43 protein-coding genes, 2 tRNA genes and 3 pseudogenes are annotated in these 57,671 nt (G+C 71.1%); 18 read left to right on the top strand and 30 right to left on the bottom strand.

The features are described 5' to 3' along the window. Positions 1-21: 21 nt before the first annotated feature. The gene (locus J7E89_RS31360) at positions 22-1,491 is read right to left on the bottom strand and encodes a catalase (RefSeq protein ID WP_251061354.1); all 1,470 of its coding nucleotides are present in this window, start codon (positions 1,489-1,491) and stop codon (positions 22-24) included. A gap of 125 nt (positions 1,492-1,616) precedes the next feature. On the opposite strand from J7E89_RS31360, the gene J7E89_RS31355 reads away from it, so the two are divergent. Continuing rightward, positions 1,617-2,033, top strand: coding sequence for a Fur family transcriptional regulator (locus tag J7E89_RS31355; RefSeq protein WP_214978147.1), 417 nt, complete (start codon positions 1,617-1,619; stop codon positions 2,031-2,033). A 145-nt stretch (positions 2,034-2,178) separates the two neighbouring features. Here J7E89_RS31355 and J7E89_RS31350 read toward each other — a convergent pair. The 4 genes from J7E89_RS31350 to J7E89_RS31335 all read right to left on the bottom strand — a co-directional run bounded on the left by J7E89_RS31350 (position 2,179) and on the right by J7E89_RS31335 (position 7,929). Continuing rightward, positions 2,179-2,252 (bottom strand) — tRNA-Met (locus J7E89_RS31350). Positions 2,253-2,359: 107 nt separating this feature from the next. After that, positions 2,360-4,666: a tetratricopeptide repeat protein gene (locus J7E89_RS31345; protein ID WP_214978145.1), complete on the bottom strand. Its 2,307-nt coding sequence runs from the start codon at positions 4,664-4,666 to the stop codon at positions 2,360-2,362. 213 nt (positions 4,667-4,879) lie between these two features. Then, positions 4,880-4,953 (bottom strand) — tRNA-Met (locus tag J7E89_RS31340). Positions 4,954-4,995: 42 nt separating this feature from the next. Next, positions 4,996-7,929, bottom strand: coding sequence for a UPF0182 family protein (locus J7E89_RS31335; protein ID WP_214978206.1), 2,934 nt, complete (start codon positions 7,927-7,929; stop codon positions 4,996-4,998). Positions 7,930-8,065: 136 nt separating this feature from the next. Between J7E89_RS31335 and J7E89_RS31330 the strand changes: the two genes are divergently transcribed. Continuing rightward, the gene (locus J7E89_RS31330) at positions 8,066-8,623 is read left to right on the top strand and encodes a PPA1309 family protein (RefSeq protein ID WP_214978209.1); all 558 of its coding nucleotides are present in this window, start codon (positions 8,066-8,068) and stop codon (positions 8,621-8,623) included. 50 nt (positions 8,624-8,673) lie between these two features. Here J7E89_RS31330 and J7E89_RS31325 read toward each other — a convergent pair whose 3' ends face one another. The 4 genes from J7E89_RS31325 to J7E89_RS31310 form a co-directional block, all read right to left on the bottom strand. Further along, positions 8,674-9,762 (bottom strand): PDZ domain-containing protein, encoded by a 1,089-nt coding sequence (locus J7E89_RS31325; RefSeq protein ID WP_214978143.1) that lies wholly within the window; start codon positions 9,760-9,762, stop codon positions 8,674-8,676. 105 nt (positions 9,763-9,867) lie between these two features. Beyond that, positions 9,868-10,038, bottom strand: coding sequence for a hypothetical protein (locus J7E89_RS31320; protein ID WP_214978141.1), 171 nt, complete (start codon positions 10,036-10,038; stop codon positions 9,868-9,870). Between the two features lie 152 nt (positions 10,039-10,190). After that, entirely contained in the window at positions 10,191-10,652 is a 462-nt protein-coding gene (locus tag J7E89_RS31315) for a molybdenum cofactor biosynthesis protein MoaE (protein ID WP_374196927.1), read from the bottom strand. 282 nt (positions 10,653-10,934) lie between these two features. After that, positions 10,935-12,065, bottom strand: a complete 1,131-nt coding sequence (locus J7E89_RS31310) for an SDR family oxidoreductase (protein ID WP_214978139.1) — start codon at positions 12,063-12,065, stop codon at positions 10,935-10,937. Between the two features lie 190 nt (positions 12,066-12,255). Between J7E89_RS31310 and J7E89_RS31305 the strand changes: the two genes are divergently transcribed. Both J7E89_RS31305 and J7E89_RS31300 read left to right on the top strand, forming a co-directional pair. After that, positions 12,256-13,716, top strand: a complete 1,461-nt coding sequence (locus J7E89_RS31305) for a zinc-dependent metalloprotease (protein WP_214978137.1) — start codon at positions 12,256-12,258, stop codon at positions 13,714-13,716. Then, complete coding sequence (locus J7E89_RS31300) at positions 13,713-14,285, top strand: NUDIX hydrolase (RefSeq protein ID WP_214978135.1); 573 nt, start codon at positions 13,713-13,715, stop codon at positions 14,283-14,285. Before J7E89_RS31305 ends, J7E89_RS31300 begins: the two co-directional genes overlap by 4 nt. A gap of 93 nt (positions 14,286-14,378) precedes the next feature. Here the strand turns inward: J7E89_RS31300 and J7E89_RS31295 are convergent, their stop codons facing one another. The 4 genes from J7E89_RS31295 to J7E89_RS31280 all read right to left on the bottom strand — a co-directional run bounded on the left by J7E89_RS31295 (position 14,379) and on the right by J7E89_RS31280 (position 18,148). Beyond that, entirely contained in the window at positions 14,379-15,134 is a 756-nt protein-coding gene (locus J7E89_RS31295) for an AIM24 family protein (protein WP_214978133.1), read from the bottom strand. Positions 15,135-15,153: 19 nt separating this feature from the next. Beyond that, positions 15,154-15,834 (bottom strand): AIM24 family protein, encoded by a 681-nt coding sequence (locus J7E89_RS31290; RefSeq protein ID WP_214978131.1) that lies wholly within the window; start codon positions 15,832-15,834, stop codon positions 15,154-15,156. 11 nt (positions 15,835-15,845) lie between these two features. Further along, complete coding sequence (locus tag J7E89_RS31285) at positions 15,846-17,465, bottom strand: TerD family protein (protein ID WP_214978130.1); 1,620 nt, start codon at positions 17,463-17,465, stop codon at positions 15,846-15,848. A 107-nt stretch (positions 17,466-17,572) separates the two neighbouring features. Continuing rightward, positions 17,573-18,148 carry a M48 family metallopeptidase gene (locus tag J7E89_RS31280; protein ID WP_214978128.1) on the bottom strand — a complete coding sequence of 192 codons (576 nt, stop codon included), beginning with the start codon at positions 18,146-18,148 and terminating at the stop codon, positions 17,573-17,575. A gap of 210 nt (positions 18,149-18,358) precedes the next feature. Between J7E89_RS31280 and J7E89_RS31275 the strand changes: the two genes are divergently transcribed. Continuing rightward, on the top strand, positions 18,359-19,513 hold the full coding sequence (locus tag J7E89_RS31275) for a TOMM precursor leader peptide-binding protein (protein WP_214978126.1): 1,155 nt from the start codon (positions 18,359-18,361) through the stop codon (positions 19,511-19,513). Positions 19,514-19,555: 42 nt separating this feature from the next. Then, positions 19,556-20,944 carry an AarF/ABC1/UbiB kinase family protein gene (locus tag J7E89_RS31270; protein WP_214978117.1) on the top strand — a complete coding sequence of 463 codons (1,389 nt, stop codon included), beginning with the start codon at positions 19,556-19,558 and terminating at the stop codon, positions 20,942-20,944. A gap of 332 nt (positions 20,945-21,276) precedes the next feature. Here the strand turns inward: J7E89_RS31270 and J7E89_RS31265 are convergent, their stop codons facing one another. The 4 genes from J7E89_RS31265 to J7E89_RS31250 all read right to left on the bottom strand — a co-directional run bounded on the left by J7E89_RS31265 (position 21,277) and on the right by J7E89_RS31250 (position 24,825). After that, positions 21,277-21,600 (bottom strand): hypothetical protein, encoded by a 324-nt coding sequence (locus J7E89_RS31265; RefSeq protein WP_028811771.1) that lies wholly within the window; start codon positions 21,598-21,600, stop codon positions 21,277-21,279. Then, positions 21,597-21,983: a WhiB family transcriptional regulator gene (locus J7E89_RS31260; RefSeq protein WP_214978115.1), complete on the bottom strand. Its 387-nt coding sequence runs from the start codon at positions 21,981-21,983 to the stop codon at positions 21,597-21,599. The genes J7E89_RS31265 and J7E89_RS31260 overlap by 4 nt, the downstream gene beginning before the upstream one ends. Positions 21,984-22,140: 157 nt before the next feature. Further along, on the bottom strand, positions 22,141-22,431 hold the full coding sequence (locus J7E89_RS31255) for a hypothetical protein (RefSeq protein WP_214978204.1): 291 nt from the start codon (positions 22,429-22,431) through the stop codon (positions 22,141-22,143). Between the two features lie 183 nt (positions 22,432-22,614). Further along, complete coding sequence (locus J7E89_RS31250) at positions 22,615-24,825, bottom strand: ATP-dependent DNA helicase UvrD2 (RefSeq protein ID WP_214978112.1); 2,211 nt, start codon at positions 24,823-24,825, stop codon at positions 22,615-22,617. A gap of 175 nt (positions 24,826-25,000) precedes the next feature. Here J7E89_RS31250 and J7E89_RS31245 point away from each other — a divergent pair, with 175 nt between their 5' ends. Next, positions 25,001-25,255 (top strand): mycoredoxin, encoded by a 255-nt coding sequence (locus tag J7E89_RS31245; protein WP_214978110.1) that lies wholly within the window; start codon positions 25,001-25,003, stop codon positions 25,253-25,255. A gap of 102 nt (positions 25,256-25,357) precedes the next feature. Here J7E89_RS31245 and nudC read toward each other — a convergent pair whose 3' ends face one another. From nudC to J7E89_RS31220, 5 genes are all read right to left on the bottom strand, one after another. Beyond that, positions 25,358-26,332 (bottom strand): NAD(+) diphosphatase, encoded by a 975-nt coding sequence (gene nudC, locus J7E89_RS31240; protein ID WP_374196926.1) that lies wholly within the window; start codon positions 26,330-26,332, stop codon positions 25,358-25,360. 45 nt (positions 26,333-26,377) lie between these two features. Then, the gene (locus J7E89_RS31235; RefSeq protein WP_214978104.1) at positions 26,378-27,778 is read right to left on the bottom strand and encodes a dipeptidase; all 1,401 of its coding nucleotides are present in this window, start codon (positions 27,776-27,778) and stop codon (positions 26,378-26,380) included. A gap of 10 nt (positions 27,779-27,788) precedes the next feature. Beyond that, complete coding sequence (locus J7E89_RS31230; protein ID WP_214978102.1) at positions 27,789-31,763, bottom strand: UvrD-helicase domain-containing protein; 3,975 nt, start codon at positions 31,761-31,763, stop codon at positions 27,789-27,791. 51 nt (positions 31,764-31,814) lie between these two features. Continuing rightward, positions 31,815-35,204, bottom strand: a complete 3,390-nt coding sequence (locus J7E89_RS31225) for an ATP-dependent helicase (protein ID WP_374196930.1) — start codon at positions 35,202-35,204, stop codon at positions 31,815-31,817. A gap of 215 nt (positions 35,205-35,419) precedes the next feature. Further along, on the bottom strand, positions 35,420-35,806 hold the full coding sequence (locus J7E89_RS31220; protein ID WP_374196929.1) for an MGMT family protein: 387 nt from the start codon (positions 35,804-35,806) through the stop codon (positions 35,420-35,422). A 185-nt stretch (positions 35,807-35,991) separates the two neighbouring features. Here J7E89_RS31220 and J7E89_RS31215 point away from each other — a divergent pair, with 185 nt between their 5' ends. The 8 genes and pseudogenes from J7E89_RS31215 (at position 35,992) to J7E89_RS31180 (ending at position 47,076) form a co-directional block, all read left to right on the top strand. Continuing rightward, entirely contained in the window at positions 35,992-38,673 is a 2,682-nt protein-coding gene (locus J7E89_RS31215) for a lysylphosphatidylglycerol synthase domain-containing protein (RefSeq protein WP_308315666.1), read from the top strand. A 121-nt stretch (positions 38,674-38,794) separates the two neighbouring features. Further along, positions 38,795-39,190 carry a molybdopterin-binding protein gene (locus J7E89_RS31210; protein ID WP_214978096.1) on the top strand — a complete coding sequence of 132 codons (396 nt, stop codon included), beginning with the start codon at positions 38,795-38,797 and terminating at the stop codon, positions 39,188-39,190. Between the two features lie 46 nt (positions 39,191-39,236). After that, positions 39,237-40,010 carry a molybdate ABC transporter substrate-binding protein gene (modA, locus tag J7E89_RS31205; protein ID WP_308315665.1) on the top strand — a complete coding sequence of 258 codons (774 nt, stop codon included), beginning with the start codon at positions 39,237-39,239 and terminating at the stop codon, positions 40,008-40,010. Beyond that, the gene (locus J7E89_RS31200) at positions 40,007-41,941 is read left to right on the top strand and encodes an ABC transporter permease (RefSeq protein WP_214978092.1); all 1,935 of its coding nucleotides are present in this window, start codon (positions 40,007-40,009) and stop codon (positions 41,939-41,941) included. Before modA ends, J7E89_RS31200 begins: the two co-directional genes overlap by 4 nt. Positions 41,942-42,118: 177 nt before the next feature. Further along, positions 42,119-43,678, top strand: a complete 1,560-nt coding sequence (locus tag J7E89_RS31195) for an alpha/beta hydrolase (RefSeq protein WP_214978090.1) — start codon at positions 42,119-42,121, stop codon at positions 43,676-43,678. Between the two features lie 79 nt (positions 43,679-43,757). Next, positions 43,758-45,388: pseudogene (locus J7E89_RS31190) on the top strand (alpha/beta hydrolase). Between the two features lie 126 nt (positions 45,389-45,514). Then, complete coding sequence (locus tag J7E89_RS31185) at positions 45,515-46,279, top strand: ParA family protein (protein ID WP_214978088.1); 765 nt, start codon at positions 45,515-45,517, stop codon at positions 46,277-46,279. Beyond that, complete coding sequence (locus J7E89_RS31180) at positions 46,279-47,076, top strand: ParB/RepB/Spo0J family partition protein (RefSeq protein ID WP_214978086.1); 798 nt, start codon at positions 46,279-46,281, stop codon at positions 47,074-47,076. The genes J7E89_RS31185 and J7E89_RS31180 overlap by 1 nt, the downstream gene beginning before the upstream one ends. 96 nt (positions 47,077-47,172) lie before the next feature. Here the strand turns inward: J7E89_RS31180 and moeZ are convergent, their stop codons facing one another. The 8 genes and pseudogenes from moeZ to J7E89_RS31145 all read right to left on the bottom strand — a co-directional run bounded on the left by moeZ (position 47,173) and on the right by J7E89_RS31145 (position 56,056). Further along, complete coding sequence (moeZ, locus tag J7E89_RS31175; protein WP_214978084.1) at positions 47,173-48,351, bottom strand: adenylyltransferase/sulfurtransferase MoeZ; 1,179 nt, start codon at positions 48,349-48,351, stop codon at positions 47,173-47,175. A 63-nt stretch (positions 48,352-48,414) separates the two neighbouring features. Further along, a complete protein-coding gene (locus J7E89_RS31170; RefSeq protein ID WP_214978082.1) occupies positions 48,415-49,188 on the bottom strand; it encodes a spherulation-specific family 4 protein in 774 nt (257 codons plus the stop codon). Then, positions 49,176-49,361 (bottom strand): annotated as a pseudogene (locus tag J7E89_RS42495) (reductase); the annotation flags it as partial. The pseudogene J7E89_RS42495 and the gene J7E89_RS31170, both read right to left, overlap by 13 nt. A 68-nt stretch (positions 49,362-49,429) precedes the next feature. Continuing rightward, positions 49,430-50,186: pseudogene (locus J7E89_RS31165) on the bottom strand (NAD-dependent epimerase/dehydratase family protein); the annotation flags it as partial. Between the two features lie 149 nt (positions 50,187-50,335). After that, positions 50,336-51,586, bottom strand: a complete 1,251-nt coding sequence (locus J7E89_RS31160) for a hypothetical protein (protein WP_214978079.1) — start codon at positions 51,584-51,586, stop codon at positions 50,336-50,338. Between the two features lie 199 nt (positions 51,587-51,785). After that, a complete protein-coding gene (gene pelF, locus J7E89_RS31155) occupies positions 51,786-53,510 on the bottom strand; it encodes a GT4 family glycosyltransferase PelF (protein ID WP_214978077.1) in 1,725 nt (574 codons plus the stop codon). Positions 53,511-53,729: 219 nt separating this feature from the next. After that, on the bottom strand, positions 53,730-55,082 hold the full coding sequence (locus J7E89_RS31150) for a DUF3152 domain-containing protein (RefSeq protein ID WP_214978075.1): 1,353 nt from the start codon (positions 55,080-55,082) through the stop codon (positions 53,730-53,732). Positions 55,083-55,090: 8 nt separating this feature from the next. Next, positions 55,091-56,056 carry an alpha/beta fold hydrolase gene (locus J7E89_RS31145; protein ID WP_214978073.1) on the bottom strand — a complete coding sequence of 322 codons (966 nt, stop codon included), beginning with the start codon at positions 56,054-56,056 and terminating at the stop codon, positions 55,091-55,093. A 116-nt stretch (positions 56,057-56,172) separates the two neighbouring features. On the opposite strand from J7E89_RS31145, the gene J7E89_RS31140 reads away from it, so the two are divergent. From J7E89_RS31140 to J7E89_RS31130, 3 genes are all read left to right on the top strand, one after another. Then, positions 56,173-56,409 (top strand): hypothetical protein, encoded by a 237-nt coding sequence (locus J7E89_RS31140; RefSeq protein ID WP_214978071.1) that lies wholly within the window; start codon positions 56,173-56,175, stop codon positions 56,407-56,409. A gap of 187 nt (positions 56,410-56,596) precedes the next feature. Next, the gene (locus J7E89_RS31135) at positions 56,597-57,235 is read left to right on the top strand and encodes a TetR/AcrR family transcriptional regulator (protein ID WP_214978069.1); all 639 of its coding nucleotides are present in this window, start codon (positions 56,597-56,599) and stop codon (positions 57,233-57,235) included. Between the two features lie 165 nt (positions 57,236-57,400). Further along, positions 57,401-57,628 (top strand): DUF3107 domain-containing protein, encoded by a 228-nt coding sequence (locus tag J7E89_RS31130; RefSeq protein ID WP_028811791.1) that lies wholly within the window; start codon positions 57,401-57,403, stop codon positions 57,626-57,628. Positions 57,629-57,671: the final 43 nt, after the last annotated feature.

Genomic DNA, 57,671 nt, shown 5'->3' with positions numbered 1-57,671 from the left:
GCCTACGGCAAGCGGTCCGTACTAGCCGCGCAGGGCCTGGACCGCGGCCTCCAGCCGCTTGCCGAAGTCACCGTCGGCCTGACGGAAGTTGTTGACCGCGCGCTCCGCGATGTCGTCGCGCGACACCTTGGAGATGAACCCGGCGAGGTTCTCGATCAGGCGGCCCTTCTCGTCCTCCGACATCATGCGGTAGAGGTTGCCCGCCTGGACGAAGTCGTCGTCCTCGGCGTGGTTCGGGGCCTCGTGGTTGCCCGTGGCGCCGGTAACCGGAACCGGCTCCCACAGCGGCCGCCCCGTCTGCTCGGGGCCGCCGAAGCTGTTGGGCTCGTAGTTCTTGGTGCCCTTGTGCCGGCCGTCGTACAGGTAGCCGTCACGGGAGTTCGTCCGCGCCTCCGTGGCGTGCGGGCGGTTCACCGGCAGGTGGTCGGCGTTGATGCCGACGCGGTAGCGGTGGGCGTCGCCGTACGCGAAGAGACGGCCCTGGAGCATCTTGTCGGGGGACGGGCCGATGCCCGGCACGAAGTGCGCGGGGCTGAAGATCGACTGCTCGACCTCGGCGAAGATGTTCTCCGGGTTGCGGTTGAGCTCCAGCTTGCCGATCTCGATCGGCGGGTAGTCCGCGTGCGGCCAGACCTTGGTGAGGTCGAACGGGTTGAAGCGGTACGTCGCCGCCTCGGCCGCCGGCATGATCTGCACCTGCACCGTCCAGGACGGGAAGTCACCGCGCTCGATCGACTCGCGCAGGTCGCGCTGGTGCGAGTCGGGGTCGACGCCGGAGAGGCGGTTGGCCTCGTCGGTGGTGAGGTTCTTGATGCCCTGGTCGGTCTTGAAGTGGTACTTGACCCAGAAGACCTCGCCGGCCTCGTTGTTCCACTGGTACGTGTGCGAGCCGTACCCGTTCATGTGGCGCAGCGTCGCCGGGATGCCGCGGTCACCGAACAGCCAGGTCACCTGGTGCGTCGACTCGGGGCTCAGGCCCCAGAAGTCCCACACGTTGTCGGCTTCCTGCGAGCCGGTGTACGGGTCGCGCTTCTGGGTGTGGATGAAGTCGGGGAACTTGATGGCGTCCTTGATGAAGAAGACGGGCGTGTTGTTCCCGACGAGGTCGTAGTTGCCCTCCTCCGTGTAGAACTTCAGCGCGAAGCCACGGGGGTCGCGCACGGCGTCCGCGGAACCGAGGTTGCCGGCGACGGTGGAGAAGCGCAGGAACGTTTCGGTCTGCTTGCCGACCTCGGAGAGGAACTTCGCCCGCGTCCACTGCGAGACGTCACGGGTCAGCGTGAAGGTGCCGTACGCACCGGCGCCGCGCGCGTGGACTATGCGCTCCGGGATGCGCTCGCGGTTGAAGTGGGCGAGCTTCTCGAGCAGCGCCTGGTCCTGGACCAGAACGGGGCCGCCTACGCCAGCGGTCTCGCTGTTCTGGTTGTCGGCGACCGGCGCGCCGGCCTCCGTGGTAAGCGGTCCCTGCGTCACGTGCGCCTCCTGCGTCATACCTGCAAGTCCTGTCCCTTGGCGTTTGCCGCTCCCGATCCTACAATGGACATTGTCTAAGTCAAGCAAACATCCAAAGTCACACCCGTTCGGGACCTGGGTCCCCCACTGTTAGGCTGGTCCCCATGAGTGACCTGTTGGAACGACTGCGCGGACGCGGCTGGCGTATGACCGCTCAGCGGCGCGTCGTGGCCGAAGTCCTTGACGGGGACCACATCCACCTGACCGCCGACGAGGTGCACGCGCGCGCCGTGGCCAAGCTGCCCGAGATCTCCCGGGCGACCGTCTACAACACGCTGGGCGAGATGGTTACCCTCGGCGAGGTGCTCGAGGTCTCCACGGACCGTCGGGCGAAGCGGTACGACCCGAACGCGCACACCCCGCACCAGCACCTGGTCTGCGCGCGGTGCGGCGCCATCCGCGACGTACACCCGGTGGGCAATCCGCTCACGGACCTGCCGGACTCCGAGCGCTTCGGCTTCACGATCTCGGACGTAGAGGTGACCTACCGGGGCACGTGCCCCAACTGCGCCTCCGCCTGACAACACAGGCACCACCTGAACGACAAAGGGCCTGGCACCAGATTCTGGTGCCAGGCCCTTTGGGTGATCGCCCCTTTGTGATCCGTCCGTATACGACGAAGGCCCGGATCTCTTTCGAGATCCGGGCCTTCGGCTACCTCTTCAGTAGCGGGGACAGGATTTGAACCTGCGACCTCTGGGTTATGAGCCCAGCGAGCTACCGAGCTGCTCCACCCCGCGTCGGTAAACACGACTGTACGTCGCCCCGCCGACCAGCGCAAATCCCTTCCCGTACGAGGTGGAACGACGTGGGACGAGGTGGCGAAACGATCCTCCAGCAACTCTCACTACGCGGTGAGCTCCTGGTGCAGCGCCTCGCGCAGTCTCGCCGCACGCTCGGCGACCTCGGCGGGCCCGAGCTCCACGGCCCGCGCACACCACCGCTCGCCCTCGTCCAGCTCGCCGTGCCGGGCGGCGAGCAGTGCGAGGCGCAGCGCCGCGCGGCCGTGACCGGCGTGCGCGGCTCGGGACCACCACAGGGCCGCCTCCGGCTCGCTGCCCTCGCGGGCCAGCAGCAGCCCGAGGTTGAAGGCACCGTTGCGGCTGCCCGCCTCGGCGGCCTCCCGGTACCAGCGCGCGGCGCCCTCCAGGTCGCCCCGGCCCGCGGCGAGCATGCCGACGCGCACCTGGGCGCGGCGGTGACCCTGCTCGGCGGCCCGCTCGTACCACTCCTCGCACTCCGTCTTCTCGTTCAGCGTCTCGCCGAGTCCGGGCGCACTCGGCGGGGGCTGCCTGCGGTCGAGCAGCGTGGCGAGGCGGAAGGCGGCCTCGGCGTTGCCGCTGCCCGCGGCGCAGCGCAGATGCCGCTCGGCGTCCTGTTCCTCGCCGTCGCGGAGCAGGGCGATGCCGACCTGGAGTGCGGCCTCCGTGTGCCCGGCGGCGGCGGCGCGCTCGTACCAGACGAAGGCCGTACGGTCGTCGTCGCGACCCGCGTAGAGGATGCCGAGGTTGAAGGCGGCGTCGACGCTTCCCGCCTCGGCGGCCTTGGAGAACCACGGCTCGGCGCCGGCCGCGTCGCCGCCCTGGAGCAGCAGGATGGCGAGCGCGTTGGCGGCCTCGCGGTGGCCCGCGTAGGCGGCGCGGCGGTACCACTGGTCGGCCTGGGCGTTACGCCCCTGGGCGGCGCAGAGCAGCCCGAGATTGTACGCCCCGTTCACGTCACCGGCGTCCAGTGCGGCGCGGTACCACCGCTCGGCGGTCTGCTGCTCACCGCGGGCGGCGTGCAGGGCGCCGAGCGCGTTGGCGGCGTTGCCGTCGCCGTCCTGGGCGGCGCGCAGCCACCACACGGCGGCGCTCTCCTCGTCACCGGCGTCACGAAGCAGGAAGCCCAGCGCGCAGGCGGCCCGGGCCTCGCCGTCCTTGGCGGAGGTCAGGTACCAGCGCCCGGCCTCCTTGAGCTCGCCGCGCTCCTCCAGGATGGCGCCGAGGTGCAGGGCGGCACGCCGGTGCCCACGCGCGGCGGCCTGCCGGTACCACTGCTCGGCCTCCACTGCGGGGGGCAGCTCCCCGGCACCGATCCCGGCGTGCCGCGTACCGGTACTGAACTGCCCGCCCTCGGTACGACGGCTGCCGCCCGCCACGGCGTGAGGGGTACCGGTGCCCGTCCCCGCACCGCCCTGACGCCCACCGGCGGCCGGAACCACACCGGGCTCCCCCACCTCCTCAGCCCCGTCCCCCACGTCAGCGGTCCCGACGTACCCGTAACCGGGGTAGCGGGTGCCCGAGGAGCCGACGTCGAGGACGGAGCCCAGGCCGGTGCCGCCCGTGCGGTCGCCGGCGCGGGCGGCCGCGCCCGCGTGCCGCGTGCCCGTGCCCAGGTCGAGGTGACCGGTGCCCCTGCCGGTGCCGGTGCCGGTGTCCCAGTCGCTGTCAGCCCGGCCGCCCGCGCGGCCGGTACCCGTCCCCGCCGCACGGGCCTCGTTCGGCCCGCCCGCGCCCGTACGGGGGCTCGCTCCGCGCCTCGCGCGCACGTCCGCGCCCCCCTGTGCGACGCCGGAAGCTGCCACGCCGGCGTGCGCCTCCGCGGCGGCTCGGCGGTCCAGCGTGCGGGCGAGGCGGTACGCCGCTTCGCGGTGCCCCTGCTCAGCGGCGGCGCGCAGCCAGCGCTCGGCGCCCACGTCGCTACGGTGTTCCAGCAGGTCGGCGAGGGCGTACGCCCCCAGCGCGTGCCCCTGTTCGGCGGACTGGCGCAGCCAGTACTCCGCGGCGGGCTCGTCGCCGCGCTCCCGGTAGTGGCGGCCGAGTGCGTGCGCGGCGGCCGCGGACCCGGCCACGGCGGCGATGCGCCACCAGCCGGCCGCCTCGTCGGCGTATCCGCGCTGATGGAGAAGTACGCCCAGATTGTTCGCGGCGGCTCGGTCGCCGTCGGCGGTCGCGGCGCGCAGGTGCGGTTCCGCGCCGTCGAGGTCACCGCGGCGCAGCAGCAGCGAGCCGAGCACGCTCATGGACTCCGTGTCGCCGCTCTCGGCGGCGCTCCGGTGCCGCGCCTCGGACTCGGCCTCGGCGGTATCAACGGTGTCAACAGCGTGCTCTTGATGTCGCTGCACAAACCGCCCTGTCTCCAACAGAGTTGTCCTGTCCCCCATAAAAACCATCGTCGCACCACCCGCAACCCGCGTACACCTGGTATACCGCAGCCAGTGAGGTCACTTCAGCGTTTTGTCGACATGCCCACAGAGAGACACTTCAAACGCCTCAGCCCCAACTCCCCCCATCAGGACGACGCTTCGCACGGGCGCACGGATGTCCGGACACACAACAAAGGCCCGGATCTCTTTCGAGATCCGGGCCCTCGTCTTCTTCTTCAGTAGCGGGGACAGGATTTGAACCTGCGACCTCTGGGTTATGAGCCCAGCGAGCTACCGAGCTGCTCCACCCCGCGCCGTTGTGTTCAAACAGTACCACGGCGCGGGGATGTCCCAGCTCAGCTGCCCTTCTGGTCGCCTTCCCCGTCCTGCTCGGCGGGCTTCTCGGGCTTCTCGCCCTCGGCACCCGGCTCGGCCGGCGCCTCGGTCTTCGCCTCCGCGTCGGCGGCCCGCTGAAGCGCGTCCTGGAGCTTCTCCTGCGCCTTGCCGTACGCGGTCCAGTCCTGCTGCTTCAGCGCCTCCTCGCCCTCCTCGTACGCCTTCTGGGCGTCCTCGATGGCCTTCTGGAGCGACTCCTCGCCCTCGGCCGGAGGCCTGGTGGTGTCACCGTCACCGTCACCCGGCGGCGGTGGCGTTTCGCCCTCCTCACCGAAGACCGCGTTCAGCGCCTCACCCAGCGTGTTCTTGAAGACGGTCTCCCTGCCGTACGAGACGGCGACCTTCTTCAGGAGCGGATAGGCGTTGTTGCCCTGGGCGTACACCGGCTCGACGTACAGGAAACCGTCGTTCAGCGGGATCGTGAGCAGGTTGCCGTACTCGATGTCCGAGTTGGCGCCCTTCATGTTCCTGACGAACTCGGCAACCTCGGCATTGCTGTTGAGCCGGTTCTGCACCTGCTGCGGCCCCGGTACGTCGCCCGTGACTCTCAGGAGCCATATCGTGCCGTAGTTCTTGCTCGACGCATCGGCATCGACCGCCATGAACGCACCAAGGTTGGGGCGCCCGTTGGGGGTGAACGTCGTCGTCAGCGAGAACCTCCGGTCCTGCTCCTTCGGCATCTTCAGGCTCAGGTAGTACGGCGGTACGGAGCTCTTCTCACCGGTCGTCGGGTCGTCCGGCACCTGCCACGCGTCACTGCCGCTGTAGAACTGCGACGGGCTCTCGACGTGGTAGCGGGTGAGCAGCTCGCGCTGCACCTTGAAGAGGTCCTGCGGGTAGCGCAGGTGCTCCATCAGCGCCGGCGCGATGTCGCCCTTCGGCTTCACCGTGCCCGGGAACGCCTTCATCCAGGTCTTGAGGACCGGGTCCTCGGTGTCCCACTGGTACAGCTTGACCGAGCCGTCGTACGCGTCGACGGTGGCCTTCACCGAGTTGCGGATGTAGTTGACCTGGTTCTGCTGGGCGACCACCGCGCGCTGGCTGTCGGTCTGCGACAGCGAGTCGGCGGTCGTGTCCCCCAGCGTCGTACGCGAGGCGTAGGGGTAACCGTTGGTGGTGGTGTACGCGTCGACGATCCACTGGACACGTCCGTTGACGACCGCCGGGTAGGCGTCGCCGTCGAGGGACAGCCAGGGCGCGACCGCCTCGACGCGCTCCTTGGGCGTGCGGTTGTACAGGATCCGCGAGCCCTCGCCGATGGCTCCCGAGTAGAGGATCTGCGGCTCGCTGAAGGCCACGGCGTACGCGGCGCGGTTCAGCGGGTTCGACAGATTGACCCCGCTCTTGCCCTCGTAGCTCGTGGTCTTGGTGGGCTCGCCGTTCTTCTCGTAGTCGAGCTCCTTCTGCGGGCCGCCCACGATCGAGTACTGCTCGGTCTTCTCGCCGTAGTAGATCCGCTGCTCGTACTCGTCGAGCATGCCCTGGGACGGCAGGCTGGACTCGATGTAGTCCGGGGCGCCCTCGGTGTCCGGCTTCACCGCCGTGCCCTTGGCCGCGACCATGCCGTATCCGTGGGTGTACGTGAAGTGGTCGTTGATCCAGTTGCGCTTGGGGATGCCCTTGAGGTCGAGCTCGCGCAGACCGACGACCGTGTCCTGGCCCTTGTACCTGTCCACGTCCAGCGTCGTGGGGAACTGGTAGTACTTGCGCTCCTGCTGGAGCTGGTCGAAGGTCGGCGGGACGACGTTCGGGTCGATCAGCCGGTAGCTGGCCGCCGTGTCGGCGTCCTCACGCAGCTTGGCATTGTCCTTGCTGTCGCCGACGCCCTGGTAGTCGTCCACCTTCGCGTCATCGATGTCGTACGCCTTGCGCGTCGCGTCGATGTTCTTCTTGATGTACGGCGCTTCCTTGGCCTGCTCGTTCGGCTGGACCTGGAACTTCTGCACAATCGCCGGGTAGAGCCCGCCGATCAGGATCGCCGAGAGCACCATGAGGCCGAAGCCGATGACGGGCAGCTGCCAGGTGCGGCGCCAGAGCGTCGCAAAGAACAGCAGCGCGCAGATGACGGCGATGCAGAAGAGGATCGTCTTCGCCGGGAGGTAGGCATTGGCGTCGACGTACCGCAGACCCGCCCAGTTGCCCGTGGCCTTGAAGTCACTGGACTTCACCGCGAGGCCGTACCGGTCGAGCCAGTACGCGACGGCCTTGAGCGCCACGAAGATGCCGAGCAGCACCGACAGGTGTCCGGTCGCCGCGGCGGTGGCCCTGGCGCCCGGGCTGGTGATGCGCAGGCCGCCGTACAGGTAATGCACGAGGGCGGCGGCGATCAGGGACAGCACGGTGGCCGCGAAGCCGAAGCCGAGCAGGAAGCGGTACCAGGGCAGGTCGAACGCGTAGAACGACACGTCCATCTGGAACTGCGGGTCCTTCTGGCCGAAGGACACGCCGTTGACCCACATGAGCCACGTACGCCACTGTCCGGACGCGGAGGCTCCGGCGATCAGCCCGACCAGAGCGGTGACCGCGAGGAGCACCCACTTCTTGTACGGGGCGATGCCCATCCGGTAGCGGTCCAGGTTCTGCTGTTCGAGCGACATCGCGCTCAGCGGCGGCCTGAGCCGGTGCGCGAGCCAGATGTTCACGCCGACGGCCAGGGCCATCAGCAGCCCGAACACGGCGAAGAGCCCGATCTTGGTCCACAAAGTGGTGGTGAAAACGGAGGAATATTGGACCGAGCGGTACCAGAGCCAGTCCGTCCAGAACCCGGCGAACATGACGAACGCCATGGCCAGGACGGCCAGGACGCCCAATGTCATGAGCAGGGTCCGGACACGCCGGGACGGGCGGCCGACTCTGATCCGTGGCCCTGTCGGGCCTCCGCCGCGGTCCGGCATCTGGAAAGCCAAGGTGCGCACCTCGAAAGTTCGCTGTCGTAGAAGCAGGCTCCGCGATCGTAGAGCCCACTCATGCAACTTACTGAAGCTTTACTCAGTTCCCGCTTTGGGGTCCGAAGGAGGCAGGATGTCGACCATGTCCAACGATTCCCCCTCCGGGCCCCCCATGGCCACGAGCCCGCTCACCCGCGCCGTGCTCGAAATCGACGAATACACCTCCGGACTCGGCTGGGACCAGCCCGCCCGGCTGTTCGCTCTGGTCGACACCGCCCAGCTGCGTGCCCAGGAGCCGGGCCTCGCCGCCCAGCTCGGTCTCGCCGAGGGCGAGTCGACGGCGACGCTCACCCCTGTCGAGCAGGAAGAGATCCCGGCGGGCACCGCGCTCGACGAGTTCCTCGCCACGATCGCCTGGCCGGACGCGGTGGCCGGCTGCGCGCTGACGGTGGAGCGCCTGATGCTTCCGCCGTCCGCCGAGGCGTCCGTACCCGAGGGCCTGAACGAGGCCCAGCTGGCGAAGTGGGTCGCGAAGCACCCCGACCGCCAGGAGGTCCGCATGACGGTGGCCGTGCTGCGCAACGGCGTACGCGAGTCCGCGCTGCGGCTGCGCGAGAAGGACTCCCCGACCGAGGTGCTGACCGGGGCCATGCTCGTTCCCGGTCTCGCCGAGGCTCTGGCCGCGACCTTCGAGGCGTAGGCGCCGTAAGCCGGTGGGGGCACGGTCGCCGGTCGCCCGGTTGTCGGTGGTCAGCCCGTCGTGCACTGCGGCAGGCCGGCCGTGTCCCCCTTGCGGATCTTCTCCAGCGACTTCTTCGCGTCGTCGATCGTCTTGACCTTCACCAGGGTGAGGCCGTCGGGGATGTCCGAGGCCGCGGACGCGCAGTTCTCGCCGGGCGTCAGGAAGTACTCGGCGCCCGCGTTCCGCGCGCCGACGGTCTTCATCCCGATGCCGCCGATCGGGCCGACCTTGCCGTCCTCGTCAATCGTGCCGGTGCCGGCCACGAACTTGCCGCCGGTCAGGTCACCGGGCGTGATCTTGTCGACGATGCCGAGGGAGAACATCAGGCCCGCGCTGGGGCCGCCGACGTCCGCCAACTTGATGTCGATGGTGAACGGGAAGGTGTGGTCGGGCCCCGCCTGGATGCCCACGATCGCCCGGTCGTCGTCGCCGGCCTTCTTCGTGGTGATGGTGATGTCCTCGCTGCCCACCGGCTCCTTGCCTGCCTTTTCCGCCGCGGCCGCGTCCTTGGCGGGAACGATGGTGAAGACGACCTTCTCCGTGGGCTCGTGCTTGGTGACGAGTTCGGCGACGTCCTTGGGGTCCTTGACGGGCGTACCGTCCACGGCCTTGATGACGTCACCCGCGTGCAGCTTGCCCTCGGCGGGGCTGTTCTTCAGAACGGTCGAAACCACGACCCGGGTCTGCACGGGAATGCCCAGTTCCCGCAGAGCGGCCGTTTTGGCGCTCTCCTGGGACTGGCTGAATTCCTCGGCGTTCTCCTGTGTCGACTGCTCTTCCGTCTTGCCGTCCGGGTAGAGCGTGTCGTGCGGGACCACCACGCTGTCGTGCGCGAGCCAGCCGTAGACCGCCTCGACGAGGTTCATCTTGTAGTCCGCGCCGGTGACTCTGACCGTCGTCATATTGAGATGGCCGCTCGTGGGGTACGTCTTGCGACCGGAGATCTGCAGTACCGGCTCACCACTGGCCTCGCCGAGGGTGTTCACCGTCGGGCCCGGAGACATCTCCGAGTACGGCACTTTGATGAATACGCCCGCGCACAGCAGCGCGATGAGGATGAGGGTGGAGGCGAGCATCGTCGCTGTGCGGCGTGGCATGGAACGACAGTACGGGACGGGTCTTTCAGTACACCGCTGGGGCCGGTCCGTACGGGACCAGGGGGCTCGGGCGTACGGTCGGGACCGCTTCACGCGTCGCGTCGATCAGGCGGCGTCGGAACCGGAGTGGGATTTTTCCATCGCCGCACGGAACCGCGCGTAGCCGGCGAGTTCGGACACATCGCCGGCCGTTCGATTTCTGGCTGCCCAGCTTCCCCATATCGCAGCACCAAGTGCAGCGAAAAGCGGAATCAGCAACCACGCGAGTGCCGCCATTCCGACCTCCCGACCCCTAGGACCGACCGCAATCGGCCGATCAGCAGATTAGCCACCGGTGCGTCCAACGCTCACGGCAGGGGGCCGGTTACGCAAATCGGGGCGCTTGCACGGCGCGCAGGTTTCAACGGGAGTTTCGGCGCGGAAGTGCGTCAGCAGGCTCCGACCCACTCCTCCGTACCGTCGGAGAAGGTCTGGTGCTTCCAGATCGGCACTTCGTGCTTGAGGTCGTCGATCAGCTTGCGGCAGGCCTCGAACGCCTCGCCCCGGTGCGGACAGGAGACCGCGACGACGACCGCGAGGTCGCCGACTTCGAGGTCACCCACACGGTGGACCGCTGCTAGTGCGCGTACAGGGAAATCCGCCACTACCTTTTCAGCCACCCGGCGTAGCTCGTCCTGGGCCGAGGGGTGACAGGAATAGCCGAGCTTGTCGACGTCGGCGCCCCCGTCGTGGTTGCGCACAGTGCCGACGAACAGCGCCGTTCCGCCCGCGGCGTCGTCCCCCACGGCTCTGAAGATCTCGTCGACGGAGAGCGGGGTGTCGCGAATCGCCAGCAGCCGGATGGGGTCCTGTGCCGCCTGCTCGCCCGGGTGGGAGTACGTGCCTTCCATGGTCCCCATCGTGCCGTACCGCACTGACATTGCGGAATAGCGCTTTCGACCGGCTGTACGGGCCAGGTATGGAGGGTTCTACAGGCGGCCCGGTTTCTGGCGGCCCTAGGGCCTGTCGTCAAACTCCCGCCGTCCGCCCGACGGGCGGGCCCTGCGGCGTCTGGTGCGTGCTCTCGGCGTGCCGGACGGAAGCCCTCGTACTGGACGTACTCGGGCTTTCGCCCGGTGCGGCGAGAGTGCGTGCCAGGCGTCGCGGGGCAGGCGGGAGTTTGACGACAGGCCCTAGCGGCCCCGGGCCTTTCGTACGCGGCGTACCAGCGCGGCCGTGCCCAGCAGTGCGACCGTGGCCCCCGCGGCGCCCGCCGCCGTGGCGTCCTTGCGGCCGAGGCGGCGGCCCGCGACGGTGTGCCGGCCCGCGACCTCCTCCAGCAGTTCGGCGAGTACCTCCTCGTTGGTCCACTGAGGCCGCCAGCCCGCTTCGTGGAGCCTGCTGACGCTCACCACCCAGGGATGCATCGTGTAGGCGAGGTCCCCGGCCGGAGACGGCGTGAGGCCGATCCGGTGCAGCCTCGCCGCGGCCCCCAGGGCGACCGCGGACGGCAGCTCCATGCGGCGGATGCCGCTGAGCTCCTCGACCTCCTCCTGCTCCAGCCAGCCGTCGCAGCCGACCGCCAGCTCGCCGTCGACCTTCTCCAGCGCGGCGTACTCCAGCGCGCTGACCAGGTCCTCCACGTGGCAGAACTGCCAGGTGGGGCGGGAGCCGGTGACGACCAGGAGGCGGGGGGACTCGAAGTAGCGGGTGAGCGAGGTGTCCGTACCGCCGACCAGGACGGCGGGCCGTACCACCGTGACATTGAGACCCGGGTGCGCGCGGGGTGCGCGGCGGCCCAGGCGTTCGATCTCCAGAAGGTCGCCGACACCGGCCGCTTCCGCGGTCGCGTGCAGTTCCGCGTCCTCGGAGAGCGGAATGTCGTTGTCGGGCAGCGCACCGTAGACCATCGCCGACGTGCACAGCACGACACGGTGTACGCCCGCGGCCGCGGCGGCGGTCAGGACCGTCTGCGTGCCCCGCACGTTGTACGCCGTACGGGCAGCGGGGTCCGACTCCAGGTCGAGGTCGAGCGCGAGGTGCACCACGACGTCGGCGCCGCGCAGCTTCTCCGCGATCGCCGGGTCCCGTACGTCGAGAATGTGCCACTGCGCCTCTGCCACGTCGCCGCGGCGCTCGTCGATCGCGACGACCTGTTTGATCTCCTCGGACGCGGCAAGGCGCTGGGTGAGCAGCGCGCCGATGCCCGAGGCGGCACCCGTGACCGCGACGACGGGACCGCGGGCTGTCGGGCTTGAGTCGTTTCGCCTCTGGCGAACTTCAGCGCTCTGCGATGCGCGAACCTGCGGATCTGGGGAACTCACCGGGCGTCTCCAGCGGTTGTCTTCAGTACGTACACGGTTGGCGCGTACGAACCAGGTGGCGTCCATCCTGCCGCAGGCAGAGTCCCGGCGGAGCACCGAGCCCATCTCGGCTTCCGGTGTCTACGCTGGGTGGTGATGTCGGGCAGCTGCCGCCGGCCGGAGCCGGCGGCCTTACGAGCCGAGGAAACCCGTGAGTGACACCCCATTCGGATTCGGCCTTCCGCCGGAGGAGCCGGAGGACGGCGACGATGGCAAGAAGAAGGACAGCGAGGGCGGTGGCCAGGGTGGCCGGGGTCCGGCGAACCCGTTCGGCGGGTTCGGCGGTCTGCCGGGCGGCTCGGGCGGCCCGGGCGGAGACAATCCGTTCGCCGCGATGTTCGGTTCGCTGAACCCCAACGATCTGGGCGCGGCCTTCCAGCAGCTCGGGCAGATGCTGAGCTACGAGGGCGGTCCCGTGAACTGGGACATGGCCAAGGACATCGCGCGCCAGACCGTCTCGCAGGGCACTGCCGACGGCACCAAGGACTCCAGCGTGAGCCCGGGCGAGCGGTCCGCGGTCGAGGAGGCGGTGCGTCTCGCCGACCTGTGGCTGGACGGCGTGACGTCGATGCCCTCGGGCGCGGCCACGTCGGTGGCATGGAGCCGCGCGGAGTGGGTCGAGGCGACTCTGCCCGCGTGGAAGCAGCTGGTGGACCCGGTCGCCGAGCGTGTCGGCGCGGCCATGGGCGACGTACTGCCCGAGGAGATGCAGGCCATGGCGGGCCCGCTGCTCGGGATGATGCGCTCCATGGGCGGTGCGATGTTCGGCCAGCAGATCGGGCAGGCCGTGGGCGTACTGGCGGGCGAGGTGGTCGGCTCGACCGACATCGGGCTGCCGCTGGGCCCGGCCGGCAAGGCCGCGCTGCTGCCGCTGAACATCGAGACGTTCGGCAAGGACCTGGGGGTCGAGAAGAACGAGGTGCGGCTGTACCTGGCGCTGCGCGAGGCCGCCCACCAGCGTCTCTTCGCCCATGTGCCGTGGCTGCGCTCGCACCTGTTCGGCGCGGTAGAGGGGTATGCGCGCGGTATCCAGGTCGACACCTCGAAGCTGGAGGACGTGGTCGGCCAGCTCGACCCGTCGCACCCCGAGCAGCTTCAGGAGGCGCTCCAGCAGGGCATGTTCCAGCCGGAGGACACCCCGGCGCAGAAGGCGGCACTGGCCCGTCTGGAGACGGCGCTCGCGCTCGTCGAGGGCTGGGTGGACGCCGTGGTGCACGAGGCGGCCAAGCCCCGGCTCACGTCGGCGGACGCGCTGCGCGAGACGCTGCGCAGGCGCCGGGCGTCCGGCGGTCCCGCCGAGCAGACGTTCGCGACGCTCATCGGTCTTGAGCTGCGTCCGCGGCGGCTGCGGGACGCGGCGCGCCTGTGGGCCTCGCTCACCGACGCGCGGGGCGTGGACGGGCGTGACGCGCTGTGGGAGCACCCGGACATGCTGCCGACGGCCGACGACCTGGACGACCCGGACGGGTTCGTGCACCGCGAGCAGCTGGACTTCTCCGAGCTCGACAAGATGCTCGGCGAGGCGGCCGGCGGCAGTGCGGACAAGCCGAAGCTGAAGAAGGACACGGACGGCCAAGAGGGCAACGAGGCAGAGGGCGACAGCGACAAGTGAGCCTGCACGACGACGCGGTCCTCGTACTGAAGAGGTACGAGGACCAGGACGAGCTGCGCCGGAACTACCTGGATCACCTGTCCGCGCACCCGGGCGGGATGTGGAAGGCCTGCGAGGCCGGACACGTCACGGCGAGTGCGCTGGTCGTCGATCCGGAGCGCGGGCGGGTACTGCTGACGCTGCACAAGAAGCTGAACATGTGGCTTCAGATGGGCGGTCACTGCGAGCCGGGTGACGCGACGCTGGCGGAGGCGGCGCTGCGCGAGGCCACGGAGGAGTCCGGCATCGCGGGGCTGACGCTGCTGCCATCAGCAGGGGCAGCGCGCAGCGCTTCGACGATGGGCGGCGGTCGGGTGACGGGTGGGCCGGTGCGGCTGGACCGGCACCCGATCCCGGCGCCCTGCAACTGGCACCTGGACGTGCAGTACGCGGCGCTGGCGCCGGGTGGTGCGGTCGAGGCGATCAGCGAGGAGTCGCTGGACCTGCGCTGGTTCGCGTACGACGAAGTGGCGGGTGTGGCCGACGAGTCCGTCGTACGACTGATGGAGCGTACGCGCGCGGCACTCTAGACGTCCGGAGGCAGAAATTGGTAAGGGGCGGCCTCCCAGGAGCCCGCCCCTTACTTCTTACTTCTTATGCCTGTGCCCAGGGCCTCAAGGCGGTCAGTTCCAGGCGTTGTTCTGGTTCTGGCCGCGGGCGCCCTGCTGACCCATGCCGAACTGGGCGGCTACGCCCTGCCCCAGCTGCGCGTTCTGCGGCGGCATCACCTCGCTGGGCTGCACGAGCGCGAAACCCTGCCCCAGGAAGCTGAGTTCCCAGCCCTCACCGGTGTTGCCGCGCCGCCGGCGGATGTTCGACGAGTGCGTCTGGGCCTGCATCTGGACGCGCAGGGAGCTGGACCAGGCGACGATCGCGTCGGCGTCGGCATTGACGTACTTCTCCGGCGTGACCTGAAGCATCAGGGGCTGGCCCGAGGTCATCAGCGCGACCTTGCCCTGCCCCGTGATGTTGAGCTGGTACTTGCCCGTGCCGGAGATGCCGTACTGGCTGTCCACGGCGATCACTTCGGTGTTGAGCGTGGAGTCCAGCGCCAGGACGTAGGCGCTGTCCACGGTCAGGCCCTCACGGTCGATGTCCACGAGATGGACGTACTGCGCGAGGTTTGCGAGGTAGACGGTGCCCTGCCCGGAGCAGCGCATCAGGTCGAGGCCCTCGCCGGTGTTGGCGCGGGCCCGGCGCTGGCTGTTCGACTGGTATTCGCCGTCGAAGTCGATCAGCCCCTGGTACGCGACCATGGCGCCCTTGCGGGCGAGGACGTCGTCGTGGCCGGTCAGCGAGACCCGCAGGAGCTGCGGGTTCTGCACGGTGTACCGGTCCTGGGACTGCTGTTCGGTGTGACTGAAAAGCGGGCTCTGCATGGTGTGTTCTCGCTCCCCCTCAGCCCCGGACCCGCAGGCGGTCGGTGCTGTCCTCGCTCGGCTGTACGACGACGATTCCCTCGCCGGAGAAGGCCATCTGGTACGCCTCTCCGCTGCCCCGCCCGACGAGGGCGGACGCCTTGAAGCTGCGCTTGCCCTTCACCTTGAGGTTCGGGGACCAGGCCACGAGCGCGTCCGGGTCGACGTACGTCTCGTCCTCACCGCGGCCGCACTCGACGACGATGGGCGTGCCGCGCGAGGTCAGGGCGACCCAGCCGGTGCCCGCGATCTCGACGTTCCACAGACCCTGCCCGGCGAACTTCGCCATGCCCTTGACCTTCTCGACGCCCCACTGGAGGTGCGCGTCGAAGGCGAGCACGTTGCTGCCGTTGACCGAGAGCGAGTCGTTGTTGAGGTTGATGACGACGACGTCCGCGCCGTAGTCGGCGAGGTAGAGCAGGCCGTCACCGGCGCACTTCATGATCGGCGCGCCCTCGCCGGTGACCCACTGCGCGGCTACCTGACGTGCCGCCGGCGGGTTCGGCTCGTACTGGATGAAGCCCTCGTACGCCACCATGGAGCCGGTACGCGCGTAGAGGTCCTGGCCGGTGGCCATGGCGACCTTGAGCATCGAGCGCCCGTGGTTCTCCATACGGGCCGCGATCGGGGTCGGGGCGAAGCCCGCGAGTTGCTGATTCATGACGGGCTCCCTCAGACCTCGTAGGGCTGGACGACGATGAAGTTTCCGGGCGCTCCCCGGAACTGCAGATTGACGGTCTCTCCGCTGTGGCCCGGGTAGGCGTTGCGGCGCAGCCGCACCTGGCTGGAGAGGATCACCTGGGACGCCGATGACCACGCGATGACGGCGTTGGCGTCGGCGAAGGTGGTCGGCGTGACCGGCAGGACGACCGGGATGCCGTTCGTCTTCACGACGACCGTGCCCGTTCCCTGGAACTGCATGGTGAACAGGGCGCCGCCGGGGATGCCGTGGCCCTCGATACGGCGGACCTCGTACTGCAGCGACTCGTCGAACGCGAGAACGTTCTCCGCGGAGACGCAGATTCCGTCACCCTGGAGCTCGACGGGGTGCAGGTTCGCGCCGTTCTCCGCGAGGAAGACCTGCCCGCGTCCGGAGCAGCGCATCAACTGCATTTCCTGGCCGGTCGCGTTGCCCACGATGCGGCCGGTGAAGCCGGCACCCTTGTGGCTGAAGTCGACTTTGCCCTGGTACATCACCATGCTGCCCTGGCGGGCGAGGATCGGCGTACCGCCCATGCCGAGCTCGACGCGCATGAGCTGCTGGTTCTGCGGGGTCCAGCGCTGCCCGGTGGCGGCCTCGCGGTACGGCTGGAGGGCCGCCTTGAGGCCGCCTCCGGCCTGCGGGGCGCCTTGGGGAACACCTTGGGGCATGCCTTGCGGTACGCCCGGCGGCGTGCCCTGGGGCTGTCCGTACGGAGCGGGCTGACCGTAGGGGGCAGGAGCGCCCGGCGGCTGGGCCTGACCGGGGACCTGACCCGGGACCTGGCCGAACTGCGGCTGCTGGGGCGGCTGTCCGTACGGCGACGGAGGGGCCGGCGGTACGGCGCCACCCTGCATCGGCATCGGCGCTGCGACCGTCGGCGCCGCGTGCATCTGCGGGGCAGGCTGCTGCGGAGGGGCGAAGCCCTGCGCCGGAGCCGGGGCCGGAGCGGGTGCGGGGGCCGGCGGGGCGGTGGGGGCGCCGAAGGACGGCGCGGGCTGTGCCGCCTGGGGCGGCGGGGCGAAGGAAGGTGCCCCTGCCTGCGGCTGTGCGGCCGGTTCCTCCTCGGCCACCTCACCGCCGAAGTTCTTCAGCAGCGCGTCGAGTCCGCCGTCGAAGCCCTGGCCGACGGCGGCGAACCGCCACACGTCCTTGAGGTAGAAGTCGCCCAGCATCACGGCGCGCTCGGTCGTGAACTCCGAGCCCGTGAAGGCATACCTGACGACTTCTTCGCCGCCCGCGACAATCCGGATGTAACCGGGTCCCACCTGCGACATCTGCCCCGCGCCGTCGATCGTCGCGGTGAAGGAGAGCCGGTGGATGTTCGCCGGGATGCGGTCCAGCGTGACGCGGAACGACTCGGTGTCACCCGACTGCGCGCCGAGTTGCTGAATCGACTCCTCGGGCGACTTCGGCTGATTGAAGAAAATGAAATACCGGTCGTCCGAGAGCTGCTCGTTGGCGTCGAGCCCGAAGCAGCTGATGTCGAAGGTCAGTCCGGGCGCCGCGATCTGCACTCCTACGTACAGATCCGTGCCGGCTGTGAGGTCACTGATCTTGGCCTTGTGGCCGCGTTGAAATTCCCTGGCCATGCGTAACGACCGTCCCCCATCCCAAGGTGAATGCGTCGCGTCAGGCTAACCCGCGAATGGGCGCATCCGGTCAGGCCGGTACACACTCGGTACATAATCACCAAGGGTCACTCGGTGCGTGCGCCCGGCAGGTGCGGCAGCCGCTCGGCGGCGACGACTCCTTCGAGGTAACCGCGGGCCCGCTCGGTGCGCGGATACGCCTCCAGGAGTCGCCAGAAGCGCGGACCGTGACCCGGTACGAGCAGGTGGGCGAGCTCGTGGACAAGCACGTAGTCGACGACGTACTCCGGCATGCCCTGCAGGCGGTGCGAGAGACGGATGCTGCCTTCGGCCGGGGTGCACGATCCCCAGCGGGTGTTCTGGTTCGTCACCCAGCGCACGGAGGCGGGGCGCGCCCTGCCGTCGAAGCACTGGGCGGACAGCCGGCGGGCGCGCTCGGCGAGTTCGGCGTCGCCGAAGACGCGCTTGTTCTCCTGGGCGGCGAGCTTGTCGAGCATCACGGTCACCCAGCGCTGCTCCTCGGCCTCCGACATCCGGGCGGGGATGAGAACAATGGTGCGGTCGCCTTCGCGGTACGCCGATACCGTCCTGCTGCGGCGGGCGCTTCTGCGGACCTCGACCGCGCTCGACCGCGAGCCGCGGGGCGGCTGGTTTGTCGCGCTGTGGAGGGGGTCGACGGGCACGCCACGACGTTACCCGCTGTCAGTGGCGGAAGTCCCGCCTCCGGATGGTTCGAACGCGATCCACTCCCTGGTGTGCAGCATTTGAACGACTGGTACGACCGGTACGACTATTCCGTACCGCCTGTGGACAACTTTCAGCCGTCTTCGGCCGTTGCGTGCATTCTGAGATCCGAGAGCGGATCTTGCGACAGACCGACGGGGGACGGCGATATGCATCCGATGGTGAAGCCCGCGCTGCGGCGCGCATGGCGCGACCGGCAGACCGTGCAATTCGGCATGACGTCCGCGCACGCGGTGACGGTGGGCCCGGTGGATACGACGACGGGCACTTTCCTCGGGCTGCTCGACGGGACACGCGGCCTGCCGCTGCTGCGGGAGGAGGCACGGGCCATGGGGCTGCCCGACGGGCGGGTGGACGACCTGGTGGCCCGGCTGACCGCGGCGGGCCTGATCGACGACGCGACGGCGGGCGGCGCGGGGGCGGACGCCCTGCGGGGGCGGGCCGACGTGTTCGACCGGCTCCGCCCTGATCTGGCGTCCCTCTCCGTGGTCCATCCCGAACCGGGCGGCGGGACCCGGCGCCTGGCGGCGCGCCGGGCGATGCGGGTCCAGGTGCGGGGTGCGGGGCGGGTCGGCGCGACGATCGCGTCGGTGCTGGCCGCCGGGGGCGTGGGGCGGGTCGAGGTGCTGGACAGTGGGTGTGCGGAGGTCTGGGACATCGCGCCGGGCGGGCTGAGCGCGGAGTCGGTGGGCGGACGAAGGGACGTGGCGGCACGGCAGTTGGTGCGGGGGGCCGCGCCCGGCCGGCTACCACGTGCGGCGGAGGTCGCGGAAGCCGCGGGGCCGGCGGCCGGGGGTGAGCCGGGGCTTTCGCTGGTGATCGTGGCGCCCCGGGACGGATCCGCGGCGTACGCGCCCGATCCCGTCGCCGCCGAGCCCTGGCTGCGTTCGGGGACTCCCCATCTCTATGCGGGGGTTGCCGAGGCGACGGGCGTGGTGGGGCCGCTGGTGCTGCCGGGCGGCAGTGCGTGTGCGGGCTGTATGGCGCTGCGGCGGGTGGACCGGGACCCGGGGTGGCTGCGGATGCTGGCCCAGTGGCGCTCCGGCCGGGGCGGGCCCGTACCGGCCTGTGACATCGGTCTGGCGACCGCGGTGGCGGGGCTGGCGGCGGCGCACGCCCTGTCCTTCCTGGACGGTGAGCTGCCGGCCACTACGGGGGTCCGGTGGGAGGTCTCGATGCCTCTGCTGGACTGGCGTCAGGAACGGATGCCGCCGCACCCCGACTGTTCGTGCGGCGCCGGTGGGCGGGCTCAGGGGGAGTGCGCCTCGGGTGCCGGGGAGCCACAGGACACAATGGCCGGGTGACCGTCGCAGGCGGCCACAGGTGTCTGGGATTTGGAGGGGCGCATGTCTGATCTTCCCCGGAAGGCGGTCACCCGTACCGCCAAGCTGGCGGCACTGCCACTGGGCTTCGCCGGCCGAGCCACCTGGGGCCTGGGCAAGCGAATCGGCGGCAAGTCGGCCGAGATAGTGGGCCGCGAGCTTCAACAGCGCACGGCCGACCAGCTGTTCAAGGTCCTCGGTGAGCTGAAAGGGGGCGCGATGAAGCTCGGGCAGGCACTGTCCGTCTTCGAGTCCGCGCTTCCCGAAGAGGTCGCCGGGCCGTACCGGGCGGCACTGACGAAGCTCCAGGAAGCCGCGCCGCCGATGCCGACCCGCACGGTGCACTCGGTGCTGGAGGAGCGGCTCGGAGAGGAATGGCGCGATCTTTTCCTGGAGTTCGAGGACAAGCCGTCGGCGGCCGCCTCGATCGGCCAGGTGCACCGGGCGGTGTGGCACGACGGGCGCGAGGTGGCCGTCAAGGTCCAGTACCCGGGGGCCGGCGAGGCGCTGCTCTCCGACCTGAACCAGCTGAGCCGGTTCGCCCGGATGCTCGGCCCGCTGATCCCGGGGATGGACATCAAGCCGCTCATCACCGAACTGCGCGACCGGGTCTCGGAGGAATTGGACTACGAACTGGAGGCACAGGCCCAGCGGGAGCACGCGCGGGAGTTCGCGGACGACCCTGACGTGGTGGTGCCCGATGTGGTGCACCAGAGCGATCAGGTGCTGGTGACCGAGTGGATCGACGGCATACCGATGGCCGATGTGATCGCGGACGGGACGCCGGAGCAGCGGGACAGGGCGGGGCAGCTGCTGGCCCGTTTCCTCTTCTCGGGGCCGGCACGCACCGGCCTGCTGCACGCGGATCCGCACCCGGGCAACTTCCGGCTGATGCCCGTGGAAGCCGCCGGCGCGGTAGGCGCCGAGGGCGGCTCGGTCGGGCAATGGCGGCTCGGGGTCCTGGACTTCGGCACGGTGGACCGGCTGTCCGGCGGGCTGCCTGCGACGATCGGCGCCTCGCTGCGAATGACGATCGAAGGCGAGGCCGACGCGGTGTACGAGCTGCTCCGCGAGGAGGGCTTCGTGAAGGACTCCATCGATCTCGACCCGAATGAGGTGCTGGACTATCTGCTGCCGATCATCGAGCCGGCGCAGGCCGACGAGTTCACGTTCAGCCGGGGCTGGATGCGCCAGCAGGCGGCGCGGATAGCCGATATCCGCTCCCCGGCACACCAGTTGGGCAAGCAGCTCAATCTGCCGCCGTCCTATCTGCTGATACACCGGGTGACTTTGAGCACCATCGGGGTGCTCTGCCAGCTGGGTGCGACCGTACGGCTGCGGCACGAGCTGGAGGAGTGGCTGCCCGGTTTCCTCGCCGACGACGAGGAAACCGAGTCGGCAGCCGGGGCGTAGCCGGTTCGTTCACCACCAGGGTGAATCGAGCCGGCCCTCGATCGCTCTGAGGTTGGCGCGCGCGCAGTCGTCGCAGAAGTAGCGGCGGCTGCCGTTCTCCACGGAGCAGGTCCAGGTCGGTGGAGTGCTCTCGGCGGGCCTGCCGCAACGGAAGCACACGATTTTGTCGCCACCCGGCTCTGGGGGCTCAGGCGCCTGCTCGGGGTTCCGGGGGTCCTCCCCGGGAGAACTCAGCACTCCGTGACGATATCCCCGCGGGGGGCGTGACGGTCGTACAACGCACCGCAGGGGCCGGTCGGTTAGGACCGGCCCCTGCGAAGGGGTTTCATCTGCTACTGCATGACCGCCATGGCCAGGGCACGACGGGCACGCAGCGAGACGCGCTCGGCGCGGCGCTGCATGCGCCGGGCGGCGACCAGGCGCACGGCCTGGTGTTCCGCCTCGGCTTCCCGCCTGCGTTCTTGCATATGGGCACGGGCCAGGGCTTCTGGGATGAGTTGCATCTCGCGGTTCCTGTTCTGACGCGAGTCGTTCGCGCCGGTGATGGTGACGTCATGGGTGGCGGAGCCGAAGGGCTCGCTGGGGGAAGAGGTCATTGGGGCCTGCTTCTTGGGATCGTGCGTATGGGGTCGGTCGATGGTTCCGGTGACGTTCATGCCGCGACCGGGTTCTTGCGCGGGCGGCCACGCGGCCGCTTGCGGGCGACGACGACACCCTGGACGAAGAGCTCGCCGCCCCAGACACCCCAGGGCTCGCGGCGCTCCTGGGCACCGGCGAGACAGGCCTCGACCAGCGGGCAGGTGCGGCAGAGCGACTTGGCGTACTCGACATCGGCCGGGGACTCGGCGAAGAAGACCTCCGGGTCGTACGAACGGCAGGGGACGGGCACGCCGAGGTTCTCGATGGCGTCGTCGAGCGCGGTGAGCGCGGTCAGAGGGGCCAGGGCAGTCTGGGCAGTCAAGGTGGGGTCCTCCGTGAGACCGGGCGGGGTGATCGTTTGGGAAGGCGGTACGGACGGGGCGTGCGTTTCGAGTTGCACGGTGGTTGTTTCCTCGTCGAGTCGTTCCGACCGGTTGGCCGGGTGGCGGTTGCTGTCCCGAGGCCCCTTCGCTCTGTCTCTCCCGTTCGGGAAAAACAGAAGGGCCGCGGATCCCTGGTGGGGTTCCGCGGCCCTGAGGCGCCTGCCTGATCCTGGATCAGGCTGGATCACTCCAGGGTTCGAGCCCACGGAAGGCCCACATCGTGTGGTGCTGCGTCGTCTGCTTCTTGGATCCGGCGCCGGCTGCCGCAAAGGCATAGGCCCTCGCCTGTGCCGCTGCTACTGCTGCTTCCGGTGCCTTGGTCGGTCGCTCATTGCGCGCCAGGACAAGGCCTGCGAGAGACGCCGGACGGACGGCGGAAATGCCGGGCAGACCGGTGCCACGAAGCGAGGAGCCGAGCGGGCAGGGGGCGACGACCGAGCGATCGGTCATTTTGGTGAAGTTCATGAAGCTGGTCACTGGGCTCGCCTCCTCTCGGCGTCTCGGGGACCTGGTGGCACGGGGCCGGTCCCTACGTATTCGGATAAGTACAGCACGGAATCAGGGCTTCAGAGAAGTCGCTGTTCCCGTGGTTAAGAACCTATGGGGATTCCTGGGGCATGCGCAAACTATTTTTTCGACGAGTTTGAATCAGTCCTCCTCGTCGGCCCCTTCAAGCTCCTGACCTGCGCAGAGAGCCAGCACATCGGCTCCGAAGCGCTCCAGCTTGCGGGCGCCGACCCCTGAGATGACGGCCAGTTCTCCCGCCTCGCCCGGCGCCGCCTCGGCGATCGCCATCAGCGTCTTGTCGGTGAAGACGCAGTACGCGGGCTGGCCCAGCTGCTGCGCCTGGCCGGCCCGCCAGTCGCGCAGCCGTTCGTACAGCGCCTCGTCCATGTCGGAGGGGCAGTCCTCACAGCGCATCAGTTTCACCTCGCCGGCGTCGGTGAGGGTCTTGCCGCACACCCGGCACAGGGCCGAGCTGCGACGCCGGTGTTTGACCCGACCACCGGTGACGACGCTGCCGCCACGGCCGCCGCGCTCGACGCTCGCGCCGCCGCCCGCTCCCCGGCCGCCGGAGGCCAAGGAGCCGGGGCGCAGCCCGTTCAGGAAGCGGCTCGGGCGGCGGGAGGCCCGGCCCCCGGGCGAGCGGGACAGCGCCCAGGAAAGGCCGAGATGCAGCCGGGCGCGCGTCACTCCGACGTACAGCAGGCGCCGCTCCTCCTCGACCTGCTCGTCGGTTTTGGCGTAGGTGATCGGCATCATGCCCTCGGTGAGGCCGACCAGGAACACGGCGTCCCACTCCAGGCCCTTCGCCGAGTGCAGCGAGGCGAGGGTGACGCCCTGGACGGTGGGCGCGTGCTGGGAGGCCGCGCGCTCGTCGAGCTCGGTGATGAGGTCGGAGAGTGTCGCGGTGGGCTTGGTCTTCGCGAAGTCCTCGGCGAGCCGGACCAGCGCGGCGAGGGACTCCCACTGGTCGCGTACGGCGCCGGAGCCGGCCGGGGGCTGGGTGGTCCAGCCGTTGCCGCTGAGGACGGCGCGGGTCTGGGAGGGCAGGTCCACGACATCGTCGAGCAGCGAGTCGTTGTTCCCGAAGCGGGCGGCGCCGCGCAGGGCGTTGATGGCCTTGCGCACCTCCTGGCGTTCGAAGAACCGCTCCGCTCCGCGCAGCTGGTAGGGCACACCGGCGTCGGCCAGTGCCTGTTCGTAGACCTCCGACTGGGCGTTGATGCGGTACAGCACGGCGATCTCGCCGGCCGGGACGCCTGCCGCGATGAGGTCGCGGATGCGGCGGGCGGTTCCCTCTGCCTCGGCGGGTTCGTCGGCGTACTCCGTGTAGACGGGCTCCGGGCCCGCCTCGCGCTGGGAGATCAGCTCCAGTCGGTGCTCGGCGGCCCGGCCGCGCGCCTGGCTCAGCAGGCCGTTGGCCAGGTGGACGACCTGCGGCGTGGAGCGGTAGTCGCGGACGAGCTTCACGACGGTGGCGTCCGGGTGCTTGGTACGGAAGTTCAGCAGGTGGTCGGGGGTGGCGCCGGTGAAGGAGTAGATCGTCTGGCTGGCGTCGCCGACGACGCACAGGTTCGGCCGGTCGCCCAGCCACAGTTCGAGCAGCCGCTGCTGGAGCGGGCTGACGTCCTGGTACTCGTCCACCACGAAGTGCTGGTACTGGCTGCGCACGTGGTCGGCGATGTCGTGCCGGTCCTGGAGGATGCCGACGGTGAGAAGCAGCACATCCTCGAAGTCGATCATGGCCCGGTCGCGCTTGAGCTGCTCGTACATCGCGTAGATCTGGGAGATCTCCGCCGCGTCCCTGGGAGCGTCGCGGCTCGACTTGGCGACTGCGGCCGGGTAGTCGCCGGGGACGGTCTGGGTGACCTTCGCCCACTCGATCTCGCCCGTCACGTCCCGCAACTCGTTGCGGTCGAGACGGACGCGGCAGCGTGCGGCCGCCTCGGCCACCAGCTGGATCTTTCGCTCTACGAGCCGGGGCAGATCGCCACCGACTGCTTTCGGCCAGAAGTACTGGAGCTGGCGGAGGGCGGCGGAGTGGAATGTCCGCGCCTGGACCCCGCCCGCGCCGAGCTGGCGCAGCCGCCCGCGCATCTCGCCCGCAGCGCGGTTGGTGAACGTGACAGCCAGCACACTGGCGGGCTGCAGGATCCCGGCGCGCACGCCGTACGCGATGCGGTGCGTGATCGCGCGGGTCTTCCCGGTGCCCGCGCCTGCCAGGACACACACCGGACCGTGCAGGGCCGTCGCGACCTCGCGCTGCTCGGGGTCGAGCCCTTCGAGCACCGCGTCGGCCGAGTCCGGGACCTCGGGGACCTGCGGGAAAGGGGAGAAGTGCGTTGCTGCTGTCACCCCGCCATGCTGCCAGGTCGGGAGAGGTCGATGCGGCCGCTGTCCACAGGGGCCGGGCACTCGTCGTACTAATGCGGGAATGGTGGTCGGGTCGCGGACGTTCGAGACACTGGCATTCCGCCTCGCCGGGGAACGGACCCCGGCGGACCAAGCGAACCAGAGGAGCGCATACGACATGCTGGGAACAGTGACGATGTACAGCACCACGTGGTGCGGCTACTGCCGTCGGCTCAAGAGCCAGATGGACCGTGAGGGCATCGCGTACACCGAGATCAACATCGAGCTGGACCCGGAGTCGGCGGCCTTCGTCGAGAAGGCGAATGGCGGAAACCAGACGGTCCCGACCGTCCTCGTGGTTCCCGCCTCTGGCGAGCAGTCCGTCATGACGAACCCGAGCCTCGCGCAGGTCAAGCAGGCGCTGGCGGCCTGAGGCGCGGCGTACGGCGGCGTACGTACGGAACACATGGCGTACGTACGCAACACATACGGAAGGGCACCACGCTGCGGCGCGGGGCCCTTCCGTATGTGGGCGTTACGGGGTCAGCGGCTTCGGCAGGGGCTTGCCGTACCAGAGCTCGACCAGGCGGGCCGCGATCGAGATGCCCGACGGCGGCAGGATCTCGCCGGTCTCGATGGCGCTGCGCAGGTCGTCCCGGGAGAACCAGCGCGCTTCCTCGATCTCCTCGCCGTCCACGTTGATCTCCGAGGATGTGGCGCGCGCCATGAAGCCCAGCATCAGGCTGGACGGGAACGGCCACGGCTGGCTGGCGATGTACTCGACGCGGCCGACTGTGACGCCCGCCTCCTCGAAGACCTCACGGGCCACCGACTCCTCGATGGTCTCGCCGGGCTCCACGAAGCCCGCGAGCGTCGAGAAGCGGCCTTCCGGCCAGTGCACCTGGCGGCCGAGGAGCGCGCGGTCCTCCTCGTCCGTGACGAGCATGATCACAGCGGGGTCGGTGCGCGGGTAGTGCTCGGCGCCGCAGGCCTGGCAGCGGCGGATGTGCCCGGCGGCCGCGATGACGGTGCGCTCGCCGCAGCGTGAACAGAAACGGTGCAGCCGCTGCCAGTTCTCCAGCGCCACCGCGTGGACCATCAGGCCCGCGTCGCGCGGGTCGAGAAGCAGCCCGGCCTCGCGCAGGCCGGCGGGGCGCGCGGACTGGTCCATGCGCCCCGGCAGGGAGTCCTTCTGGAGAGCGAAGTAGCTGACGCCCTCCTCGTCCGTACCGAGGAAATAGCGGTGCGTCTCGGTGACCGGAGCCTCGAAGGCCGGGGTCATCACGAGTTCGGTGCGCCCGTCAGCGCTGTCTGCGGGCTCGTCGATCAGGGCCTGTCCGCCGGAGACCACGAAGACGCGGGTCGTCGGGTGGCTCCACGCCGCGGCCAGCCAGGCCTCGTCGAGGCGGTGGTGCGCGGCGCGGTCGATGCCGCTCGGGGCGGTGAGCCCGATCGGCAGCTCGGTGGCCGGCGCGTTCAGGCCCGTGTGGTCGGTCGTCGAGGTGCTCACAGGTGCTTCCAACTCCCCCTGGCGGATTTCGGACGATGTTCAGGTTCAGGAGGCGCGCCAGTGCGCCGCGAGATCGCCCCACAGGTACGCGGTCGTTTCGACGCCCTTGAGGAGCAGGTCGATCTCGACCTTCTCGTTGGGTGCGTGCCAGCCGTCGGACGGTACGGAGATACCCAGGAAGAGCACCGGTGCACCGAGTACGTCCTGGAGGTCGGCCGCAGGTCCCGAGCCGCCCTCGCGCGTGAAGCGGATCTTCTGGCCGAAGGCGCGGCCCATCGCCCGTACGACGGACTGGAGGGCGGGGTGGTCGAGCGGCGTCAGGCACGGGCGGGTGGCGGCGCCGAAGGTGATCTCGTGGCGGATGCCGGCCGGGACGCGGGATGCGATCCATTCGCGTACGGACTGCTCGATCTTCTCCGGTTCCTGGCCCGCGACCAGGCGGAACGACAGCTTCAGGTGGGCGGAGGACGGGACGATCGTCTTGCCGCCCGGCCCCTGGTAGCCGCCGCCGATGCCGTTGACCTCGGCGGTCGGGCGGGCCCAGACGCGCTCCAGGGTGGTGTGGCCCGCCTCGCCGAGGGTGGCGCGGGACCTGGCCGTACGGAGCCATTGGGCCTCGTCGAAGGGCAGCTCGGCGAACAGCTCGCGCTCGCGGTCGGTGAGCTCGATGATGCCGTCATAGAAGCCGGGGATCGTGACGTGCTCGTTCTCGTCGTGAAGGGCCGCGACGAGGCGGGCGGCGACGGTGGCCGGGTTGGGGACGGCGCCGCCGAAGGATCCGGAGTGGATGTCCTGGTCGGGCCCGTACAGCTCGATCTCGCAGTCCGCCACGCCGCGCATGCCGGTGCAGACGGTCGGGGTGTCCTCGGACCACATGCCGGTGTCGGAGACGATCACGGCGTCGGCGGCGAGGCGCTGTGCGCGCTCCTCGACCAGGGCTCTGAAGTGCGGGGAGCCCGACTCCTCCTCGCCCTCGATGAGGAGCTTGAGGTTTACGGCGGGGGTGGTGCGGCCGGTGGCGGCGAGGTGGGCGCGTACGCCGAGGGTGTGGAAGAAAACCTGGCCCTTGTCGTCGGCCGCCCCGCGCGCGTAGAGCCTGCCGTCGATGATTTCCGGCTCGAAGGGGGCGGTGTGCCAGCCGTCCTCGCGGGCAGCGGGCTGCACGTCGTGGTGCCCGTAGACGAGCACGGTGGGGGCGGCCGGGTCGCCGCTCGGCCACTCGGCGAAGACGGCCGGGGCGCCGGCGGTGGGCCAGATTTCGGTGACCGGGAAGCCGGTCTCCTTGAGCTTCGCGGACAGCCATTCGGCGCTGCGCCGTACGTCGGCGGCGTGGTCCGGCTGGGCCGACACGGACGGGATGCGCAGCCAGTCGGCGAGGTCGCCGAGGAAGGCCGTGCGGTGCGTGTCGATGTACGTACGGACGACGCTGTCCGGAGTGTCGCTCATGGCCCCGAGCCTATCCGGCCGCCGGACCGGGCTCGTCCAGCAGGATCCGTTCGAGCTCGCCGCGGCCGGGGAGGCGGGCGGGGCGCGCGATTTCGCCGGTGCGGACGTAGAGGAACGCGGCGCCCACGGCGTCCAGGGGGAGGTCGTGCTGCTCGGCCCAGGCGAGGCGGTAGACGGCGAGCTGGAGGGGGTCGGCGGCGTTGGTGCGGCTGGTCTTCCAGTCGACGATCTCGTACGCGCCGGACTCGTCGCGGTACACGGCGTCTATACGGCCCCGGATCACGCGGCCCGCGAGGGTGAGGTGGAAGGGCGCCTCGACGCGGTACGGGGTACGGCGGGCGTACGGGCTGCGCTCGAACGCCTCCTTGAGTGCGGCCAGGTCGCGCTCGTCCGCGATGTCGGCGTCGGTCTCGTCGCCGCCGGGCAGCTCGTCGGGGCCGAGCATGGGCAGCGGCAGCTCCTCGAAGCGCGACTCCACCCAGGCGTGGAAGCGGGTGCCGCGGCGGGCTGCGGGCTGGGGCGGGCGCGGCATGGGGCGGGCGAGTTCGTGAGCGAAGCCGTCGGGGTCCGCGGCGAGGCGCAGGAGCTGGGAGGCGGTGAGGGAGGGCGGTACGGGAACGTCGCGGGTGGTGGCGCGGGCACGGCGGAGCTCGCCGGCGAGCGCGTCGAGATCCCGGTCCCAGGAGGCTACGGAGCGGGCCTCTTCGGGGGTGAGGGAGGTCGTCCCCTGACCCGCCCCTTCCCGGAACCGGGGGGCTGGGTCCCTGGGCCCCGCGGGCTCCGTCGCCGGGTCCGCCGGGTCCTCCCGGTCCGCCGGGTGGCGGCGTGCGGGCACAGTGTCGTGGGCGAACGCGGACATGGACGGGTCATGCTCCCGGGCGCGGGGCAGTTCGGCGTGCGCGTGCGAGTGCGCGTCCAGCTCCGAGTGCGTCCGAGCTGCGGGTACGACGCGGGGGTGCCGGGTGGCGCCATCGGCGTCAGCCTCGGCGCGGGTCGCGGCGCGGGGCTCGGTCTCCGGGCCGACGCCGGTGCCGGTCTCGCCTTCGGCCGAGCCCGGGCCGGGCGTCGCCGCCGGGCGCTCCGTGAGGAGCGTGTCCCAGTCCGCCGCGTCCGAGTCGTCGTCGCGGAACACATCGGCAGAAACGCAGCCCCCGGCGCCGGTCCCGGCGTCCGCCTCCGCGCCGAACTCGACCGCAGCGGCAGCCGCCGTGCCGGGCTCCGCCCCACCTTCCACCGCGGCTCCGCCGGGCGTCGTCACGGGCCGCTCCGTGAGGAGTGTGTTCCAGTGCTCCGCGTCGGGGCCATCGTCATAGAACGCGACGTCGCCCTCGGCGTGGGTCGCGGCGTCCGCTTCGGCGCCCGTCGTGCCTGTCGCGGGGGCTCGGCCGGGTGCTGGCGCAGGGCGCTCCGTAAGGAGTGTGTCCCAGGCCTCCGGGTCGGCGTCGAAGTCCCCTTCAGTGCCGGCGGCAGCCTCGGCCGGGACCGTCGCCAGTGCCTTCAAGTGGGCCATGACCGTCTCCGCTGCCCGGCGGCGGCGGGCCATGGACGTCGGGTCCAGCGGCAGCGGCCAGGCCCGGTCCGTCGCCGACTCGCGCAGAGACGGGTTCTCCTCGCCCTCCGCCGGCTCGTCCGCCCATGCCTCGATCTCGCCGAATCCGGCCGCGCAGTGGTCGTACAGGGCACGCAGGAAGGCGGACGGGCCGCGCGGTTTCTTCTGGGTCGGGCCCCACCAGTGGCCGGAGCCGAGCAGCAGCGAGCGCGGGCGGGTGAACGTGACGTACCCGAGGCGCAGTTCCTCCGTGTGCTGGTGGGCCTTCATCTCGTCCTTGAAGGCCTTGATTCCCTTGGCGTCCCAGTCGGCCACGTCCGGGAGCGTCTTGGCGTCGCCGCGCAGCGCGTGCGGCAGGACCTTGGCCTGGGAGGTCCACGAGTCACGGGACTGCTCGCTCGGGAAGTGACCCGTGACCAGGCCCGGCGCCGCCACGACGTCCCACTCCAGTCCCTTGGACTTGTGGGCGGTGAGGACCTTGACGGTGTTCTCGCCGCCGGGCAGGGCGTTGTCCAGGCCCTTCTCGTACTGGGCGGCCGTGCGCAGGAAGGCGAGGAAAGCGAGCAGGTTCGCCTCGCCGTCGAGCGCCGCGAATCCCGCCGCCGTGTCCAGGAAGTTGCTCAAAGTCTCGCGCCGGCGAGCGGCCAGGGCGTGCGGGGACGCGGACAGTTCCACTTCGAGGCCCGTCGTGGCCAGCACCCTGTGCAGTACGTCCATGAGCGGGTCGGCGAGCGAGCGCCGCAGGTCGCGCAGCTCGGCCGCGAGGCGGGCGAAGCGGACCCGGGCGTCGGCCGAGAAGGGCAGGCCGTCGTCCGTACCGCCGCCGGACTCCAGGAACGTGTCGAGCGCGTCCGCCAGGGAGATGACCTCCGCCGGGTCCACGCCCTCGACGGCCTCGGCCAGCCTGCCGTCGGGGTCGGCGTCCGCGTCGGCTCCCCGCGCGCGGTGGACGAGCAGTCGCGCGCGGCGCCCGAGCAGCGCCAGGTCGCGCGGGCCGATGCGCCAGCGCGGGCCGGTGAGGATGCGTACAAGCGAGGCATTGGCACCGGGGTCCTGGAGGACTTCGCAGACCGCGACGAGGTCCGCGACCTCGGGGAGGTGGAGCAGCCCGGAGAGACCGACCACCTCCACGGGTACGTCGCGGGCCACCAGCGCGCCCTGGATCTCGGCGAAGTCGCCCGCCGTACGGCACAGGACGGCGATCTCGCCGGGTTCCTTTCCCGTACGGACAAGGTGGGCTATCGAGTCGGCCAGCCACGCGATCTCCTCCGCGTGGGTGGGCAGAAGGGCGCACCGGACGATGCCGTCGCGCTCGGCGCCCGGGGCGGGGCGCAGCGCCTCCACGCCCTCGTGCATGGCGCGCAGGGGGACGGCGAGGCCGTTGGCGAGGTCGAGGAGGCGGCCGCCGCTGCGGCGGTTCTCGCTGAGCGAGAAGCGGGCCGCGGGGCTCCCGTCGGCGTACGGGAAGTGGGCCGGGAAGTCGTCGAGGTTGGCGACGGAAGCGCCGCGCCAGCCGTAGATCGCCTGGCAGGGGTCGCCGACCGCCGTCACCGCGTGCCCGGTGCCGCCGCCGAACAGGCCGGAGAGGAGCAGGCGCTGCGCGACCGACGTGTCCTGGTACTCATCGAGCAGGACCACCCGGAATTCGTCGCGCAGGATCCGGCCGGCCTCCTCGCTGGTGAGCGCGAGCTCGGCGGAGAGCGCGATCTGGTCGCCGAAGTCGAGGAGGTCGCGGCTGCGCTTGGCCTCGCGGTAGCGGGTGGTGAGTTCGAGCAGTTCGAGTCGGGCGGCGGCCGCCTCGGGGACCTTGCGCAGGTCGGCGTTGGAGAGCTTGACGGACGCGAGGGTGCTGAGGAGCTCGGTGTCGTACGTCGCGAGGCGGGCCGGCTTGACCAGGTGCTCGGCGAGCTCGCCGTCCAGCGCCAGCAGGTCGCTCACCAGGGACGGGAAGGATTTGGTGAGCGCCGGATACGGGCCGGGCGCCTCCCGCAGCACGCGCGCGGCGAGCTGGTAGCGGGTGGCGTCGGCGAGCAGGCGGGCGGTCGGTTCGAGGCCGATGCGCAGGCCGTGCTCGGCAAGGAGCTGCCCGGCGAAGGCGTGGTACGTCGAGATCCTGGGCTCGCCGGGAGGGTTGTCCGGGTCGATGACGTCGGGGTCGGTCACCCCGGCGCGGATCAATGCCTTGCGGACGCGCTCGGCGAGCTCGCCGGCCGCCTTGTTGGTGAAGGTCAGACCCAGCACCTGCTCGGGGGCGACCTGCCCCGTGCCGGCCAGCCACACCACGCGCGCGGCCATGACCGTCGTCTTGCCCGAACCGGCTCCGGCCACGATGACCTGCGGGGCAGGCGGTGCGGTGATGCACGCCATCTGCTCCGGGGTGAACGGGATGCCGAGGAGCTCTTTGAGCTGCTCGGGGTCGGTGATTCGAGCTGACACCCCAGAGAGGCTATCCGGCCCCACTGACAGCGACTCTCCGTGGAGCTTCCGCTACTCGACGATGTGGCGGCCCTCCGGCTGCGCGCTGCACGCGGCGCGGAACGCGCAGTGCGTGCAGTGCTGGCCGGTCGCCGGGCTGAAGCGTTCGTCGAGTACGCGGCCCGCGGCGGTGGCGAGCAGGTCGCCGACCCACTCCCCGGCGAGCGGCTCCTGCGCCTGGATCTTGGGGAGTGCTTCCCGGCCGTCCTTCTTGGCGGCCGCCTGGCGCAGCTGTACGAGTTCGGCGCCGCCGGGCTCGGGGCGCGTTCCGCCGAACGCCTCGTCCACCGCGCCTTCCCGTACGGCGAGCTGGTAGACGGCGAGCTGCGGGTGGTGGGCGACCTCATCGCGCGTGGGGGTCGCTTTTCCGGTCTTGAAATCGACGACGTACGCCCGTCCCTCGGCGTCCTTTTCGACGCGGTCCATGGAACCGCGGATGCGCACCTCGTACTCTCCGCCCGCCTCCAGGGTCACGTCGAAGTCGTGCTCGGTCGCGACCGGGGTGCGGCCGCCGCGGTCCATGACGTGCCACTGGAGGAAGCGTTCCAGCGCCACGCGAGCGTGCTCTTTCTCCTGCGTGGACTTCCAGGGGGCGTCGAACGCGAGGGCGTTCCAGACGGAGTCGAGGCGTTCCATGAGTACGGCGAGGTCAGCGGGCGTACGGCCGGACGCGACCTCGTCGGCCAGGACGTGCACGACGTTCCCGAAGCCCTGGGCTGCGGTCGCGGGTGCGTCCGCCTTTACCTCGCGTCCCAGGAACCACTGGAGGGAGCACGTGTTCGCGACCTGGTCCAGTGCGCTTCCCGAGAGCGCCACGGGCTCGTTGCGGTCGCGCAGAGGGATGCTGCTGTGCGTCGGGTCGTACAGGCCCCACCAGCGGTACGGGTGCGCCGAAGGGACCAGCGGCTGCCCGTCCTCGTCCGCGAGGGCGGCGAGGCGGGCCAGCCTGCGGGCGGCCGCGTCGCGCAGGGCGGGGGTGGCCGCCGGGTCGACGGTGGTGGCGCGCAGTTCGGCGACGAGCGCGGCTACGGCGAGGGGGCGGCGGGGGCGGCCTGTGACGTCCTTGGGTTCGACGCCGAGTTCGGTGAGGAAGCGGGAGGGCTGGTCGCCGTCGTCGGCCGGGGCCTTGACGGCGGTGACGACGAGGCGCTCGCGGGCGCGGGTGGCGGCGACGTAGAAGAGCCGTCGTTCCTCGGCGAGGAGGGCGCCTGGGGTGAGGGGTTCGGCGAGGCCGTCGCGGCCGATCCTGTCGGCTTCGAGGAGCGAACCTCGGCGGCGCAGGTCCGGCCACAGGCCCTCCTGTACGCCCGCCACGACGACCAGGCGCCACTCCAGCCCCTTTGACCGGTGCGCGGTCATCAGGCGTACGGCGTCGGGGCGTACGGCGCGCTTGCTGAGGGTGTCGGCGGCGATGTCCTGGGCGTCGAGCTCTTCGAGGAAGTTCAGGGCGCCGCGGCCGCCGGAGCGCTCCTCGGCGCGGGCGGCGGTGTCGAACAGTGCGCAGACCGCGTCGAGGTCGCGGTCGGCGTTGCGGCCGGCCGCGCCGCCGCGCAGGGCGGCGCGTTCGAGGCGCCCCGGCCAGGGCGTACCGTTCCACAGCTCCCAGAGGGCCTCCTCGGCGGTGCCGCCGGCTTCGAGGAGGGTGCGGGCCCCCCGCAGGAGCGCGCCGAGGCGCTGGGCGCCGCGGGCGTACGCCGGGTCGTGCGCGGCCAGCCGCTCCGGTTCGGCGAGGGCGCGGGCGAGCAGCTCGTCGGAGGGCGGCGGGAGGCGGTTCCCGGCAGCACGCTCCTCGTCGCGCAAAGCGCGGCCGAGGCGGCGGAGGTCGGCGGTGTCCATGCCGGCGAGCGGCGAGGCGAGCAGTTCGGCGGCGACGTCTGTGCCGAGCCAGCCGGCCGTGGTGGCGGGCGGGCCGGCGTGCTCGTCCTCCTCGGCGTCGTCTTCGCCGCGAGCGGCCGGGTCGGCCGGTTTGGTAAGCGCTGCATCGGCCACTGCTCGTAGCGCCGTCAGCAGGGGGGTTACGGCCGGCTCGTGGCGCAGGGCGAGGTCGTCGCCGTCGATCTCCAGGGGGACGCCGGCGGAGGTCAGCGCGCGGCGTACGACGGGGATCGTGCGGCCGCCGGCGCGTACCAGTACCGCCATCTCGTTCCACGCCACGCCCTCCTCCAGGTGGGCGCGGCGCAGGATGTCCGCGATGTTGTCGAGCTCCGTGCCGGCCGTCGGGTACGTGAAGACCTCCGCGCGCCCCCCTTCCCGTACCGCAGCCAGATCGCGGTGCGCCCGTACCTTTTCGGCCGGCAGGCGCGTCAGCGGCATCCGACGGGTGAGCAGACGGGTGGCCTCCAGGAGGGTGGCTCCCGAGCGGCGGGAGGTCGTCAGCACCTCCACCGGGGAAGGACTGCCGTCCGTTCCCCGGAACGTGTCCGGGAAGTCGAGGATCCCGCCGACGTCCGCACCGCGGAACGCGTAGATCGACTGGTCCGGGTCGCCGAACGCCACCAGGGTGCGCCCCGAACCGGCCAGCGCCTTCAGGAGGCGGACCTGCGCCGGGTCGGTGTCCTGGTACTCGTCCACGAAGACCGCGTCGTACTGGGCGCTGAGCCGGCCCGTGAGCTCCGCTTCCTCGGCGAGCAGCACCGCGCGGTGGACCAGTTCGGCGTAGTCCAGGACGCCCTGCATGTCGAGTACGTCGAGATATTCGGCCAGGAACGCTGCCGCGGCCTTCCAGTCGGGCCGCCCGGTACGCGCCGCGAAGGCCCCCAGAGCGTCGGGGCCGAGCCCCAGTTCCCGGCTGCGCGCGAGCACCGCCCGTACCTCGTCGGCGAAGCCGCGCGTCGTGAGGCAGGCGCGCAGTTCGTCCGGCCAGTGGACGGGAGCCGGATGGCCGTCCCGCTCCAGGTCCACGTGGCCCGCCAGCAGGTCACGTACCGCCACGTCCTGTTCGGGGCCGGACAGCAGCCTCAGCGGTTCGCTGAAGAGGTCGCTGTCCTGGTGGGCTCGGACCAGGGCGTAGCAGAAGGAGTGAAAGGTGGTGGCTTGTGGCCCGTACGCGCCGCCGAGCCGCAGTGCCATCCGGTCGCGCAGTTCCACCGCCGCCTTGCGGCTGAAGGTGAGCACCAGGATGCGCTGAGGGTCGGCTCCCTTGGCGACACGCGCGGCGACCGCCTCCACGAGGGTCGTCGTCTTGCCGGTGCCCGGGCCCGCGAGGACCAGCAGCGGACCGCCCACATGGTCAACCACCGCGCGCTGTCGCGCGTCCAGAAGAGGGGGATCCACAGGGCCCGGCGGGGTACGCACCAGTCGGTACGCGCCCGGGGTCCGCTGCCGCGCCTTACGGTGCGGCGGATTCCAGGCGGAACCTGGGGCACCTGGGGGATCTGCGGAAGGGGATGAGCTCACGTGGATCGCCGGTCCTGGAGGGTGTACGGGTTGACTTGCCGCCCCGCGCGGGGCGCGGGGGAAGCGGGATGAGCGGTACGCGCGTGCCGCGTGCGGAGGACGACGCTACGCCAGTGGGCGACCGGGGCGCAGCGAGTCCGCTTCCTGTCCCGCCCGGTACCTCGCCCGGCGCCCCGTACGGTCCGGCCATTCCCCACCGCGACCGCGCATGCAGGAAGCTGTCAGGTGTGAGTCGTGTGAGCTTGTGCACTTCCGCCGGAACCGGCCGTGCCGCCGTCCCACCTCGCCTGCTTCATGTCCAGGCGCGGCAGGTGGGTCCCGGACTGCCGGGAGGCCGTCCGCAGAGGGGTGCCCTCCGCGCGGTAGTGGTCCAGCGCCCGCAGTTCGTGGCCCGGCAGCAGTACGCCGTCGGAACGCACCACGCGCCACCAGGGCGCGCCGCCGCCGTAGAGCGCCATGACCCGCCCAACCTGGCGGGGGCCGCCCTCCTCGAGCCACTCGGCGACATCCCCGTACGTCATCACACGGCCGGGTGGAATCATCTCGGCCACCTCCAGCACGCGCTCGGCGTACTCGGGCACTGCGGAGACATCCGGCTCGGGGCTCATCCGGTCCATCCTGCACCACGCCGCCGACAGCGCGCGCTGCTCCATGGGGCGTATCCAAAACAGCCAAAACACTTCACGCCCCCGCAATGCACCCTGATGCCCCCCTCTGTCATGCGGTCATGCCACCATCATCCGGGCGGTGACAGGTGATACGAGATCAAGAGGAAACAACGAACGAGCAGGGCGTGCAGCCTCCGCCGGCGGCGAGCACCCCTGGCGCCGAGTCGCGCCCTGACGCACCCGAGAGGCCCACGAAGAACATGAACTGCGGGCCCGAAGGAAGCAGCATCGACCGCGTCTCCGGCGACGAACCACTGCTCTCCGCGCGCGTACACCGCCCGTCCGACCTGGTACGGCTGCTCGTCGGCGTGCTGAGCATCGTCTGCGTACTGGGCATCGCGGCCTTCGCGCACGGCACCGCGTCGGGGCTCGAACAGGACATCAGCAAGGGCACCGGCCAGACGCCCGACGTCTTCATCAAACTGGCCGGCCTGATCTCCAGCATCGCCGTACTGATCCTCCCGGTCGCCTTCGCCATCGAGCGGCTGATCAAGCGCGACGGACTGCGGATCGCGGACGGCGTACTCGCGGCCGTGCTCGCGCACGGTGTCGCGCTCGCCACCGACCTGTGGGTCTCCGAGGCCGCCCCGGACACGATCAGGGAAGCGCTCACACAGGCGACGGCGAGCGGCGAACTGACCGATCCCGTGCACGGTTACCTGGCGCCCGTCATCGCTTACATGACGGCGGTCGGCATGGCCCGCAGACCGCGCTGGCGCGTGGCGCTGTGGGCGGTGCTGCTGCTCAACTCGTTCGCCGTACTGGTCGGCCGCCAGACCACACCGTTCTCGATCATCGTGACCGTGCTGATCGGCTGGACGGTCGCGTACGGGACGCTCTACGCCGTCGGTTCCCCGAACGTACGGCCCACCGGCCAGACCCTCCTCGCGGGGCTGCGGCACGTCGGGTTCCATCCGGTGACGGCGATGCGCGCCGAGGACGTACCCGACTCCGCCGAGCAGGGGGACCGCGGCCGCCGCTACCTCGTCACCCTGGAGGACGGGCCGCCCCTCGACGTCACCGTCGTCGACCGCGAACAGCAGGCGCAGGGGTTCTTCTACCGCGTGTGGCGTCAGGTGACCCTGCGCGGCATCACCCAGCGCCGCTCGATCCAGTCCCTGCGCCAGGCCCTGGAGCAGGAGGCGCTTCTCGCGTACGCCGCCATCGCCGCCGGGGCCAACGCGCCCAAGCTGATCGCCACGTCCGAGCTCGGCCCCGACGCCGTGATGCTCGTGTACCAGCACCTGGGCGGCCGCTCGCTGGACTCGCTGCCCGACGAGGAGATCACCGACGAGCTGCTGCGCGGTGCCTGGCGCCAGGTGAAGGCCCTCCAGTCGCGCCGTATCGCGCACCGAAGGCTGGTCGGCGACGCGATTCTGGTGGATCGTTCCGGCAGGGTGATCCTTACCGATCTGCGCGGCGGCGAGATCGCGGCCGGCGACGTCGTCCTGCGCATGGACGTCGCGCAGCTCCTGACGACGCTCGCGCTGCGCGCCGGCGCCGAGCGGGCCGTGGCCGCCGCCGTGGAGGTACTGGGCCCCGACGCGGTCGCCGACAGCCTGCCGCTGCTCCAGCCGATCGCGCTCAGCCGCTCCACCCGCTCCACCCTGCGCAAGCTGGCGCGCGAACGCTCGCAGCGCGAGCGCGAGGCGGTGCTCGACGCGTCACACGCCGCCAAACCGGCCGGGGCGGCCGAGCCGGGCGCCGACGAGGCCACCGCGGCCAATGGCCGCAAGGACGCACGGGCGGAGAAGAAGGCCGAGAAGGGGGCCATAGAGGAGGCCCTGGAGAAGGCACGCGAAGAGGACCTGCTGACGCAGATCCGCCACCAGGTGCTGCTGATCCGTCCGCAGGCGCTGGTCGAGCCGGCCCGCCTCGAACGCATCAGGCCCCGCACACTCGTCAGCGTCATCGCCGGTGCGTTCGCCGCCTACTTCCTCATCTCGTCGCTGATGGCCAACGACATGAGCGACGCGATCGCGAAGGCGGACTGGCGCTGGGCGGCGGTGGCCGTGCTGTTCTCCGCGCTGAGCTATCCGGCCGCGGCGATGAGTCTGCTGGGGTTCGTACCCGAGAAGGTGTCGTTCTGGCGCACCGTCAAGGCGCAGGTGGCCGGTTCCTTCGTGAAGCTCGTCGCGCCGGCGGCGATCGGCGGCGTGGCGCTCAACACCCGCTTCCTCCAGCGCGCCGGGGTACGCCCCGGGCTGGCGGTAGCGAGTGTCGGCGCCTCGCAGCTCTTCGGCCTCGCGGCCCACATCACGCTGCTGATGATTTTCGGTTACGTGACGGGCACCGAACGGACCCCCACGCTCTCCCCGTCCCGGACGGTCATCGCCGGACTGCTGACGGCGGCGGTGCTGGCGCTGGTGGTGACGGCCGTGCCGATCCTGCGCAGGTTCGTGGTGACGCGGGTGCGGTCGTTGTTCGCCGGTGTAGTGCCCCGCATGCTCGACGTACTGCAGCGGCCGCAGAAGCTGATCACCGGTATCGGCGGCATGCTGTTGCTGACCGCTACGTTCGTGATGTGCCTGGACGCGTCGATCCGCGCCTTCGACAGCGACGCCCGCCTGAGCTACGCCACCATCGCGGTGGTCTTCCTGACCGCCAACGCACTGGGTTCCGCGGTACCGACGCCCGGCGGTGTCGGCGCGGTCGAGGGCGCGCTCATCGCGGCGCTGTCGGTCGCGGGCCTGCCCGCGGGGATCGCGGCCCCGGCGGTGCTGCTGTACCGGCTGCTGACCTTCTGGCTGCCGGTGCTGCCGGGCTGGCTGTCCTTCAACCAGCTGACACGCAAGGAACAGCTCTAGGGGCGCAGCTCCAGAGGCTCCCGATACCTCTGGTCTCTTCGTACGAGCCACACCGCACCTGCCAGGAGCATCGACCGATCTTCCTTGCAGGTGCGGATGAAACGGTCGTACATTGCCGCACATGCGGTCCTACACCACTCAGCAGGCGGCGCGGCTTCTCGGCGTCAGCCCCGACACCGTCCGCCGCTGGGCAGACGCCGAGCGGATCACCACGCGCAGGGACGAGACCGGCCGGCGGCTGATCGACGGCCCCGTTCTCGCGGCGTACGCGGTCGAGCTCGCCCAGCAGGCCAATGAGCAGGGCGACATCCCGTACACGACAGCGCGCAACGCCTTCGCCGGGATCATCACCGCGGTGAAGCTCGGCGATGTCGCCGCCCAGGTCGAGGTACAGGCGGGCCCGCACCGGCTGGTCTCCCTGCTGACCCGGGAGGCCGTCGAGGAGCTCGGCCTGGAGGTCGGGATGGAGGCGGTGGCCCGCGTGAAGTCGACCAATGTCCATATCGACCGTGTGTGAACCGGCTGTGTCCCAGCCGATCGTTACCGACACCCCGGGGGTCTCCGTGCGACGCCGTACCGTCCTTACCGCCATCACCGCCTCGCTGCTGCTCGTCCCGCTCCTTGCCGCGTGCGGCGGTGAGGGAGGCGAGAAGGCGGGCTCCAAGGCGGGCTCAACCGAGATCACCGTCCTCGCCGCGGCCTCACTCACCGATGTGTTCACGGCGGCCGGAGCGGCGTACGAGAAGGAGCACGCCGGCACGAAGGTCACCTTTTCCTTCAACGGCTCTCAGGAACTCGTCTCGCAGGTACGTCAGGGCGTGCCCGCCGACGCTCTCGTCACCGCCGACACGAAGACCATGGACGGGCTGAAGGAGAACACCGGCGAACCGGTCGTCATCGCGAAGAACCGCCTCACCATCGCCACCGCCCAGGGCAACCCGGAGAAGATCGGCGGCCTGAAGGACCTCTCCAGGAGCGGCCTGAAGGTGGTTCTCGCGGCGCCCGAGGTGCCGGTCGGCCGCTACAGCCAGAAGATTCTGGACGGGGCGGGTGTGAAGGTGAAGCCCGTCTCCCAGGAGCCGAATGTGCGCGCGGTACTGAGCAAGGTGGAGCTGGGCGAGGCCGATGCCGGTCTGGTGTACGTGACCGACGCCGCCGCGGCCAGGGGCAAGGTCACCACGGTCGCCGTACCCGACGCGCAGAACGCCGTCGCGTCCTATCCGGCCGCCGTGCTCGACGACTCCAAGCACAGCGAGGAGGCCTCGGACTTCGTGAAGTGGCTCGCCTCCCCGGAGGCCCAGAAGCTGCTGCGTGACGCGGGGTTCCAGGCGCCGTGAGCACGGTGAAGGGGCGCACGCCGCTCGCCCTCACATTGCCGGCCGGGCTAGCCGTCGCCTTCCTGCTGCTCCCGCTGGCGGGCGTGCTCGCCGGTGCGCCGTGGTCGGCGCTCCCCCGCCGGCTGACCGCTCCCGCGGTGACCGAGGCGCTCGGTCTGTCCTTGGTCGTCTCGGGGTGGGCGCTGCTGCTGTCGCTCGTCCTGGGCGTACCGCTGGCGTGGCTGCTCGCACGCGTGTCGTTCCGGGGCAAGGCGCTGGTGCGCGTCCTGGTGATGCTGCCGATGGTGCTGCCGCCGACGGTCGCCGGTGTGGCGCTCCTTCAGGGGTACGGGCGGCGCGGGCTGATCGGCGAGCAGCTGTCGCACTGGTTCGGGGTGACCTTGCCGTTCTCGACGGCGGGGGCGGTCGTCGCGTCCGCGTTCGTCGCGATGCCGTTCCTGGTGATCAGCTTGGAGGGGGCGCTGGCCGGACTGCATCCCCGGTACGAGGAGACGGCCGTTTCGCTGGGCGCGTCACCGCTGCGGACGTTCTTCACTGTGACCGTTCCGATGGTCGCGCCGGGGCTGCTCGCGGGTGCGGCGCTGTGCTGGGCGAGGGCGCTGGGCGAGTTCGGGGCGACGATCACTTTCGCCGGCAATCTGCCGGGTACCACGCAGACCCTGCCGCTCCAGGTCTATCTGCTGCTCCAGAACGACCCGGACGGCGCGGTGGCGGTGTCGCTGCTGCTGCTGGCGGTGGCGACCGCCGTACTGATCGCGCTGCGGGGCCACTGGCTCGCCCCGCAGCGTGGATCCCGTGACGCACGGACACCGCCCCCTGAGGAGCCCCTGGACGCCGCTCCGGCCCCCGGCTCACTGTCGTCCGGCTCGCAGGCCGTGACCGACGGTGGAGAGGCGCCCCGGTGGCCGCTCGTCGCAGAAATCGACGGGCACGCGCGCGTGGGGCTCGACGTGGAGGGCGGTAGTACGGTCGCCGTCGTAGGACCCAACGGTGCGGGCAAGACCACCCTCCTGCGCGCGCTCCTGGGACTCACCGACCGGGCAACCGCGCGCTCCCTTCGGCTCGGCGAAAGGGACGTGTCATCTCTGCCGCCGCACCGGCGCGGCATCGCCTGGGTGCCGCAGGACGGCGCGCTGTTCCCGCACATGACCGCGCTCGCCAACACGGCGTACGGGAGAACGTCCCAGGGCGCTTCCAAGGCGGCCGCCCGCGCGGAGGCGCAGGAGTGGCTCGACCGCCTCGGTGTCGGGCACCTCGCGCACCGCAGGCCCAGCCAGCTCTCCGGGGGCCAGGCACAGCGCGTCGCTCTCGCCCGCGCCCTCGCAGCACGCCCCCGGCTGCTCCTGCTCGACGAACCGCTCGCCGCACTCGACCAGACGACCAGGGCCCGTGTCCGGCACACCCTGCGCGACCACCTGGCGGGCTTCCCGGGCGTCTGCCTGATCGTCACGCACGACCCGGTCGAGGCCGTTTCGCTGGCGGACCACGTGCTCGTACTGGAAGAGGGCGAGTCGGTGCAGTACGCGCCTCCGGCGGAGGTCGCCCGGCACCCGCGTTCGCCCTGGGTGGCCCGGATGCTCGGCCGCAACGCCTGGCCCGGCACCGCCACGGCGGACGGCCTGGAACTGCTCGACGGCGCACACCTGGTCGCCGCCGAACCGCTCCCGGGCGGCGCCCCGGGCCTCGCCGTCGTGGGCCCTGAAGCGGTCTCCGTACACCGGAACCGGCCCTCAGGAAGCCCGCGCAACAACTGGCCGGGAACGGTCGGCGAGCTGACCGCGCACGGGAGCCGCCTGCGCGTCCTGATCGACGCCGCCCCCGAAGTCGTCGCGGAGGTCACTCCGGCGGCGGCCGCGGAGCTGGGGCTCGCGGAGGGCGTGCGGGTATGGGTGAGCGTGAAGGCGACCGAGGTCACTCTGGTGGCGCTTTGAGACGTTCCCCGGAACGCCCGTAAGACGTACCCGGGTGCGCCCTGGAGGCATACCCCGGTGCGCCCTTTGCGGCGTACCCGGGTACGCCCCCGAGACGTTCCCCGGAACGCCCCGTACGCCGTCCCGAATGGCGCTTTCCGGGGCGCACGCTCCCACGCCCCGTCGCACGATGGGTGCATGCCGACTTCCGCCGCCCTGCGTGCCACGGCCGTCCTCGCCGCCACCGCCGTCCTCGTGTCCCTCGCCGGCTGCTCCGACGACGGCAACGGCAAGGACGGGAACGGGGACAATGACCTCGCCGCCCAGAAGCTCGACTGGGAGGACTGCCCCGCCCCGTCCGCGGCGGAGGGCGGCGGCACCTCCCCCTCCCCCCTCGCCGGCGGCACCACCTGGCAGTGCGCCTTCATGGACGTCCCCCGCGACTACGCGAAGCCCGACGGCGACACGATCGAGCTGGCGCTCATCCGCGCGAAGGCCCGCGACACGAAGAACCGCATCGGCTCCCTCGTCTTCAACTTCGGCGGACCGGGCAGCTCGGGCGTGACCGGCCTGCCCTCCGTGGCCGCGGACTACGAGCGGCTGCGCTCCCGCTACGACCTGGTCAGCTTCGACCCGCGCGGCGTCGGCCGCAGCGTGGGCGTCCAGTGCATGGACGACAAGGAACTCGACGAGTACTACGCCCAGGACAGCACCCCGGACGACGCCGCCGGGGAGAAGACCTTCACCGAGAGCCTCGCGTCGTTCGCGTCCGCCTGCGAGGACAACTCGGGCGAGGACCTCCCGCACGTCGGAACCACCAACGCCGCCCGCGACATGGACCTCATGAGGCAGGCCCTCGGCGACGACAAGCTGCACTACTTCGGCATCTCGTACGGCACCGAACTCGGCGGCGTCTACGCCCACTTGTTCCCGAAGAGAGTGGGCAGGGCGGTCTTCGACGCGGTCGTCGACCCCACCAAGTCCGCCGAACAGGGCCTACTCGGTCAAATCAGGGGCTTCCAGCTCGCCCTCGACAACTTCGCCAAGGACTGCGTCGAGCGCGGCGACGCGTGCACGCTGCCCGGCAACACCGTGAAGGAGATCGAGGACTTCATCGTCGATCTCCTCAAGCGGCTGGACAAGCAGCCCGTCAAGGGAATCGGCAACCGCGAACTGACACAGAGCCACGCCGCCAACGGCATCCTCCAGACGCTGTACTCCCAGGAGTACTGGAAGTACCTGGAACAGGGCCTCGAGGACGCGGACGGCGGCAACGGCGAGCTCCTGCTCAGCCTCTCCGACGCCCTGAACGGCCGGCGCCCCGACGGCTCGTACAGCAACAGTGGCGCCGCCAACGCCGCCGTCAACTGTGTGGACTCCAGGGCGCGTTTCGACATGGCGCAGACCAAGGCGAAGCTCCGCGAATTCCGTGAGATTTCACCCGTCTTCGGCGACTTCCTCGGCTGGGGCCTGATGGGCTGCTCCGAGTGGCCGGTCGACGGCGAGCGGGACACCCCCGATGTGAGCGCGCACGGCTCGGACCCCATCCTCGTCATCGGCAACACCGGAGACCCGGCGACGCCCTACGCGGGCGCGAAGAGCATGGCTGACGAGCTCGGCAAAGGCGTCGGCATCGTGCTGACGTACAAGGGCGAGGGCCACGGCGCGTACAACAGCGGCGACAAGTGCGTGCAGGCAGCGGTGGACGCGTACCTGCTGAGGGGCAGGGTGCCGGCCGACGGAACCGTCTGCCCGTAAGCCTGTCAGTGGGCCTGTCAGTGGGGCCGCCTAGGATGACGAATCTATTTTCGAGTCCTGGGCGATTTGGGGGGCCACCATGGCGAACCTTGTACGGGCATTCGCCCTGGCAGCCGCCGCAATCCTAACGGCGGGGGCGGCCACCGGCTGCGACGGCGGCTCCACCGGCGGCGGCGACAAACCCGCCCGCCAGGGCACGCCCCACGACGCCGGCGAAGGCAGCAAAGGCGGTGAAGGTCGCGAAGGCGGCAAAGGCGGCAAAGGCCGCGAAGACCACACCGGCAAGCTGCCCGCCCTCCCCTCCGCGCTCACCGGCCAGCGCCTCGACTGGAAGCGCTGCGCCGCGCCCAGCAAGGCAGACGGCAGCGCCGCCCGGGCCCCCGGCGGCCACTGGCAGTGCGCCACCCTCACCGCGCCGCTGGACTACCGCGAGCCGGCCGGCGAGACCATCGGCATCGCACTGATCCGCTCCAGGGCGACCGACGCCGACCGGCGCATCGGCTCGCTCCTGTTCAACTTCGGCGGGCCGGGCGGCTCCGGCGTCGCGGCGATGCCGGGGCACGCCCCGGGCTTCACCACCCTGCACACCCGCTACGACCTGGTCAGCTTCGACCCGCGCGGCGTCGCGGAGAGCTCCGCCGTCGTCTGCCAGGACGACCAGCAGGCCGAGGCCTCCTTCCGGCTGGACTTCACCCCCGACACCACCACCGAGGAGAGGGCCTACCTCGACGACGCGGCCGCGTTCGGAGCGGGCTGTGCCAAGCGCTCCGGCAAGGTCCTGCCGTACGTCGCGACCAGCAGCGCGGCCCGCGACATGGACCTGATCCGCCAGGTCCTCGGCGACAAGAAGCTGAACTACTTCGGCTTCTCGTACGGCACGGAGCTCGGCGGCACGTACGCCCACCTCTTCCCCGGGCACGTCGGGCGCATGGCGCTGGACGCGGTCGTCGACCCGACCGCCGACTTCGTCCACCACTCGCGCAACCAGGCGCTGGGCTTCCAGCGCGCGCTGGACAACTACTTCGAGAGCACCGGCGCCACCGCCGAGGCCGGCACGGCCCGCGTCGTGCGGATCCTCGACCGGCTCGACAAGAAGCAATTGCCGACGACCGTCGGACGTCCGCTCACCCAGAGCCTCGCGGTCACGGGCATCATGTCCCAGCTCTACAGCGAGGACAGCCGGCCGACGCTCACCAAGGCCCTGCGCGAGGGGAGGACGGCGATGGAACGACGCTGCTGAAGCTCGCCGACGGATACAACGGCCGCGACGCGCGAGGGCGCTACAGCACGGCGCACCACGCCCAGCGCGCCATATCCTGCGCCGACGCCGAGGGACGCGTGAGCGGCGAGGATGTCAGGAGGACCCACCTGGCCGACTTCCGGAAGGTCTCTCCCGCCTTCGGCCCGTACCTCGCCTGGGACCTGGCCGGCTGGTGCGCCTCCTGGCCGGTCGACGGCGAGCGCGAGACCCCCGAGGTCGGCGCGAAGGGCGCGCCCCCGGTCCTGGTGATCGGCGGCACGGGCGACTCGGCCACGCCGTACGAGGGCTCGCTGCGGATGGTCGAGGAGCTGCGGGAGGGCGTGGGCGTGCAGATCACGTACGAGGGCGAGGGCCACGGCGCGTACCTCACCGGCAACGGCTGCATAGCCCGCGCCGTGGACCCGTACTTCCTGAACGGCAGGGTCCCGGCGAACGACACCACCTGCTGACACGACCTGCTCCTAACAGCGCTGCCCTCCGGCGTGTACGCGGCGCCTGCCCGCGCACCACTGTCACAGTGACCGTAAATCCCGAATGTCGGATTTGCGCGAATCGGTGAATCAGGGAGAGTGGTCGTGGCGCACGTGCATGTGATCCTCAATCAGAAGGGCGGCGTGGGTAAGTCCACGCTCGCCGTCAACCTCGCCGCCGTCACAGCCGACGTACTCGGCGCCGGGGCCGAGGGCGAGCGGCCGCCCGTCGTGGCGGTCTCGATCGACCCGCAGGGCTCCGCGGTGTGGTGGTCGGAGCGGGTCGGCGACGGCCTGCCGTTCGACTTCGTGCAGGCGCACGACGACCTGCCCGGACTGGCAGCGCTCTCCCGCATCCCCTCGGCGCAGCACGTCTTCGTCGATACGCCCGGCTGGCTCGACCTCGCCGAGACCGACGGCGACGACCCGCTCGGCAAGGGCCCGGCCGCCGACGCGCTGCGCGCCGTACTCGACAGCGCCCACGACGTGATCGTGCCGATCGAGCCCGAGCCCCTCGGCTTCCAGCCCACCCAGCGCACCATCGAGCGCGTCGTGAAGCCGCGCGGACTGCCGTTCCGCGTGGTCATCAACAACTGGGACCCGCGCGACGGCAAGGCGGACCTGGATCAGACGCGAGCGTTCGTCGAGGCCCAGGGCTGGCCGCTCGCGCGGACCGTCGTACGCCACTACAAGCTGCACACCCGCGCCTCCGCCGACGGCCTCGTCGTCACGCAGTACGGCGCCAACCGCGTCGCACTCCAGGCCCGCGAGGACTTCTTCCGGCTCGCCCTGGAGGTGGGCCTCGCGGTGATCCCGGCCCCGGCCAGGCCCAGGCGTACCCGCGCCGGCAGGAAGGCGGTGGCGCGCTGATGGGCCGCCGCACCGATCTCGCCACCCTGCTCACCCCCGGCGGCGACCCCGCGCCGCCGGCCGGGCGGGACACGTACCCGCTGACCGTCCCCGTCACGGACCTCGCCGAGAACCCCGACAACCCGCGCCACGAACTGCGCGACCTCGACGGCCTGGCGGAGACGCTGCGCGAACGCGGAGTGCTTCAGGCCCTCGGAGTCGTCTCACGCGGCGCCTTCCTCGCCGCGCATCCGGAGCACGGGGCGGCGGTCGGCGACGCCCCGTACGTCGTCCTGCACGGCCACCGCAGGCTGGCGGCGGCCAAGCTCGCCGGGCTGCGTGAGGTGCCGGTCCTCGTACGGGAGGACGCGACCCGCACCGACGAGGACGCGCTCATCGAGAACGTCCAGCGCGACGACCTCACCGAGCTGGAGCAGGCCCAGGCCATCCAGGGCCTGATCACCTCGTACGGCTACTCGCAGCGGCAGGTGGCCGCCCGTATCGGCAAGACGCAGGGGTTCGTCTCACAGCGGCTGTCGCTGATGAAGCTCCGCGAGGACCTTCAGGAGGCACTGGCCGACGGCCGGGTCTCGGTCGAGGACGCCCGGCGGATCGCGCGGCTGCCGCGCGATGAGCAGCAGCTGCCCGGCACTGTGCAGGACGCGCCGGCGCCCGTTCCGAAAGCGCGGCGGCGCGATTACGGCGTAATCACTCTCGACAGCCGCAGTACGCCGGAGGAGCTCGTGGAAGTACTGCGCCGCAATCTCGCGCCCGCGGCGCTCGAAAGGGTGGCTGAGCTGCTGGCCCGGGGGCGCTGAAGAGACAGGAAAAGGGGCCGCCCCGCACATGACGTGCGGGGCGGCCCCTTCGTACGTACAACTTCGTACGTACAACAATGCCCGGACAGCAGGGGCCTAGTAGATCGGCTTCTCCGGCTCGATCTGGTTGACCCAGCCGATGACTCCGCCACCGACATGCACCGCGTCCGAGAAGCCCGCCGACTTCAGCACCGCGAGGACCTCCGCACTGCGGACGCCCGTCTTGCAGTGCAGGACGATGCGCTTGTCCTGCGGCATGTCCTGGAGAGCGGCGCCCATCAGGAACTCGTTCTTCGGGATCAGCCGCGCGCCCGGAATCGAGACGATCTCGTACTCGTTCGGCTCACGGACGTCGATGATGTCGATCTTCTCGTCACCGTCGATCCACTCCTTGAGCTGCTTGGGAGTGATCGTGGAGCCGAGCGCCGCCTCCTGCGCCTCCTCGGACACGACGCCGCAGAAGGCCTCGTAGTCGATGAGCTCGGTGACGGTCGGGTTCTCGCCGCACACCGCGCAGTCGGGGTCCTTGCGGACCTTGACCTGGCGGTACTGCATCTCCAGGGCGTCGTAGATCATCAGCCGGCCGACCAGCGGGTCGCCCACACCGGCCAGCAGCTTGATCGCCTCGGTGACCTGGATCGAGCCGATGGACGCGCAGAGCACGCCCAGCACGCCGCCCTCGGCGCAGGACGGGACCATGCCCGGCGGCGGGGGCTCCGGGTAGAGGCAGCGGTAGCAGGGGCCGTGCTCGGACCAGAACACGGACGCCTGGCCGTCGAAGCGGTAGATCGAGCCCCAGACGTACGGCTTGTTGAGGAGCACGCACGCGTCGTTGACCAGGTAACGGGTCGCGAAGTTGTCGGTGCCGTCAACGATCAGGTCGTACTGGGAGAAGATCTCCATCACGTTCTCGGCTTCGAGCCGCTCTTCGTGAAGGACGACATTCACGTAGGGGTTGATGCCGAGGACCGAGTCGCGGGCGGACTCGGCCTTCGAGCGGCCGATGTCGGCCTGGCTGTGGATGATCTGGCGCTGCAGGTTCGACTCGTCGACCTCGTCGAACTCCACGATGCCGAGCGTGCCCACGCCGGCCGCCGCGAGGTACATGAGCGCGGGCGAACCCAGGCCGCCGGCGCCCACGGCGAGCACCTTGGCGTTCTTCAGCCGCTTCTGCCCGTCCATCCCGACATCCGGGATGATCAGGTGGCGGGAGTACCTGCGAACCTCGTCAACAGTGAGCTCGGCAGCGGGCTCGACCAGGGGTGGCAGCGACACGGGGACTCCGTAGGTCGGTCAATCAGTACGGTTGTTCTCCGCGTAACACTGCCACGCCCCTTCTCATTCCGAGACACCCGGTCCGATCCGCGAGACGATTTCGTCCCAGTACCCGGGCAGTGTCTCGAATGGGTCGCTTTGTCCCCCACCGTCGCTGTGGTCCCCGTCGGCCGTCCGGTCCGTCATGAAGACAGTCCCCGCGCCCTGCCAGCGGGCGATGCGCACGGCCTCCTCCAGGTGCGTACGCGGCAGCCCGTGCACCAGGTGGCAGAAGCGCTCCGGCGGGTAGTCCGCCGTCCACTCCGCCACCTGTGACCAGCGGTAGTCCGTCCACGGCCCCGAGAACGTCACCAGCTGGCCGGCGATCTCCGCATAGCCGGGGTACGGGTGCGTGCCGTGCCCGAGGACCAGGTGACCGCCGCCCTCGGCGAGCCCGGCGACCGCGGTCGTGACGCGCCGCACCCCCGGGAGGTCCGTCCGGTCGGTGGGACAGCGGTCCAGATAGAAGCCGTCGACGCGGTACCAGTCGCGGAACCGGTGCGCATCGGAGACGAGCTCGCCGAAGGAGCGCGTCCCGTACGCCATGTCGAGCCGGCCCAGCACGCGGACACCGGCGTTGCGGATGCGGCCCGCGGCCTCCAGGCAGTGCGGGTCGGGGCAGGTGCCGGGGCCGTTGGACACGTTGAGCACCACCCAGTGCAACGGCGTTCCCGGGCGGGTCAGCTCGCCCCACTCGGCCGGGGCGACGAGCGGATGGGCGTACCCGGGGACACCGACACCCATCCGGCCGGCTGCCGTCGCGGCCTGCGCGCGCCGTGGCCTGGTCAGATGCGGCATGCCGCCTCCATCCAGATGTCCGCGAGCGACTCCTCGAGGTTGATCCGGGGCCGCCAGCCGAGCCGGTCGCGCGCGGTGCGCACATCGGCCTGCTGCCAGCTGCCGCAGCCGTCCGGGTAGGGGTACGGGCCGCCCAGGTGCTCCGGGGACATCTCCCCGCGCGGTGCGCCCACCGAGGCGAGCACGCTGCCCACTCCGCCGTTGCGCGCCGCCGCTGCCGCGCTGCCCGGGACGTAACCGGATGGCGCGTCGAGCTCATGGAGCGCGCCGCCGTAGCCCGCGACTCGGGCCAGGACCGCGGCGGCGTCCCGCAGCCGGACCGCGCGGCCGGTGCCGATGTTGATGGCGCCCTGCGCGGCGGAGAGCGAGGCGGCGTGCACGGCGCGCGCCACGTCGCGTACGTCGACGAAGTCGCGCTGTACGCCGAGGCCGCTGAGCTTCAGCTCACCGTCCCCGGACTGCATCGCCCGGCGCATCGCCTCGGCGAGCCGGCCGAGCGGCGAGCCGGCCGGCGTACCGGGACCGACCGGTGAGAAGACCCGGAGCACGACGGCGTCGAGCCCGGAGCCGAGCACCAGCTCCGTGGCGGCGAGCTTGCTCACGCCGTACGGGCCGCCGGGGCGGGGCACGGCGTCCTCGGCGGTGGACGACCCCGGCTGCGAGGGCCCGTACTCGGCGGCACATCCCAGCTGCACGAGCCGCGCTCCGCAGCCGCTGCGGCGCAGGGCCTCGCAGACGGTCGCGACGGCGACAGTGTTGTGCCGGGTCAGGTCGCGGGCGCCGCCGCGCGTGGCACCGGCGCAGTTGATGACGACTCCGGGGTGTACGGCGTCCAGGAAGCGCGTCAGCGCGCCGGGACTGCCGGTGGCGAGGTCGAACCGTACGTCGGCGTCGTCGCCCCGCCCGAGGGCGGTGAGCTGCACGGCCGGGTCGGCGAGCAGTCGGTCGGCGACGAAGCGGCCGAGATATCCGTTGGCACCCAGCAGCAGCACCCTCATCGCGCGTCCCCTCGGTGCCGACCGGCTGAAGTTGGGGGTTGGGGGGTCATGTTCACGTTCTCCTTCTGGATGGGGCGGTGATGCGGTGAGTGCTGCGGTGTACGCCCGCGGCGTCGGCTCCGCGGGAGGCTGAGGCGGATCGGTGCGGGTCAGTGCGGCTCGGGCGGCGCCTGCGCCTTGTGGCGGTCGGCGGCCCCCGTCCGGCCGGCGTGGGCCGAGGCGCGGGAGAGCGCCGCGGTGGCGTGGGCGAGCAGGGCCAGCGCGGCCACGGTGCAGGCGACGGCCGGGACGGCTTCCGCGCCACCGGCGTCGAGGAGGTACTCGACGGGCGAGGCGACAAAGCCGCAGCCGGGCAGGCGGGACGCGAGTACGGCGGAGAGCGCGGCGGCCTGCAGGGCGGCTGCGGCGGCGAGCCCGGCGGACGCGGGCCGGTGGAAGCCGTGGACGGTGAGCAGCCGGGCCAGGAAGAGGAGCGCGCCGAGGGCGACGCCGGCCGCCAGACCGGCCCGGCCGCTGCCACCGGTCACGCTTGCGACCGCGGTCTGGAGGCAGAGGAGTAGGCCCACGAAAAGGCCGGTGACACCGAGCAGGAGGGGGCGGGCCGCCGCCCCGAACTCCTCCGTGCCACGGCTCGCGGCGAGTTTGCGCCGCGCGTGAACGGCGAGGAGGTGCGCGCACCAGGCGGCGGGCGCGAGGGCCGCGGCGAGGGCCACCAGCGTCGTGGTCTCCATCGCCCAGGGCCCGTCCGGGCCCCCGGCGACGACCTGCCGGAGCAGCCCGTCACCGAAGACGGCGTACCCGAGCAGCCAGCACACCCACAGGCGCGCGGCAGGCGCGGTACGCCCCTCGGCGCGCAGGGGCCCGTGGCGCAGGCACAGGGCGAGCGCGACCGCGACGACCAGCGTCCCGGTCAAGCCGATCGCCAGCCGCCCACGCCCACCGGCCAGTTCGAGCCCGGCAACCGTAGCGACGCACGCGACGCCGGGCAGCAGCGCGTACGCGACCCAGCGGGCGCGCGGGGAGTCCTCGCGCGCCGGGGCCGGCCCGGCGCTGTCACCGACGCGGGGCACTCGTGCGTACAGCTCCTCGGCGAGCGTGAAGACGTCCCGGTGGCGGAAACGCGCGGCGGTCCTGTCCGTCACCCCGTGCGCTTCGAGCCCGGCGGCGATCTCCAGCGGATCGACGGCCCGCTCGCACAACTCCCGGTGCCGGTGCATGAGCGCCCGCACGGGGTCGGCGGGCCCCCGCCGCGGCGGCGCGACAGCCCCGGCGCGCCCGGACGCGCCGGTCGCCAGCGCCGTCGGCTCCGGCTCGCGGTCCCACGCGCCGGGGCTGCCGGGAGTACGGGGCGTGTCCCAAACACTCCCACGGGGAACGCCCGACCTACGGGGTGCGCTCATCGACCTGCCTCCTGCACTGAAGGTCGCAACTACGGTCCTGACCTCGGCTGCCGTCTCAGCCGCTGCGGCCCTGGTCGCCGCGTCGCTCTCCGCTGCCGGCGTCTCGGTCGTGACCGTCAAGCCCGTGGATTCGGTCGCGGCGGTAGTCGCGATCGTGCTGGTCACCGACCGTCTTGCCGGGTCCCGTCGGCTGCGTCGCTCAGGCATGGCGCTCCCCCAGCCCCGGCCCGGCGCCGGCACCCGCGTCCGCGCCCACCGTTTGCGACGGATCCGCAGCAGCCGCCCCCGCCCAGCTCGGGCCTGACGCACCGCCGGCCAGACCGCCACCCGCCCAGCTCCCCGGCACGTGCGTCTCCGCCGGGTTGGCGAAGAGCAGGGGTTCGCCGTTCAGGCCCACGGCCTCGCGGCGTACCGGGCAGTGCGAGATCAGCTCCAGGTAAATGCCTCGAAATGCCGCGAGGTTCTGCTCGACAGTAAAGAGTTCCAGCGCGCGAGCGCGCGCCGCCGCGCCCAGCCGGTCCCGCCGCTGCGGATCGCGCATCAGCGCCACGCAGGCGTCGGCCAGTGCGCGGGGATTGCGCGGCGGGACCACCAGGCCCGTACCGCCGATGACTTCGACGACCGCGCCGACGTCCGTCGAAACCGTGGCGCGCCCGCAGAACATCGCCTCGACCAGGCTGATCGGGCAGCCCTCGACAACGCTGGAGAGGACGACCACACTCCCCGCGGCGTACGCGTCCGTCAGGTCCGGCACCTCGGGGCCGCCGATCTCCTCGAAGGAGACGGGGTTGTCGCCGACGGCGTGCGCGTCGGCCGCCTCGTCGGGGAAGAGCTGGGCGGCGAGCGCCTTGCAGTGCGCGAGGTAGGCGGCCGCCTCGGCGGCCTGCCCGTGCTGCGGGTCGTGGACAATCCGCAGCCGGGCCTGCGGCTCGTCCTTGCGGACCTCCGCGAAGGCGTGCAGCAGCGAGATCAAGTCCTTGGCGGGCTCCACGCGGCCGACCCAGACCAGCGTGCCGGGGTCGCCGCCGTCGTCCCCCTCCCCCAGGGCCGCGAAACGCTCGGCCTCCATGCCGGGGTAGACCGTACGCAGCTTGGCGCGATCGGCGCCGCACCGCTCCTGCCACCGCCTGGCGTGCGTATTGCCCGGCGTGATGAGCGTGGCCCGGTCGTACACCTCGGCGGCGAGCTTGCCGTGGAAGGCGGCCAGCAACGCCCGCACCGGCGAGCTCCGGGCCGTGTCGCCCGCCGCCAGGTACTGCGCCCGCAGCTGTACGCCGTACTCGGTGACCAGCAGCGGTACGCCGAAGAAGCGTTTGGCCAGCAGCCCGGGCAGGGCGGCGGACCCGCCGGAGGCCGCGTGGCACAGGTCGACGGCGCCAAGCCCATCGGCGCCGTCGTACCAGTCCAGCGAAAGGGGCCGCAGCGCGCGCTCCAGCAGGTCGACGGATTCGAGGTAGTCGGGGACCTTCGCCGCGTGTACGGCGCCGCCGGCGCCGGGAGCACGGCAGGCGGATTCCAGCACGCGTACGGCGGTTTCGGAGCGCAGGGCGGCTTGCAGCCCGCCGCACTCCCCCGCCAGCTCCGCCAGCCCGTAGAGACCAGCGGCGAAGCGGTCGCCCGCGCCTTCCTCGTCCGGTGCGCAGATCGCGCCGGTCAGTTCCCCGAAGTGCCCCGCGAAGCGGCGCCGTTCGCGCCGCCCGTACGTACTGCCGTCGTCCTGCGGCGCCCACAGCGGCGCGGTACGCACCCGCCGCACCTGCGGAGGCAGCTGGAGCCGGCCCTGCGCCTCCTGGCGGGCGCTGCGGCTCAGGGCGTAGATGTCGAATTCGTGCTGCGCGAGCCCGCGCACGAGCCGGTCGCACCACACCCTGGACTCACCAGTCGCATACGGGTAGCCACCCTCCGTAAGCAGTCCGATCCGCACGAGCGCACCCCCGATCTCCCCTGTGAGCGGCCGCCGTTGGTCCGGCGACTCCAGCGGGACCGACCGTATGCGGACATGCCGGTGACGCGACGGACGGTTGTCCATCGCGCCACCAAAAGGGGTGAACACACGTAACTTTCGCCGCGCGGTAGCGTTCTGTCGCGCTAAGGACCTTTTCGGTTACGTTCCGTCAGGCTGCGGCCAGCGCGGAGCGGAGCCTCAACTGCCGGGAAACACCCAGGCGTTGGGCTTGCAGCTGACGCCGCCGATGTCCAGCGACTTCGTCTGCTGCTGCATGATCGGCGCGAGTTCGCCCGGCGTCTCGCAGTTCTTGTGACCGTGCCCGAGCCGGTGACCGACCTCGTGGTTGATGAGCATCTGCCGGTACGCGATCATCTTGTCCTTGCCGAACGTCTCGGCTCCCTGCGCCCACCGGTACGCGTTGATCATCACGCGCTCGGTCGCCGCCGAATCGCACGAGACATTGCCGGAGAGCGTGTCGAGACCGGACTTCGCACACCACACACCGGTGGTGCCCGGGCTCGCGAGTGTGACGACGAAGTCGGGCCGGCCCGATGAGATCCGTTCGAACGTCATGGCGCCGTTGTGAGCCCAGCTCCGGTCGTCGTTGAGGGTCTCCTGCACGGCACGCGCGAAGACAGCGCCGTCGAGGCCGAGCCCCTTCTCGACATCCACCCGGTACGAATACTTCTGCCCCTTGCCCGGGGCCTTGTCGAATCCGCCGATCGCCTGGAAGTCGCCCCGGCCCGTCAGCTTCGGGTCGATCGGGTACGTCCTGGCCATCTGCTGCTCGTACGTCGCCGGGGCGGCGGCCACTCCCCGGGACGGCGTCGGCCGGGTGTCCGAGCGCGAGGTGTCGCTCTCACCGGTGTTCCTGTCCCCGGCGGCCGGGGACGCCACGGGATCCTTGTCGCCCTGTGCTACCTGCCCGGCCACGACAACGGCGAGCACGGTGGTCACCGCGGCTGCGGCGATCCCGGTGAAGGCCCGCCCCTTGCCGCCTTTGGCGGGGGCGTCGTAGACGTCGTCATCGCCGGAGTCGCCGTCACGGCCGTCGCGGTCGGCATCAGGTGCACCAGCGCCCGGCGCGGCGGTCGGACCGGCCCCGGGCGGGAACCTGGGCGGAGCGTCGAACGCCTCGACGAACTCCTGCCGCGGTCCCGGGATCCGGGCTCCGGGCTCCGCGTACCGCGCCTGGGATTGCACCTGCGCCTGCGGTCCGGGCGGCGAGCCCTGCTGCGGCCCCTGCGGTCCCTGCGGCGCGCGAGGCGCCCCCTGCCAGTCGCCGTACCTGCCGTCGGGCGCTACGCCCCAGCCGCCGCCGGATTCCCGCTGCTCGGGGTGCCCACCGCGCACTTGCGGCACCCCGTGGGCCGGAGTGCCGCCGTACTGCTGATGCTGCTGCTGATGATGTGGTGGCTGCTGGGGGCGCTGTCTGCGCCGTACGCCCGCCGCGTCCGGACCTGCCGCGACTCCCTCGCCCTGGCCCGGTATGGCGGGCTTTTCGGCAGCCCCCTTGGGTGCGGGGCCTCGGCGACTATGACGTCCCACGCGCCGGATCAGCTCCTACCGCTGTCATCGATCAGTTCCCGGACGGCGCTGGCGACCGCCTCCGGGTATTCCATCATCGCCACGTGCCCCGCGTCGGGCAGGGTCAGCAGCCGCGAATCGCGGAACGCCGCGGCGGCCCTGCGCGCCATACGGTACGACACGAGCTGATCCCGCCCTCCGTACACCAGCAGCGTCGGCGCGAGCACCCGCTCCGCCTGCCGCCACAGACCGTGCTGTCCGCCCAGTGTGTACGCGTCGACGATGCCCCGCGCCGAACGCGTCATCGCCTCCCAGAAATACGGCAGTTGCAGCCGCCGCTCCATTTCCTCCACGGCGTGCTGGAAGGCCTCGGGCGTAACCGCCTGGGGATCGCCGTAACAGAGCGCCATCACCCCGCGCGTGCGCTGCTCGGCCGTCCAGTCCTTGCTGAGCCGGGCGAACAGCGAGGCGATGCCCGGCAGCGCGAGGAGCGCGGTCGGCACCGCCGTGCGCTGCACCCGGAGCTCAGGGAGGGCGGGCGAGACGAGCGTGAGCGTGCGCACCAGGTCGGGCCGGACGGCCGCGATGCGCGTGACGACCGTGCCGCCCAGCGAGTTGCCGAACAGGTGCACCGGTCCGCGCCCGCTCGCGTCGAGCAGCCGGATGCAGGCGCGCGCCTGCCCGCTGACCGAATAGTTGCCGTCGTCCGGTGGCGGGGAATCCCCGAAGCCGGGCAGGTCGACCGCCTCGCCGTCCAGGCGGTCGGCGAGCAGCGGCATCAGGGCCGACCAGTTCTGCGAGGACCCGCCGAGACCGTGCACGTACAGCGCGGGCGGGAGTCCCGTGCGCACCGGAGGCCGGCTGCGTACGTTCAGGGTCAGCCCGGGCAGGCTGACGGAGCGCAGCTTCTCCCCGTCGGCGACCCGCACGGCACTGACCCGTGGCACCGCGGTGGCGGCGGCGAGACTGGACCCGGGCAGCTCGGTCGAAGACATGCGGCAATGTTACGAGACGATCACGCACTGAATCGTGTGTTCGCCGTCACAGATCTACCCTCGGAGCAAAGGGCGTACGCGCCGGCTCGAGTTCTCACTCTGAAAGGCAGCCACGCATGTCTGTCGATCCGACCGACCCGGACACCTTCGCAGCGGAGGAACCGTTCGACAACAACGACGAACCCGACGAACTCGACAACGACGCCTCAGAGGCGGATGCCGCGGAGCAGCGCACAGAGTGGCAGGAGACTCACGACGTTCCTCCGACCGGCATCGACCGCGGGGAGGCGACCGACGGCGACGCCGCGGAACAAGCCCGCGTCGTAGCCCTTGACGAGGACGACTACCGCTGATCCGACGCTGCTGAAGGCGCTGGTCAGCCCCCGATCGGCCTTCCGCAGGCGTCCGGTCCGTGAAATTCTCCGTCCGTACCGCGCGCACCCGGGTTACCCAAAAGTACGATGGCGGGCGCGGCGCACACGGCGCACGGAACGGCCGTGCTGTTGAAAGGTCGCGAAACTGAAAGACATGGGAGGCGGCGTGACAGCCACCGAGCAGACAGAGGCGGCACGCCCACGCGGCACACGCCTGCCCCGCCGAGCCCGACGCAATCAACTTCTGGGCGCGGCGCAGGAGGTCTTTGTCGCGCAGGGGTACCACGCGGCAGCGATGGACGACATCGCCGAGCGGGCCGGCGTGAGCAAGCCGGTCCTGTACCAGCACTTCCCGGGAAAGCTGGAGCTGTACCTGGCCCTCCTGGACCAGCACTGCGAGTCGCTGCTCCAGGCGGTACGTACCGCCCTCGCCTCGACCACGGACAACAAGTTGCGCGTGGCCGCGACGATGGACGCCTATTTCGCGTACGTCGAGGACGAGGGCGGCGCGTTCCGTCTGGTCTTCGAGTCGGACCTGACGAACGAGCCGGCCGTGCGCGAGCGCGTCGACCGCGTGTCGCTCCAGTGCGCCGAGGCGATCAGTGAGGTCATCGCCGAGGACACCGGCCTGTCCAAGGACGAGTCGATGCTGCTGGCCGTCGGCCTCGGCGGCGTGTCGCAGGTGGTCGCGCGCTACTGGCTCTCCAGCGGCAGCACGATTCCGCGCGACACGGCGGTGCAGCTGCTGACGTCGCTCGCCTGGCGCGGCATCGCGGGCTTCCCGCTGCACGGCAGCGAGCACTGACGCGGCGCGCCGCGGAGCGTGCTCGCGGGATGTGTTCCCGGCGCGTGTTCGCTTCCGGCATGCGTTGTCGGCGCGTTCCGTGTCCCCTCACCGGGCTAATGTGTGCTGCGTACAGCGCGGCTGACCGCGCACCGCAGCACTGATGACCGTCGGAGGGACATAGCCGTGGAGGTCAAGATCGGCGTGCAGCACGCGCCCCGGGAGATCGTTCTGGAGAGCGGGCAGTCCACCGAGGAGGTCGAGCGCGCGGTTTCCGACGCGCTGGCCGGCAAGGCGCAGCTGCTCAGCCTCAAGGACGACAAGGGCCGTACGGTCCTCGTTCCCGCTGACCGGATCGCCTACGTAGAAATCGGCGAGCCGACGACGCGCAGGGTGGGCTTCGGCGCGCTGTAGGCGTCGGCAGCACAGCAGCACGACAAACTGAAACCGGCCCGGT

This window comes from Streptomyces sp. ISL-100 (assembly GCF_018614615.1).
In the GTDB taxonomy this organism is placed as follows: Bacteria; Actinomycetota; Actinomycetes; order Streptomycetales; family Streptomycetaceae; genus Streptomyces.
The sequence above is the reverse complement of the archived record's forward strand: the minus strand, read 5'-3'. Positions and strand labels throughout refer to the sequence as shown.

What these genes read in the sequence shown, in the direction of transcription:
- J7E89_RS31360 (WP_251061354.1), bottom strand. Translation starts at nt 1,491, where the DNA reads ATGACGCAGGAGGCGCACGTGACGCAGGGACCGCTTACCACGGAGGCC.
- J7E89_RS31355 (WP_214978147.1), top strand. Translation starts at nt 1,617, where the DNA reads ATGAGTGACCTGTTGGAACGACTGCGCGGACGCGGCTGGCGTATGACC.
- J7E89_RS31345 (WP_214978145.1), bottom strand. Translation starts at nt 4,666, where the DNA reads ATGGTTTTTATGGGGGACAGGACAACTCTGTTGGAGACAGGGCGGTTT.
- J7E89_RS31335 (WP_214978206.1), bottom strand. Translation starts at nt 7,929, where the DNA reads ATGCCGGACCGCGGCGGAGGCCCGACAGGGCCACGGATCAGAGTCGGC.
- J7E89_RS31330 (WP_214978209.1), top strand. Translation starts at nt 8,066, where the DNA reads ATGTCCAACGATTCCCCCTCCGGGCCCCCCATGGCCACGAGCCCGCTC.
- J7E89_RS31325 (WP_214978143.1), bottom strand. Translation starts at nt 9,762, where the DNA reads ATGCCACGCCGCACAGCGACGATGCTCGCCTCCACCCTCATCCTCATC.
- J7E89_RS31320 (WP_214978141.1), bottom strand. Translation starts at nt 10,038, where the DNA reads ATGGCGGCACTCGCGTGGTTGCTGATTCCGCTTTTCGCTGCACTTGGT.
- J7E89_RS31315 (WP_374196927.1), bottom strand. Translation starts at nt 10,652, where the DNA reads ATGGAAGGCACGTACTCCCACCCGGGCGAGCAGGCGGCACAGGACCCC.
- J7E89_RS31295 (WP_214978133.1), bottom strand. Translation starts at nt 15,134, where the DNA reads ATGCAGAGCCCGCTTTTCAGTCACACCGAACAGCAGTCCCAGGACCGG.
- J7E89_RS31290 (WP_214978131.1), bottom strand. Translation starts at nt 15,834, where the DNA reads ATGAATCAGCAACTCGCGGGCTTCGCCCCGACCCCGATCGCGGCCCGT.
- J7E89_RS31285 (WP_214978130.1), bottom strand. Translation starts at nt 17,465, where the DNA reads ATGGCCAGGGAATTTCAACGCGGCCACAAGGCCAAGATCAGTGACCTC.
- J7E89_RS31275 (WP_214978126.1), top strand. Translation starts at nt 18,359, where the DNA reads ATGCATCCGATGGTGAAGCCCGCGCTGCGGCGCGCATGGCGCGACCGG.
- J7E89_RS31270 (WP_214978117.1), top strand. Translation starts at nt 19,556, where the DNA reads ATGTCTGATCTTCCCCGGAAGGCGGTCACCCGTACCGCCAAGCTGGCG.
- J7E89_RS31265 (WP_028811771.1), bottom strand. Translation starts at nt 21,600, where the DNA reads ATGAACGTCACCGGAACCATCGACCGACCCCATACGCACGATCCCAAG.
- J7E89_RS31255 (WP_214978204.1), bottom strand. Translation starts at nt 22,431, where the DNA reads ATGAACTTCACCAAAATGACCGATCGCTCGGTCGTCGCCCCCTGCCCG.
- J7E89_RS31245 (WP_214978110.1), top strand. Translation starts at nt 25,001, where the DNA reads ATGCTGGGAACAGTGACGATGTACAGCACCACGTGGTGCGGCTACTGC.
- J7E89_RS31235 (WP_214978104.1), bottom strand. Translation starts at nt 27,778, where the DNA reads ATGAGCGACACTCCGGACAGCGTCGTCCGTACGTACATCGACACGCAC.
- J7E89_RS31220 (WP_374196929.1), bottom strand. Translation starts at nt 35,806, where the DNA reads ATGAGCCCCGAGCCGGATGTCTCCGCAGTGCCCGAGTACGCCGAGCGC.
- J7E89_RS31210 (WP_214978096.1), top strand. Translation starts at nt 38,795, where the DNA reads ATGCGGTCCTACACCACTCAGCAGGCGGCGCGGCTTCTCGGCGTCAGC.
- J7E89_RS31195 (WP_214978090.1), top strand. Translation starts at nt 42,119, where the DNA reads ATGCCGACTTCCGCCGCCCTGCGTGCCACGGCCGTCCTCGCCGCCACC.
- J7E89_RS31180 (WP_214978086.1), top strand. Translation starts at nt 46,279, where the DNA reads ATGGGCCGCCGCACCGATCTCGCCACCCTGCTCACCCCCGGCGGCGAC.
- J7E89_RS31170 (WP_214978082.1), bottom strand. Translation starts at nt 49,188, where the DNA reads ATGCCGCATCTGACCAGGCCACGGCGCGCGCAGGCCGCGACGGCAGCC.
- J7E89_RS31160 (WP_214978079.1), bottom strand. Translation starts at nt 51,586, where the DNA reads ATGAGCGCACCCCGTAGGTCGGGCGTTCCCCGTGGGAGTGTTTGGGAC.
- J7E89_RS31145 (WP_214978073.1), bottom strand. Translation starts at nt 56,056, where the DNA reads ATGTCTTCGACCGAGCTGCCCGGGTCCAGTCTCGCCGCCGCCACCGCG.
- J7E89_RS31140 (WP_214978071.1), top strand. Translation starts at nt 56,173, where the DNA reads ATGTCTGTCGATCCGACCGACCCGGACACCTTCGCAGCGGAGGAACCG.